46 protein-coding genes, 3 tRNA genes and 1 rRNA gene are annotated in these 53646 nt (G+C 52.7%); 30 read left to right on the top strand and 20 right to left on the bottom strand.

Translation table 11 applies throughout. The features are described 5' to 3' along the window. Positions 1 to 659: response regulator transcription factor (locus KGZ93_02615; protein ID MBS3908517.1), on the bottom strand; the 659-nt coding region annotated here is incomplete at its 3' end. A 519-nt stretch (positions 660 to 1178) separates the two neighbouring features. Between KGZ93_02615 and KGZ93_02610 the strand changes: the two genes are divergently transcribed. After that, positions 1179 to 1622: an arsenate reductase ArsC gene (locus tag KGZ93_02610; GenBank protein ID MBS3908516.1), complete on the top strand. Its 444-nt coding sequence runs from the start codon at positions 1179 to 1181 to the stop codon at positions 1620 to 1622. On the opposite strand, the gene KGZ93_02605 is transcribed toward KGZ93_02610, so the two are convergent. Next, entirely contained in the window at positions 1595 to 2062 is a 468-nt protein-coding gene (locus tag KGZ93_02605) for a phosphate-starvation-inducible PsiE family protein (GenBank protein ID MBS3908515.1), read from the bottom strand. The genes KGZ93_02610 and KGZ93_02605 overlap by 28 nt on opposite strands. Positions 2063 to 2529: 467 nt before the next feature. On the opposite strand from KGZ93_02605, the gene pstB reads away from it, so the two are divergent. Continuing rightward, positions 2530 to 3306, top strand: a complete 777-nt coding sequence (pstB, locus tag KGZ93_02600) for a phosphate ABC transporter ATP-binding protein (GenBank protein MBS3908514.1) — start codon at positions 2530 to 2532, stop codon at positions 3304 to 3306. A 120-nt stretch (positions 3307 to 3426) separates the two neighbouring features. Here pstB and KGZ93_02595 read toward each other — a convergent pair whose 3' ends face one another. Next, complete coding sequence (locus KGZ93_02595) at positions 3427 to 3636, bottom strand: hypothetical protein (protein ID MBS3908513.1); 210 nt, start codon at positions 3634 to 3636, stop codon at positions 3427 to 3429. Positions 3637 to 3787: 151 nt separating this feature from the next. Beyond that, complete coding sequence (locus tag KGZ93_02590) at positions 3788 to 4180, bottom strand: ATP-binding protein (GenBank protein ID MBS3908512.1); 393 nt, start codon at positions 4178 to 4180, stop codon at positions 3788 to 3790. 580 nt (positions 4181 to 4760) lie between these two features. On the opposite strand from KGZ93_02590, the gene KGZ93_02585 reads away from it, so the two are divergent. Next, positions 4761 to 4832, top strand: a tRNA-Gln gene (locus KGZ93_02585). Positions 4833 to 4940: 108 nt separating this feature from the next. On the opposite strand, the gene KGZ93_02580 is transcribed toward KGZ93_02585, so the two are convergent. Next, positions 4941 to 5348: a putative toxin-antitoxin system toxin component, PIN family gene (locus tag KGZ93_02580; protein ID MBS3908511.1), complete on the bottom strand. Its 408-nt coding sequence runs from the start codon at positions 5346 to 5348 to the stop codon at positions 4941 to 4943. After that, positions 5348 to 5596 (bottom strand): ribbon-helix-helix protein, CopG family, encoded by a 249-nt coding sequence (locus KGZ93_02575; GenBank protein MBS3908510.1) that lies wholly within the window; start codon positions 5594 to 5596, stop codon positions 5348 to 5350. Before KGZ93_02575 ends, KGZ93_02580 begins: the two co-directional genes overlap by 1 nt. 642 nt (positions 5597 to 6238) lie before the next feature. On the opposite strand from KGZ93_02575, the gene KGZ93_02570 reads away from it, so the two are divergent. After that, complete coding sequence (locus tag KGZ93_02570; GenBank protein ID MBS3908509.1) at positions 6239 to 6436, top strand: type II toxin-antitoxin system VapB family antitoxin; 198 nt, start codon at positions 6239 to 6241, stop codon at positions 6434 to 6436. A gap of 1178 nt (positions 6437 to 7614) precedes the next feature. On the opposite strand, the gene KGZ93_02565 is transcribed toward KGZ93_02570, so the two are convergent. Both KGZ93_02565 and KGZ93_02560 read right to left on the bottom strand, forming a co-directional pair. Beyond that, the gene (locus KGZ93_02565) at positions 7615 to 8643 is read right to left on the bottom strand and encodes a phosphate ABC transporter substrate-binding protein (GenBank protein MBS3908508.1); all 1029 of its coding nucleotides are present in this window, start codon (positions 8641 to 8643) and stop codon (positions 7615 to 7617) included. Positions 8644 to 9074: 431 nt separating this feature from the next. Beyond that, positions 9075 to 9560 (bottom strand): DUF4397 domain-containing protein, encoded by a 486-nt coding sequence (locus KGZ93_02560; GenBank protein ID MBS3908507.1) that lies wholly within the window; start codon positions 9558 to 9560, stop codon positions 9075 to 9077. Between the two features lie 353 nt (positions 9561 to 9913). On the opposite strand from KGZ93_02560, the gene KGZ93_02555 reads away from it, so the two are divergent. Further along, complete coding sequence (locus KGZ93_02555) at positions 9914 to 10213, top strand: DUF5132 domain-containing protein (GenBank protein ID MBS3908506.1); 300 nt, start codon at positions 9914 to 9916, stop codon at positions 10211 to 10213. Positions 10214 to 10618: 405 nt separating this feature from the next. Continuing rightward, a complete protein-coding gene (locus tag KGZ93_02550) occupies positions 10619 to 10990 on the top strand; it encodes a heavy-metal-associated domain-containing protein (protein ID MBS3908505.1) in 372 nt (123 codons plus the stop codon). A 59-nt stretch (positions 10991 to 11049) separates the two neighbouring features. Here the strand turns inward: KGZ93_02550 and metK are convergent, their stop codons facing one another. The 4 genes from metK to KGZ93_02530 form a co-directional block, all read right to left on the bottom strand. Beyond that, on the bottom strand, positions 11050 to 12252 hold the full coding sequence (metK, locus tag KGZ93_02545) for a methionine adenosyltransferase (protein ID MBS3908504.1): 1203 nt from the start codon (positions 12250 to 12252) through the stop codon (positions 11050 to 11052). 39 nt (positions 12253 to 12291) lie between these two features. Beyond that, positions 12292 to 15450 carry a cation-transporting P-type ATPase gene (locus KGZ93_02540; GenBank protein MBS3908503.1) on the bottom strand — a complete coding sequence of 1053 codons (3159 nt, stop codon included), beginning with the start codon at positions 15448 to 15450 and terminating at the stop codon, positions 12292 to 12294. A 158-nt stretch (positions 15451 to 15608) separates the two neighbouring features. Beyond that, positions 15609 to 16157 carry a hypothetical protein gene (locus KGZ93_02535; GenBank protein MBS3908502.1) on the bottom strand — a complete coding sequence of 183 codons (549 nt, stop codon included), beginning with the start codon at positions 16155 to 16157 and terminating at the stop codon, positions 15609 to 15611. Next, on the bottom strand, positions 16150 to 16473 hold the full coding sequence (locus KGZ93_02530; protein ID MBS3908501.1) for a DUF5132 domain-containing protein: 324 nt from the start codon (positions 16471 to 16473) through the stop codon (positions 16150 to 16152). The genes KGZ93_02535 and KGZ93_02530 overlap by 8 nt, the downstream gene beginning before the upstream one ends. A gap of 243 nt (positions 16474 to 16716) precedes the next feature. On the opposite strand from KGZ93_02530, the gene KGZ93_02525 reads away from it, so the two are divergent. The 4 genes from KGZ93_02525 to KGZ93_02510 all read left to right on the top strand — a co-directional run bounded on the left by KGZ93_02525 (position 16717) and on the right by KGZ93_02510 (position 23983). Further along, positions 16717 to 16986, top strand: coding sequence for a hypothetical protein (locus tag KGZ93_02525; GenBank protein ID MBS3908500.1), 270 nt, complete (start codon positions 16717 to 16719; stop codon positions 16984 to 16986). 320 nt (positions 16987 to 17306) lie between these two features. After that, positions 17307 to 17948, top strand: coding sequence for a phosphonate C-P lyase system protein PhnH (phnH, locus tag KGZ93_02520; protein MBS3908499.1), 642 nt, complete (start codon positions 17307 to 17309; stop codon positions 17946 to 17948). 191 nt (positions 17949 to 18139) lie between these two features. Further along, positions 18140 to 19258 (top strand): DUF4931 domain-containing protein, encoded by a 1119-nt coding sequence (locus KGZ93_02515; GenBank protein MBS3908498.1) that lies wholly within the window; start codon positions 18140 to 18142, stop codon positions 19256 to 19258. Between the two features lie 528 nt (positions 19259 to 19786). Further along, on the top strand, positions 19787 to 23983 hold the full coding sequence (locus tag KGZ93_02510; GenBank protein ID MBS3908497.1) for a SpoIIE family protein phosphatase: 4197 nt from the start codon (positions 19787 to 19789) through the stop codon (positions 23981 to 23983). 50 nt (positions 23984 to 24033) lie between these two features. Here KGZ93_02510 and KGZ93_02505 read toward each other — a convergent pair whose 3' ends face one another. Further along, complete coding sequence (locus tag KGZ93_02505; GenBank protein MBS3908496.1) at positions 24034 to 24669, bottom strand: GNAT family N-acetyltransferase; 636 nt, start codon at positions 24667 to 24669, stop codon at positions 24034 to 24036. 105 nt (positions 24670 to 24774) lie between these two features. Here KGZ93_02505 and KGZ93_02500 point away from each other — a divergent pair, with 105 nt between their 5' ends. After that, the gene (locus KGZ93_02500; GenBank protein MBS3908495.1) at positions 24775 to 25053 is read left to right on the top strand and encodes a hypothetical protein; all 279 of its coding nucleotides are present in this window, start codon (positions 24775 to 24777) and stop codon (positions 25051 to 25053) included. A 730-nt stretch (positions 25054 to 25783) separates the two neighbouring features. Here KGZ93_02500 and KGZ93_02495 read toward each other — a convergent pair. Next, positions 25784 to 26338: an AAA family ATPase gene (locus KGZ93_02495; GenBank protein ID MBS3908494.1), complete on the bottom strand. Its 555-nt coding sequence runs from the start codon at positions 26336 to 26338 to the stop codon at positions 25784 to 25786. Positions 26339 to 26671: 333 nt separating this feature from the next. Here KGZ93_02495 and KGZ93_02490 point away from each other — a divergent pair, with 333 nt between their 5' ends. The 6 genes from KGZ93_02490 to KGZ93_02465 all read left to right on the top strand — a co-directional run bounded on the left by KGZ93_02490 (position 26672) and on the right by KGZ93_02465 (position 29299). Next, positions 26672 to 27004 (top strand): STAS domain-containing protein, encoded by a 333-nt coding sequence (locus tag KGZ93_02490; GenBank protein ID MBS3908493.1) that lies wholly within the window; start codon positions 26672 to 26674, stop codon positions 27002 to 27004. A 224-nt stretch (positions 27005 to 27228) separates the two neighbouring features. Beyond that, positions 27229 to 27861, top strand: coding sequence for an MEDS domain-containing protein (locus KGZ93_02485; GenBank protein ID MBS3908492.1), 633 nt, complete (start codon positions 27229 to 27231; stop codon positions 27859 to 27861). A gap of 120 nt (positions 27862 to 27981) precedes the next feature. Continuing rightward, positions 27982 to 28353 (top strand): YggT family protein, encoded by a 372-nt coding sequence (locus tag KGZ93_02480; protein ID MBS3908491.1) that lies wholly within the window; start codon positions 27982 to 27984, stop codon positions 28351 to 28353. Between the two features lie 130 nt (positions 28354 to 28483). After that, positions 28484 to 29008, top strand: coding sequence for a ribonuclease H-like domain-containing protein (locus KGZ93_02475; GenBank protein MBS3908490.1), 525 nt, complete (start codon positions 28484 to 28486; stop codon positions 29006 to 29008). A gap of 122 nt (positions 29009 to 29130) precedes the next feature. After that, positions 29131 to 29212: transfer RNA gene (locus KGZ93_02470), tRNA-Tyr, on the top strand. Between the two features lie 13 nt (positions 29213 to 29225). After that, positions 29226 to 29299: transfer RNA gene (locus KGZ93_02465), tRNA-Thr, on the top strand. A gap of 316 nt (positions 29300 to 29615) precedes the next feature. Here KGZ93_02465 and KGZ93_02460 read toward each other — a convergent pair. Then, complete coding sequence (locus KGZ93_02460; GenBank protein ID MBS3908489.1) at positions 29616 to 29783, bottom strand: YHS domain-containing protein; 168 nt, start codon at positions 29781 to 29783, stop codon at positions 29616 to 29618. Positions 29784 to 30095: 312 nt separating this feature from the next. On the opposite strand from KGZ93_02460, the gene KGZ93_02455 reads away from it, so the two are divergent. The 3 genes from KGZ93_02455 (at position 30096) to KGZ93_02445 (ending at position 34621) form a co-directional block, all read left to right on the top strand. Then, positions 30096 to 31613: a PQQ-like beta-propeller repeat protein gene (locus KGZ93_02455; protein MBS3908488.1), complete on the top strand. Its 1518-nt coding sequence runs from the start codon at positions 30096 to 30098 to the stop codon at positions 31611 to 31613. A 599-nt stretch (positions 31614 to 32212) separates the two neighbouring features. Next, complete coding sequence (locus KGZ93_02450) at positions 32213 to 33724, top strand: hypothetical protein (protein MBS3908487.1); 1512 nt, start codon at positions 32213 to 32215, stop codon at positions 33722 to 33724. Between the two features lie 636 nt (positions 33725 to 34360). After that, positions 34361 to 34621: a helix-turn-helix transcriptional regulator gene (locus tag KGZ93_02445; protein MBS3908486.1), complete on the top strand. Its 261-nt coding sequence runs from the start codon at positions 34361 to 34363 to the stop codon at positions 34619 to 34621. A gap of 552 nt (positions 34622 to 35173) precedes the next feature. Here the strand turns inward: KGZ93_02445 and KGZ93_02440 are convergent. From KGZ93_02440 to KGZ93_02425, 4 genes are all read right to left on the bottom strand, one after another. Continuing rightward, a complete protein-coding gene (locus KGZ93_02440; protein MBS3908485.1) occupies positions 35174 to 36160 on the bottom strand; it encodes an arsenic resistance protein in 987 nt (328 codons plus the stop codon). Between the two features lie 162 nt (positions 36161 to 36322). Further along, complete coding sequence (locus tag KGZ93_02435) at positions 36323 to 38050, bottom strand: SulP family inorganic anion transporter (protein ID MBS3908484.1); 1728 nt, start codon at positions 38048 to 38050, stop codon at positions 36323 to 36325. A gap of 102 nt (positions 38051 to 38152) precedes the next feature. Continuing rightward, positions 38153 to 40234 carry an elongation factor G gene (gene fusA, locus KGZ93_02430; GenBank protein MBS3908483.1) on the bottom strand — a complete coding sequence of 694 codons (2082 nt, stop codon included), beginning with the start codon at positions 40232 to 40234 and terminating at the stop codon, positions 38153 to 38155. A 222-nt stretch (positions 40235 to 40456) separates the two neighbouring features. Then, positions 40457 to 41158 carry a rhomboid family intramembrane serine protease gene (locus KGZ93_02425; GenBank protein MBS3908482.1) on the bottom strand — a complete coding sequence of 234 codons (702 nt, stop codon included), beginning with the start codon at positions 41156 to 41158 and terminating at the stop codon, positions 40457 to 40459. A 193-nt stretch (positions 41159 to 41351) separates the two neighbouring features. Between KGZ93_02425 and mutM the strand changes: the two genes are divergently transcribed. The 7 genes from mutM (at position 41352) to ruvB (ending at position 47160) form a co-directional block, all read left to right on the top strand. Next, on the top strand, positions 41352 to 42179 hold the full coding sequence (gene mutM / locus KGZ93_02420) for a bifunctional DNA-formamidopyrimidine glycosylase/DNA-(apurinic or apyrimidinic site) lyase (protein ID MBS3908481.1): 828 nt from the start codon (positions 41352 to 41354) through the stop codon (positions 42177 to 42179). Positions 42180 to 42326: 147 nt separating this feature from the next. Then, positions 42327 to 43211: a pyridoxal 5'-phosphate synthase lyase subunit PdxS gene (gene pdxS / locus KGZ93_02415; protein ID MBS3908480.1), complete on the top strand. Its 885-nt coding sequence runs from the start codon at positions 42327 to 42329 to the stop codon at positions 43209 to 43211. A 12-nt stretch (positions 43212 to 43223) separates the two neighbouring features. Beyond that, positions 43224 to 43790 carry a pyridoxal 5'-phosphate synthase glutaminase subunit PdxT gene (gene pdxT, locus KGZ93_02410; GenBank protein ID MBS3908479.1) on the top strand — a complete coding sequence of 189 codons (567 nt, stop codon included), beginning with the start codon at positions 43224 to 43226 and terminating at the stop codon, positions 43788 to 43790. Further along, positions 43790 to 44536 carry a YebC/PmpR family DNA-binding transcriptional regulator gene (locus KGZ93_02405; GenBank protein ID MBS3908478.1) on the top strand — a complete coding sequence of 249 codons (747 nt, stop codon included), beginning with the start codon at positions 43790 to 43792 and terminating at the stop codon, positions 44534 to 44536. The genes pdxT and KGZ93_02405 overlap by 1 nt, the downstream gene beginning before the upstream one ends. Before the next feature lie 421 nt (positions 44537 to 44957). Next, entirely contained in the window at positions 44958 to 45470 is a 513-nt protein-coding gene (gene ruvC / locus KGZ93_02400) for a crossover junction endodeoxyribonuclease RuvC (protein ID MBS3908477.1), read from the top strand. Further along, positions 45454 to 46050, top strand: a complete 597-nt coding sequence (ruvA, locus tag KGZ93_02395; GenBank protein MBS3908476.1) for a Holliday junction branch migration protein RuvA — start codon at positions 45454 to 45456, stop codon at positions 46048 to 46050. The genes ruvC and ruvA overlap by 17 nt, the downstream gene beginning before the upstream one ends. 78 nt (positions 46051 to 46128) lie before the next feature. Then, positions 46129 to 47160: a Holliday junction branch migration DNA helicase RuvB gene (gene ruvB, locus KGZ93_02390; GenBank protein ID MBS3908475.1), complete on the top strand. Its 1032-nt coding sequence runs from the start codon at positions 46129 to 46131 to the stop codon at positions 47158 to 47160. Between the two features lie 122 nt (positions 47161 to 47282). On the opposite strand, the gene KGZ93_02385 is transcribed toward ruvB, so the two are convergent. Then, a complete protein-coding gene (locus KGZ93_02385; GenBank protein MBS3908474.1) occupies positions 47283 to 49712 on the bottom strand; it encodes a PBP1A family penicillin-binding protein in 2430 nt (809 codons plus the stop codon). Between the two features lie 363 nt (positions 49713 to 50075). Between KGZ93_02385 and KGZ93_02380 the strand changes: the two genes are divergently transcribed. From KGZ93_02380 to KGZ93_02370, 3 genes are all read left to right on the top strand, one after another. Then, positions 50076 to 50474 (top strand): hypothetical protein, encoded by a 399-nt coding sequence (locus KGZ93_02380; protein ID MBS3908473.1) that lies wholly within the window; start codon positions 50076 to 50078, stop codon positions 50472 to 50474. 585 nt (positions 50475 to 51059) lie between these two features. Next, positions 51060 to 52313 (top strand): tyrosine--tRNA ligase, encoded by a 1254-nt coding sequence (locus KGZ93_02375; GenBank protein MBS3908472.1) that lies wholly within the window; start codon positions 51060 to 51062, stop codon positions 52311 to 52313. Between the two features lie 761 nt (positions 52314 to 53074). Beyond that, positions 53075 to 53646: ribosomal RNA gene (locus KGZ93_02370) — 16S ribosomal RNA — on the top strand; the annotation flags it as partial.

Below are 53646 nucleotides of genomic sequence, written 5' to 3'. Positions count from 1 at the left end.
CCGAGGCCGTGTACGGTCTGTATAAAGGAAAAGCGCGAGTGCTCTTCGATTTTGTTGCGGATGCGCCTTATGTGCACGTCGATGGTGCGGCTCGACGAGTAAAACTCATGGCCCCACACGCGCGCCGCCAAATCGTGACGTGTGAACAGGACACCGGGCTTTGAGGCGAGCACGTGAAGTAGTTGGAACTCTTTAAGGCGAAGCGAGATCTCGTTGCCGTCGACGGCGACCGAGTGTTTGGCCGGGTCGATTTTGATGTCTCCCAGTTCGATTATGGTCGGCTGGTTATTGAGCTTATGCGCGCGCTTCAGGTTCGCGTTGATGCGCGCAACCAGCTCCTCGACACTGAAAGGCTTTGTGATGTAGTCGTCGGCGCCGAGGCTGAAGCCTTTGAGCTTGCTCTGCCGGTCGTCGAGCGCGGTTATCATGATGACGGGGATATCCTCATTGAAAGAGCGGATGTTCTCGCAGACCTCAAAGCCGTCGATTTCAGGCAAGAGGAGGTCGAGAAGGACAAGGTCCGGTGGGTTTTCTTTTACCTTGGAAAGGCCGTGTATTCCGTTTTCGGCCGCGCTCACGGTAAATCCGGCGCCCCTAAGGCTATATTCTAATGTCTCCCGTATGAGCGGGTCGTCTTCTATTACGAGAATATGGGCCATCTGTACTCACAAATCCTTTCGGTTCTATAGTAAGGTACTCGCCGGTAATTTACAATTATCAAAGCGCCCCACGCAGCCTGTTACTTGTTACTCGAAGCCGAAATTGAATAATTGAGATAAACCTCCGGCAAAATAATTTAACATTTTTAAATATCATTGTATTTATATGTATCAAAATGGTTAAATATGGGTTTCATCTTTGTAAAATATTCTTTAACTCTGTCGGTCGGCGAGAAAATCCTGACCTTGAAAGGGACGCTTTAACAATATAATTACAATTTGTTTGCAAATCTTTAACCAACAGGGCTGCCGACTCCGCTATATTAAAGGTGATAGACCCCACATAAGGCCCTCCTTGGGTCAGCCTTTTGCTCTCGGAGAAAGCAGCCCAACGTCCCAGGCTGCTTTCTCGATTGCGCTATTCGTTGTGCGGACGACGGCGCGTAGCCGGCGCGTAATCGTTGTTTGGCTGTTATGGCATAATGTAAACATGAATCCTAAAGCGGGGTTATTGAAAACATGAACTCGAAACTCAAAGTCCTCTTTCTCTGCACCGGCAATTCCGCGCGCAGCCAGATGGCCGAGGGTTGGGCGCGATACTTAAAAGGCGACGTTCTCGAGGCGTATTCGGCCGGTGTCGAGGCGCATGGGCTTAACCCTTACGCGGTACGGGTTATGGCTGAGTCGGGTGTCGATATCTCGACGCGGCGGTCGAAGCATGTCGATGAGTTCACAGACGCGGCCTTCGATTTCGTTGTTACCGTCTGCGATAGTGCGCGTGAGCGATGCCCGTTATTTTATGGGCGAGCGACCGTTGTCCATGTAAGCTTTGACGATCCGGCCCAGGCGCGGGGGAGCGAAGAGGAGATTACGGGGGCCTTTCGCCGGGTTCGGGACGAGGTCAAAGCATTTATCGAAACATTACCCGGCGCGCTTTATTCCCTCGCGCGGTCGGGAGAGTAGATGACCGCGAGGGTGCGAACCGTCGCGACGGCCAACATGGTGGCGCCCATAGCCAGTATCTTAGCGGGCTCGAAATCGGGTTGCGTGAAACGAATCCAGATCTCTTTGAAGGTAAAGACCAGCGTGGCATCGGCGATGTACGTGATTTTGACCCGCTCCTCCTTAAAGTAATCCAAGAGTACGCGAAAGAGTTCAACGAAGATAAAGATGACCATCACATCGTTGAGCAGGTTATAAAAGACGCCGGAGAGATAACCCTGGCTTAACGTGGCGGGCAAGCGCAAGAAAATCCGGACCGTCCCGGCCACCAGGGCGAGAAGAACCGCGATTATGAGCGCATCGATTATGAGGTTGCTGACCGACCGATAAGATTTAATCAAGACTTTCTTCCGGCAATCGGCCACAAATATCTTTTTAAACACGGCGCTGTCTAAAAACATCCCTCTCCTATGCAAACTGTGGTTATTGGTTGCCATCCCATCACCCCCTCCGTTCCTTTCTGTGTCGTTCGGACGTAACTAAAACGCAATCGAGATGGGCAGGGGTTTATTTATGGGGACCCCTGCCCGCGTGGCGACGTTTCAGCTTCACCCTTACCGTAGCAGGGCGCGCGGGATGATTGGTTAAACCCGCGCAAACAATTTGTAAGGAAGCTGTTAAATACGACAGCGGGAATTAATCTATCGACTACAAGACAAGCGGGTTCTTTACCGCGCAATAATCAGAGAAGGATATTTGGACGGGCTCTATGTCGAGAATGGATGCGGCGTTCTCAGTGCCCGCATAATTTTGGATGCTTCCGTCGGGTCGGGCAAGAGTAGCAAAATAACGCGAACTTGTATATATTGGAATGGTTGATAATATTTTCGTCATCGCGATGAACATCGGCTTTTAGGAGAACCTTGATATGCCAGGCAAGATAAAGGTAGAGTTTAAAAACGTCTCTTTCTATTACGGCGCGTTTAGGGCGATAGAAGATGTGTCGTTTCAGCTGGAGAAGAACAAAGTCACCGCGTTTATCGGGCCCTCCGGCTGCGGAAAATCGACCGTGTTGCGCATTATCAACCGGACGAACGAGATATCTATGAGCACGCATATCGAAGGCAAGGTTCTCATCGACGACATCGATATCTATAACGGTGTCGACCCGGTGCTCCTTCGCAAGCGGGTAGGCATGGTCTTCCAAAAGCCAAACCCCTTTCCGAAAAGCATCTATGAGAATCTGGCGCTCGGACCTAAAATCCATGGCGTCAAAAAGAAAAGCGACCTCGACAGTATCGTCGAGGAGAGCCTGGTAAGAGCGGCATTGTGGGGTGAGGTCAAAAACACGTTACACAAGTCGGCTATGCAGCTCTCGGGCGGGCAGCAGCAGCGCCTCTGTATCGCCAGAGCGCTGACCATCAAGCCCGAGCTTCTCTTAATGGACGAGCCGTGCTCCGCGCTCGACCCGATATCGACGCAGAAAATAGAAGACCTCATAGACGAACTCAAGAAAGATTACACGATAATCATGGTCACGCACAATATGCAGCAAGCGGCTCGCGTATCCGACTATACCGCGTTTTTCCTGGTAGAAGAGACAGGCGCACCCGGCAGGTTGGTCGAGTTTGACGACACCACGACCATATTTACCAGGCCGTCTAATAAGAAGACCGAGGACTACATCACCGGTCGTTTCGGATAGCGCCCGCGAGGATCGCCTTTCGCAGTCAAGTCCGCGTTTGCGGGAGGCTGTTTCGAACGTATCGCCGGCCATTGTGTGACGATAGCGAATCGCTTTTCTCAAGTCTCGGATGTCTAAATATTATGACGCGGTGCGGCCGAACAAGGGATTGAGTGCCCGCTGACAGCTGCAGCAGAAGTCCTCATTATAGTCCCGGTATTGAGAGAGTTTGCAGCCGCAGCGCCGACAGAACGCTAAATTTTCGATGCGTTTTGGGCCCGCGAGTACTTCGTCGAGTGTCTTTCCGTTAAAGTTTCCGAACGACAAGCCGCGGACTAGCTGACCTTTCATGATGACTCCTTTCTGCAACAAGTCTTCGTCAATGTTAGGTATCGCCGTTCTGCTGAGAATTTTCCCAAAAATATTTTGTTTAAACTATCAAAGCAATAGTTTTTCTATTAATTTTGAAATCGGTTGATTGTGTACTGGCGGTACGCCTTCTTTATCCCGCCCTTTTAAAATGTTTACTCATGACGACCGTCACGCTGTCTTGCTGCTCGTCGATGGTGACTTGGTCCATGAGGGCCAACATGAGCAGAATCCCTCTACCCCTAAAGCCATCCTCTTCGGGCAGCGGGATATTTTTGACGAACGCTCCATTGCTGCGAACGCAGACGGTAAGAACGTCTTTGACGAGGTCGAAATCTACCTCCACATCGCCGCCCCGGCCGTGCTCTATCGCATTTGTCGCCGCCTCGCCGATTGAAACCAAGATGTCGTAGCTGTCCGCGTCGACGATATTGTTGGTACTCGCGATATCTTTAAAGTAGTCCCTAATTCGAGCAAGGTTCTCAGGCTTGCTCTCGACTACATAGAAATAATTCTTTTGAACCAAAAAACCACACGACCTTTCATTGCGTCGATAATTGCGGGCGAATAAGATTATAATCTTGCCGGATTGAGAAATCCATAACATGCCTGTTTTTTTATAGATACCCGCAATAGCCGTGAGACTATCAACGATAATCGCGAGATAATCCGGAGACCGTCTAGAGGGGTGAGCGGTTACTCGGTACCGCAGGTAGTGTTAGCTGCCGGCGTCGAAATATGTTATCGTAAGACAAATAGAGTTAGGAGCTGTTTTTGAAGGCTTACAGGAAACAAATCGGTCTGCTCTGCTTCATTCTTGCGGGCTTGGCATGGCCTATCGGGTTCGCCCTGGGATATAAATTGCCTCAAGTGCTACCCGTCCATCTGTTCTTTATTTTCAGCGGCATTTGGCTCAGAGGCAGCCACCTCGTGGAAGTGTTAAAGCAGAAGAAAAAAGCCAGACCCTAGGCCGTGTAGCTATGTCTCGGCAGGGTGGACTTTTATTTTTCGGCATGTTATATTTTTTTAGGCTCTGCGTTCGGCTATGGTCGAGCCTGGATTGTCGCGAAAGCTGTGACGAGAGCACAGCTTTATTTTATTAATATTGGGGCGTGGCCAAGTGGTAAGGCACCGGTTTTTGGTACCGGTTATCGTAGGTTCGAATCCTTCCGCCCCAGCGATTGTTTGCCTCACTATCCTAGTGGGGCTTTTTTTTGCACTAAAGCGCAAGATAAAGCACCCAAAATCAGTTTGATACTCGAAGATAGATTAAACAGTTCATATCTTTAGTCCTTTTGCTCCATAAGATATGTTAGATATTTTGGCTTCTGAATTGGGATGGTTTTGTAAACTTTAAGTTTTAGCAGGTGATTATCACCCGAAATAATAAGATGAGCTTTTCCGGCAACTGCGCATTCTAGCACTCTGTTATCCGGCTCATCCTTGATGACTTTAATCTTTGCTTTCGGATTGTAAAGCTCAGCAAGTCTGCTGGTCTGTCGCACAAATTGCTGAATTCGGTGCTCCGGCCAGAAAAACTTCTCCCGAAGCTTACCGGCGGTCTCATTGATGATATCATCAGAGACAACGAGAATCACCCGGTGCTTTAAGGCAAGCTCTAATACTTGTCTTGGTGGGCCATCAAAAAGAAGCGCTGATATATAGACATTAGAATCAAAAACCACTCTTAGCATTACGCAGTCCCGCTAAGAATCTTGAACAGCTCATCCTCGTTTTTAATACCAAAGCGCTTTGCCGTCTTTTCACCGAATGCGAAAAGATCTTGCCATTCTTCTTCGGCTTGACGCTCCTCATAAACATGAACCATTTCACGCAAAAGCTCGCTTTTAGAGCGACGCTCTTTCTTTGCCATGTCTGCTATTTTGTCCGCCGTCTCCGGTGGAAGGGAGAAGGATAAGACTTTTGTTGTTCTTCCCAACATAATCACCTCCATCTGTTAATACTTAGTAATACTATTATTTTACCTCATAATCGGCTTAAATCAACTGCATTTTTACACAATATAGGCAACCGCTTCGCGTGCGAAGCAATAAATGACGCCTGGATAACAAGAAGGAGCCTTCCATATACTGTAATAATTACAGTTTTAGGAGGGCAAAATGCCAAAGAAAAGGTTATCCATGCGAAAATTTAAAGAAGTGTTAAGACTAAAGGCTATTGGGTTATCTAACCGCCAGATAGCCCAAAGCACGAAAGTATCACATTCGACGGGCAGCAAACTTACGACCCCCTCGATCATGGTTTTGACAAGCCGTTTTTCAACTTCTGAAAATTTTGACCCTGGAAGGATTCGAACAATTTTATCATTTTGATGGATAGTTTTCACAAAAGTAAAACTTTCGCACTCCGGTATTCCGCTCGCTACGACATGGCTATATAATTTCAGTAGGATTTTTGTAACAGGTGACCGAGGCTCTTCCGCATTATCATTGATAACCACAAATTAAGAGATTTAAGATTATGGACTGTAATTTCACGCATAATTGTCGAAAAGATATTGATATAAGAAGATTAATAATGCATATTAATACATATGATATTGAGTATTATGGGAGGAAAAAAGATGAGGACTACTCTTAATATAAACGACGAACTACTTGAAAAAGCAAGAAAGATAACCGGTATCAAGGAAAAAACTTCATTGGTTCACCTAGGGCTTGAAGCTCTTATAGCAAGAGAAAGCGGCAAGAGGCTTGCAAAAATGGGAGGAACCGAAAAGAACCTGAAGCCGATATCGAGAAGACGGGCGGAAGGCGCATAAATGGTTCTTGTCGATACGTCGGTATGGGTTGCGCATCTTCGATACGGAAACTCAGGTTTAGAAACGCTGCTAGACGATGACCGTGTTCTTTGTCATCCATTTATTATAGGCGAGCTAGCATGCGGAAATCTTAAAAACAGATCGGAGATTATATCACTAATTCAAACACTTCCATGCGCCGTACAGGCTGATCACGAAGAGGTTATGCAATTTATCGACGCTCATAGTTTAATGGGAAAAGGTTTGGGATATGTCGACATGAACCTGCTTGCGTCGGCTGCCTTGACCGGAGTGCCGCTATGGACGTTAGACAAGAAACTAAGTACAGAATCTTCACGACTCGATCTGGTTTTTTTATGAAAGACGATGAGGAATTACAGCATCAACTAGATGAATCCTTGAACCAATGTGCAAGGCTTAGAGATGAGAACAAGAGGCTAAAAGCGCTTAAAGATATGCCGCGATCGACATCCAAGCATTCAAAGGAATATGACCCCTCGAAGAACCTGAAGGGTCATGTAGGTGTGTGTTCTTAGGTTTTTCGCCTTATTGCCTTGGCACTTCTCGTACAATACCGTCTATTATCGCATAATCGCTGTTGGACGGACATGCGGGGATGCCTTCGACAAATGGACCCTTACCGTCCTTTTCTTTCAGCAGCTCTTCCACAGTCGCCGGATATGTGCCGAACTCTGCTTTGTATCGGTCGACTCCACCCTGGAGATAGGTCTTATTTTCGTTTCAAGTACCGCCGGAAGGCATTTCGCCGATTTTGGCCGTGGTGCCGTTGCATCCGATAGCGAGTATGGTCAGTATCGCTACTAATGCCAAGATGATCGCTTTCATGAATTTCTCCTATGGGTAATTACCACAATATGGCTCCAGACTAAAATAGCATGGCCTACAATTAATTACTACCAATTACTAATGGAGGGGACGTTGCTACGGAAGTTACGGATGCCTTTTGATCTGAAGAAAATTCCGCTACTACTAATTTTTAGCATGAGTAACCGTAGCTACAGGTAGCTACGTCCCTGTAGCTACCTGTAGCTACGGTTAGCTGGGGACGGAGGTAAAGACCCTATATACCCTAAGGACCAAGCAGGCCATGGGAGACTTAATGTTAATCCCCGTCCTCTTTTTATAGAAAGGTTCATTATTGGATTATCCGCGCACCGTTACTCAATAATAAGGTTATGCTTTTGCATGATTCGCTTACCTTCATTGCTGAGTGTGAATTTGATGAACTCGTTCGTCGCTTTGCTCGCCGGACTCTTCGTCACGAAGTTGAGGTTTCTAACATACGGGTACTTTCCGGCCCTTGCGTTGCCGTAGGTCGGCGCTACGCCATCGATAAATACGGGCCTCACCCTTTTGTTGTCAAATGCGAGCGACGCGTATCCGACTGCTGTGTCGGTGGCGGCTACCGAACGGCGAACCCCAAGGTTAGTACCGAATGCTCTCACAGCGCTTGACAATGTTTGACCGCCCATGAAGGTCTTCATGAAGTAATCGTAGGTGCCCGCGGTCGAATTGAATCCCATCGGTAGAATCGGCGCGTTTTTGCCTCCGAATGTCTGCCAGTTTGTTATCGTTCCGTTGTAGACCTTCGTGACCTGGTCTTTCGTAAACGAATTGACTGGATTATTCGAGTTTACATATATTGCGACAACATCTTGGCCGAGCTTTGTAGCCGCTAGGCCGGCCGCTGTTTCTTCAGGCCTGATATCACGCGATATCATGCCGATATCGACCTTACCGGCGGAGACTTCCTGGATGCCTACGTTGGAACCATTGGCTTTAATCTGAATTCTAACGCGCTTGTGCTTATCCACAAACGACCTCGCCAAATCATCGGCGATAGGCTTGACCGTCGATGAGCCGCTAATTAAAATCTTTCCTTCCAGAGCGTCCTTGGGCGGCTTCGGCTTATCATCCTTAATAATTGTCCTTGTTATGGTGATAACGGTTTTGTCGCCTACTTTCTCGGTCGTGCGAACGATCTTTATTATCTTCGTCCGGCTGCCTTGCCTGACGGTTTTGGTCTCAACCTTGATGATTTTTCCCGCGACCTTTATGACTTTTTTCGGTTTCTTGTCCTTGTGCGCTAACGCGATGTTTGGAGCCACAGTCGCTAAGGTTACGGCTACTAGCAGGGTTGTGATAAGCAGAAGAACGATTGCCTTGTTGCGTCTTGCTAATTGCATTAGGAAACACCTCCTGTTTTGTCGCACTCATTACCCGGCGCTTACGGCGCCCGATTCGCCCTATTGCTTGAGACGTGGTTCTGAGCAATGAGTGCTTGTCCGAGCACCACTGTTTGGTTGGAGAACTCTCGTACATTTAAAGCCGCACCCGCAATAGAGTTCCGTTGAACCAGGGATAGTGTATCAGTCGTTTCCGAAACATTGGTTAAAGAAATGTTATTTTGATGTTAAAAGTAAGGGGAGCACGGGAGTAGCGCAGTCTCCAAGGATTTCCGGCCGCCTCCCTCGTACATATATGCCTCCTTAAACGCGCCGACTTTGCAGGCCGGCTAAGTAAAAAACCACGCGAAGCAGCAACTAATGCGATTATTCGCTGATCCGCGATCAACAGGCTTTGTATTGTTAAAGGCCTTGTGTTGACAACCAGCTGACTAGGCGGACGTTTCCGCTAACTTATCCTCATATATGACCAGTCCGAGGGGTGGCTCGCCACTCGCAAGGCCGGTCACGACCATGGTGTAATACATCTCGTTTTCTAAATCTGTCTCGGCGGGCCCAAAAATCGTGCTCCCGTCGGTGAGGTTGACCGTTATCATGCGCGTACCCGGCTTTGCCCCCATATATTCAGTCGTATGAATATAGCCGAGATCGCTTATGGCCTCAACATCGTCGATGAGCACATTAATGTTCGGCGCGCCCGGGCTTGAATGAATTACACGGACGAAAGCATTCTCCGCCTTTGGCTCGTCGACTTTCTTTTCCTCTTCTCTCGGGCCCACCTCTAACTCTTCTACCTCGATCTCCTCTGCGCCTAGCTTCTCCTCCGCTTTTTTCTGGGCCTCTTGTTTCTCCTCTTTAGCTTTTTTGGCTTCTTGTTCCTCCGCGGGCTTGTTTGCGGCAGCCCTTTTCTTTGCCATCTAAAACTCCTCCTCGTGGCCGGCCAGGTACCTGTTTTATCATGTAAAGCGTAATGAGATACCTCGTTCGGTTGATTTGCATATTTAGGCACCAGGCAAATCAGAACTGTACGATGCCGGCCTAATATCGTAAAGGTGCTATATATTCGACCGGCTCCGAACGGCGTGGCTCCTGGTGGACATTGGGCCCCATACTAAACAATTATCCTTAACGCATTAAATTAAACCTAATTCAAGCCGCAAACGCATATGTAACAAAAATGTAACAATTTTTTAACAATAATCGTATTTGAACATCCCCTTAAGGGGTATCATAACCACAAGAGCCGAGAGAAGATTGGGGGTGACGAGAGATGGCCGACATCGGAGATATTCTTAAAGGGAATACAGTGACGGGCGCGGCGATAGGTCTGGGAGTGGTGATTTTGGCACCGGTTGTGGTACCGATTGTCGCAAGCGTTGTAAAGCCGGTCGCCAAGGCGGCTATCAAGGGCGGCATCGTTCTGTATGATATGGGCAGAGGGGTCGTTGCGGAAACCGTGGAGACCGCGGAGGACCTGGTAGCCGAGGCGAGAGCGGAACTTGGCGAGGGTGGCGAAAGCGCCGCTGTTATCACTAAGGGTCAGGTCAAGGCAAGCCCGCAACCCTCTTAAAATCCACACAACGTACAAAGTGCACACATCTAAGCGTGAACACCCTTAAAGAGGGTGTTACGTTTTAGCGTGCGATTTGCGCGAGCGGACTCTCACCGGAATCATCCTTCTAATTCATCTCCAGCGATATGGTTAAATAGCTTATCTCCGCTGTTCAGGTTGGGGCAATCCCCTGGTTAACAAAACTTTTACAATACATTAAGAAAACTTTAACCCTTATTGAGCCGATATGTCGTAGGATTGGCGTAAGGAGTCAAGCGCTGTGCTATCGACTGTGCTATCGAGCGCGGGCTGTGTCGCAGATGTCGCAGATGTGGCAGGTAAAGCTCTTGGTCCAGGAGTGAAAGGCTGTGTTCTGTTGATGAGCGGATTCTTACGTAGGCGGATAGTGTGGGAGGATAGTAGATGAGTTATTACATACATAACGTGTCGGGACGGCTACGGATAAAGACACCCTCGCTGAAGGGAAGCCAAAGAGCCGCCGCCGAGGTTAAGGAGTTGCTAAGGTCGGTACCGGGGGTAAGCTCGACTACTATCAACATGGTAACGGGAAGCATAGTCGTCAACTACGACCCGGGAGTCACAACGCCGAAGGAGATAGTCCATATTCTACAGCGCGCCGGCCACTTCGACCTCTCGAAGGCCGTCACAAACGACCAGTACATCTGTACAATGGCCTCGAAGGCGGGGACGTTTATCGGCAAGCAGGTCGCCGGGGCTTTCGTAGATAGGGCGGTAGGAAACTCGGCGTCGGTACTGCTGGCGATGTTGAAATAGGGGACACCCCGTTACTTCCTTTGCCACAGGGCGCTTGCTAAGTTGTTAAGTTGTTAAGCTTACGCTTTCATAAGCGCCTCTGCCTTATCGGTACGTTCCCACGGGATGTCCATGTCCACTCTCCCCATCTGGCCGTATGCCGCCAGCTTTTTGTAGAACCCACCTTTGGTAGTTGCGGGCAGGTGTCGCAAGTTGAACGCTCTCACGATACCGGCGAGGCGGAAATCGAAATGCTCCTCGATGAGTTCCGCGATCTTCTCATCGGCGATTTTAGCCGTACCAAAGGTCTCGACTTGAATACTGACGGGGCGCACAAGGCAGATCGAATAACTGAGCTGAACCTCACACTCTTCGGCGAGGCCCGCCGCAACGACGTTTTTCGCGGCGTACCGCGCTACATAGGCGCCCACCCGATCGATTCTCATAGGGTCTTTGCCGCTCAAAGCCGCCCCGCTGTGCCGTGAGTACTCACCGTATGTATCGATAGCGTTCTTTCTCCCGGTAAGCCCGGCGTGAACGGAGGGGCCGCCATTTACGTAAGGTCCTTCAGGGTTTATGAAGATGCGCGTTCTCTTATCGGGCGCGATCTGCTCGCCCTCGAAGACCGGGCTTATTACCGTTTCGATAATGTCGCGCGAGAGCGTCTCCGAATCGGGCCCACCCTTTGATGGCGATTTATTCTGGCTTACCACGAGGGTGATGCTGTGGATCCTTCGCGGTGTTCGCCCTTTAAACTCCACACCCACCTGGCTCTTGCCGTCAGGGGCGAGGTAGGGCAGGACCCCCTCGTGCCTTACCTTGGAAAGCCTCCTTACAAGCCGGTGCGCGAGCCATATGGGCATGGGGAGCAGGGCGGGGGTTTGGGTGCACGCATAACCGAATACCGTGACCTGGTTTTTCGCTACGATGCGATTGATATCTTGTTCGGTGAGTTCCCACTCGTTGAAGGTATATCGTTCGCGCTCAGGAAGCTCTCTTAAGCTGGTAATGATGCTTGCGGTGTTGCCGTTAAAGTCGGGGCGGTCATAGCCAATCTGGTTGATGACTTTGCGCGCGACATTCGGGAAGTCTACGCTTGCTTCCGACAAAAACCGTGCGGCGATAAACACGATTGCCGTAGAGACGGCGCACTCCGCGATAATCCTCGAGTGAGGGTCTTGCTTGAGGAAGTGGTCCACGATAGCATCGCTGATGGTGTCGCAGAGCTTATCGGGATGACCTTCGGTTACCGACTCAGAGGTAAACATAAACTCCGTTTTCACGTGTTGCTCCTCCACCTATCTTGTTCTTTTTCATATCTTTTACGCCGGACTCAAGACCCGGCCCTGTAACCGCGAAGGGGTTTTCTTTACTACCGGAACCATCCCCGCGCGTCCTTTATCGCCCAACCTTTTTGTGCCCTCGTTTACGGCGAGCGGCAACAACGCACTGCTTAGGACGACGGCCCCATCGACCGCTGACATACGCGTTATTCCAAGCAGGCTTCTTAATCCCGGAGTTAAAAGTGTGAGCGCCTGTAGGACGAGCGACCCGGCTAGGGCGCCGTTAAGGTATCTGTTTGGCTGCAAGGGGCTCACGCCGTCAGCCTCGAACCTATCAAAGATACTATGCGTCTCCGAGCGAGAACTTATTGCGTGAAGAAGCTGTCCCGTGGTGAGGCTCATAAATGCAAGCGTGCTCGCTAGTCCGCCTATGCCGTAGCGAGCGATACCGTATCCATACGCCCCAAGCGCGCCGATCGAAAGAACGGCCGACTCGAAGAAGATACGTCGCATATCCGACCTTTTAAGAAGCGGTTCATTCGGGTCTCGCGGCGGCTTGTCTAAGACATCGGGCTCCGGTGACTCGAGGGCAAGGGCGATACCGGGCGCCACATCCGACATGAGGTTTATCCATAGCAACTGCATTGCGCTGAGTGGTTGGCCGAGCCGCGCCACCAGGGCAAGGAAAGTGACAAAGATCTCACTCAGGTTCGTCGCCAAGAGAAAACGGATAGATTTTCTTATGTTGCTATAGATCGTCCTTCCCTGGCTAACGGCGATGATCATCGTCTCGAGCCGGTCGTCTTCGAGCACCACGTCGGCGACTTCACGCGCCACGTCGGTACCGGTATGGCCCATTGCGATACCGATATCGGCCGCTTTGAGCGCCGGCGCATCGTTGATCCCGTCACCGGTCATGGCCACGACTTTTCCCGCACCCTGCATGGCCTGGACGATCTGCAGCTTGTGCGCGGGGCTTACCCGCGCGAATACGCGCACCTTGTCGGCGAGCGCGGACAACACTGCGGGGTCGATCTCGTCGATGCGCGTCGAATCGAGTATCTCGATTTGCTCGCCCCCATTGAGGCGCAACTTCTTGGCGACCGCATAGGCCGTGAGACTCTGATCGCCGGTAATCATCACGGTATCGATTCCGGCTCTGTGAAACATGCCTATCGCTTCTTTGACGCCTTCTCTTATGGGGTCAGCCATGCCGACAAGGCCAAGCCAGACGAGGTCGCGAGCGATATCACCGACATCTTCACCGTATGAGAACTCGCCGTTATATGTGGCATACGCCATGCCAAGAACGCGCAACGCCGCGCCGGACATACGCTCGTTCTCTACTGTTATGACAAGGCGCTCCTCATCTGAGAGGGCCAGCTTTACGCCGTCTTTCATATACCACGCACAACGCGACAGCACCTCGGTCGGGCTTCCTTTTACCGCAACGGTCGTTTGTCGCGCGCCCCTGGCCTTATGAACAGTGACCATGAAGTTGCGGGTCTCGGACCGGTAGATGATCTTTTTAGCCGGCAAGCGCTTTCGAAGGCGTACGACATCGACGTTCACGTTCATCGCAAGGTAGACAAGGGAGTTTTCTGTCGGAGTGCCACTGACCACCGTGTCGCCGCCTTCCTTGCTCACCCGGCTTTCGTTGCAGAGCGCCGAGACCTGAACGAGGTGGAGAAGCTCTCTCTGCCCACGCACGCATATCGACTCACCGTTGCTGCTAAGAGCGCCGTTGGATACCCGCATGCGGCGCATACCCGCGAAGACGGAGACGACGGACATCTTATTCTCGGTAAGCGTTCCCGTCTTGTCGAGGCAGATCGTCTGTACCGAGCCAAGGGTCTCCACCACATCAAGACGTCGAATAATGGCTTTGTGGCTCCTCATGTTGCGAACACCGAGGGCCAGTGTCGTGACGGCGACGGTGGGGAGACCCTCGGGGACCGCCGCGACCGCCAGTGATATCGACGTTTTAAGCATTTGAAGGGCACCGTAAGTTTGAATTCCGAGCACAAACACGCCGGCACAGATAGCGCCGCTTAGTAGCGCGAGCTGTGTCCCTATCGTGCTCAACTGGCGTTCGATGGGGGTCTCGGGCGCTTTTACCTCTTGGGCGAGAGCCTGTATCTTACCTATCTCCGTATGCCCACCGGTTGCGACAGCAACAGCAAGTCCTTGGCCTCCCGTGATAAGGGTGCCCATATAGACCATGTTCGACCTGTCGGCAAGGGGAATGCCGGAACCGACGTTGTTTCCCGTGTTCGACAGCGCATGGCGATTTGCCGGCACGGCCTTTTGTCTAATTGGCACGACGGTAGTTATTTTTGCGGCCGGCATGCTCTCTCCGGTGAGGGCCGACTCGTCCGCGCTGAGGTGCTCCGCGTTTATCAGCCGGGCATCCGCCGCGACGTAGCTTCCCGGCTTGAGGACCAGGATGTCGCCGGGAATGACTTCTTCCGCGTGCAGCTCTGTTTGCTTGGCATCTCTAATGACAAGCGCGGAGGGGTTGGCGAGTCGTTTTAACGAATAGATAGTCCTTTCGGCCTGCGACTCCGTTACGTAGCCGATTAATGCATTGAGGGCTACGACGCCGAGAATCACGAGCGCGTCGGCCATCCCTCCGGTTAAGACGGAAACGCCGGCGGCGACACCCAAGAGGGCGACGGGGAACGACTTGAACTGATCGAGGAATATGCCAAGTCTTGGGCGGGGAAGCGATTCGGGTAAGACGTTAGGGCCGTGCTTGTGAAAGAGCTTGCGCGCTTCGTCACTGGTCAGGCCCGTTCGCTTATCGGCGCCGAACAGTTGTAGCACGTCCGCTTTTTTCATAAGGTGCCATGGCTCGTCTCTTTGCTCTTCGGCACCGAGAAGAAGTTTCAGAAGCTTATCCTTACGAGAGGGGCTCTCGCCGGTCCTGGTGCGCGGTTGGGTTCGTGCCGCGCGGGCTTGAAGCTTCCTGAAATCTGATACTATTGTTTTAATATATGAGGCGATTTGCCGGTGGCTGTGTTCCGGGTTGTACAGCACAAGCACTTTACCGGTCAATTCGCTTGCGGACACCCGGCTTATTCCGTTGTTGTCTTTCAACCGAAACTCGATATACCGCTTAAGGGGTTCGGAGTGGTACAGCCCTTCGATTTTACACCGAACCCTCCCTCTCACGGCCGAGTGGATTATGTTTACCACACCGTCTCGCTCGCTCCTTTGTGGTCTTAATATGCTTTATATCTTACTGATTGCTTTGTATCGCGCAGCGGCGCTTACGGGCATTACGGGCACGTTCGAGCCGGATGAAGACCGAGCGTTGCTTAAAGCGGGGCCCGTGAGGGGGCCCGTGAGCGCTTTTACCTGCGTGCTCGCACTATATTGATAATGTTAAGCGCATACCAGAAAGCCGTGTGCCATGAGGGAAGTACGAAGCCGCCTCTGAAAATCTGGTAGAACCCAACACCTAAAAGGCTTAAAGAGACGATTGTGGCGACATCGAGTTCCCCACCCGTGGCGGACTTTGTCTTCGCGTTGGCTCCCTCATAGCTCTTAAAGATTTGCCGCATCGGAGTAGTGGTGCTTGTCGCTGAGTTCTCTGTGTCGAAGAGTCGTCCGTCCGGGATGCTCCCAGTGCCTTGTCCCAGGCTATTGAGCTTTCCAGGTCGGCTCAGCGAAAAAAGATGTTGACTCGAAGCGTGTTCATCAAGCCCTTTAAAGTCCTGCGTATATATTACAAGGACGCTTGCCGTAACGGGACTTACCTCCAGCCTCTCGACGCCCGGGAGTTCGGATAACCCGCTTTTCAAAGACGAAAAATATTTAGCGTCGCCCTTTCTTGACGGGACCTTTATCCGAAGCCTCCCCGGTATCGCGTGGCTCAAGACAGCTTCAGGCGTATTATTCACCGGTGTTCCCTCGGCCCTTTCTCTTCGCGGCAGGTTTCTCCTCTTTGATTTCCGCTTGTTCTGCCGGCCCTTCGGCTACTGCCTCAAGCTCAGAGCGCGCCTCGGCGACGAGGTCTTCTGTTACTTCGCGCGCCTCAGCGTAGGCCTCTTTGCTCCTTCCATACAGGATGATTCCACTCTTGATCGCGGCCTTGGCCACCGGCTTCACGACGCCTGCGACGATCGGGGCTGCCGCCGACACCAAGATCGCGGCACCAAGCCCTATCGCTATACCGGTCGCCGTGTTTCCCTTCAATGCGTTCTCAAGAATTGACATTGTGTTCGGCCCCTTACTTATATTTGTGTTAAAGTCTTTATTACCCTATTAAATAACAATTTAATGAGTTTAGCCGTGAATTTACATTTTATTTACAACCATTTAACAACATTTGAACTGTAGATTTTAAAATAAAGATAGTCTCAATTTTCTGTGGGAATAAACATGCTCGACAGGGAGCCCAAAGAGTCGGCGTCGCTCTCTCAAGCGGATACTAGAACAATTACCTTTAGGGGGAAAGCGGTGGTAGTTCCATTTAAAGTGATACATCATATTCCCGGTCGAATTCGCGTCGAGGTGCCGTCCGCGAAGGGACTGACCAGGAAAGACCTGGAGAGCCTGGCGCATATAAAATTGCCGCCAAGCATCAAGAACATGCGGGTGAACCCTTTAAACCGCAACCTTATCATCGAGTACGACCCGAAAAGCATCGACATACTCGCCTACCTTAGGGTCATGGCATCGAGCGATGAGATTCTCGAGCTGTTCGATAGGGATAATAAACGCAAGTAGACCGCATATTACTCGTTTACTTTCCTCCAGGTTTGCGACTATGCCCATTCTGAACAGCGCTAATAATCCTTTAACCGTTTAAACAATTAATTTACCGAATGTTTACATCGCTGCAACCACCTCCTTCGAGAAGCGCTTTATGCTTAGTTAAGACGGGCGTGAGTGGGGCGCTGCGAAGATGTGCCCCTACCCGTTCCGAGGGACCACGCCGCGTATCGCAGGGGTCTTGCGGAGAGCACGGGCAAGCGTGCCGCACCGCGCACCCTTTTATTGAATTAAGACTTCAGGTTTGTGCTAAATCATTCACAGAAGGCGGCGCAATGATTCTACCGGTAAAGGAAGCATTCGACCCCGCATACGATACTCAGCGGGTATTTAGGTTGCTTTTGGATAGCATGGCGAGGCCGGGTAAGATCAACTACCTGCCTGATATAAAGCTTCTTATCGGCAAGGAAAACAGCTTTCCCTACCTGATCGCGCGCACGCTCCTCGACACAGAGGTCACTTTCACCTGTCTCGACATTAACGATGAACTCAATGCGAGAGATATCTTCCGGTGCACCGGGGCGCGCTCGGTCGATGTCGAGCATGCCGACTTCATATTCTGTGACGGGAGGCGAGCGCAAGGCGAGTTGGCCTTAGCGCACCCCGGCACTACTGACCTTTCAGAGACGGGCACAACGGTCGTTATGGTCATCGATCACCTGTATGGGCAGCCGCCCGGAAGTTACGGAGAACTCATTCGTCTTGAACTCTCCGGGCCGGGCGTGAACGGCGCCACGCAACTCTGGCTTTCGGGGATGCACCGGGATAACATAGGCGGGCCGACCCCCCGGAGCCACGACTATCATCTCGGCACGGACACCACCATTCTGGTCGATTTGGAGGGCAAAATAGCTTGTTTGCCAAGGAGCAGCAGGCCGGCTTGGGATGTGGAGTCGGATGGGCCGCGTTACGGTTAGAGAAGTAGGGCGGGGGACGTTGCTACTTGCGCGCGCCGATTAATTCTCCACGTTCTTGGAGCGCTCCGGCAAGCGCATCAAGGGATTGCCTAGGTTCTTCCGGAAGTGTTCTAGGATGGGCGATATATAGCACTCCAATATGCTCCAATAAATTCAACAACAAGAATTCAACAACAAGGAAGGAACTAGGAATGAATGAAACGACAGAGCCGAACGAGAAAGCCGTTCGCGAGATTAGAATCAATCCGATTGTGCCGAGTGAAAGCGTGCTCGTGGCTACGGCGCGGAGTATGCGTCCTAAAAAAGAAGAACCGCCCGTGCCCCATGATACGCGAACATATGTAGAGACTTGCCCTTTTTGCTCAGGAAATGAAGATATGACGCCGGCATCGATTCTTCGAGTCCCCTCGGAGGGTGACTGGAAAATGCGCATCGTCGAGAACCTCTATCCTATTCTCGGAGACGACAATGAAGACCCGAATTTCGTATTCGGGCTGCAACACACAATGAACGGATATGGCCGCCACGAAGTCGTCATCGACCATTCTTCGCACGGGATTCGTATCCATGAAATGACCGAGGAGCAGCTCGGCCTGCTTTTTGCCACTTACCGGACGCGAATGGAACAGCTCTATAATGCGAACCCGCGCATCAAGAACGTGTTGGTGTTTAAGAATTTCGGCCCGGCCGCCGGCGCAAGTATCGCGCACACGCACAGCCAGATAATCGCGATGCCCGTCGTGCCCGATAACGTGCAGGCGGAAGTCAGAAACAGCTCGGCGTTTTTCGAGACCAATCATCACTGTATTTTCTGTAGTTTAATCGATGAGGCGCTAACATTTGAGGCGACGCTTTACGACAAAGACTCTGGAGAAATACGGCGAAAAATAAATGTCGGGCAATTTGTAGTCGAGCGCAGCAAACGCTTTATAGCGATTAAACCCTTTGCGAGCAGGTATGAGTGGGAAGTGCAAATCCTTCCTCTCGCGCATCGAGCCGACTTTCTTGATGCAAATCCCGAGGATCTCGCGGACCTTGCCTGGATTTTCAGAAGGACGATGGCTCGGCTTAATGCGGTCTTGGGCGGAGCGCCGCAATATAACTACTTTCTCCATTCAGTACCCCACGGCCAAGAGTATGATGATTGCGCGCCGTCGTTCCATTGGCATATCGAAATATGCCCGCGCACCAGCATTCCAACCGGGTTTGAACTCGGCTCGGGACTTTTTGTGAACACCATCGCCCCCGAAGATGCGGCCGAGCGTCTTCGCGATGCGCGGTTTGAGGGAGCGATACGGGTCCGCACGTAGGCGATTAATAACACCTACGCCTACCGCGTGAAGGCTGTCAACCGAGCGGTATCGTCGGCTTATTCGAGTACGGTCAGCGAGAGTGCCGGCATTGTTCTTCGCTTTCACGGTAGCGCTTATATTCCACGATAGCTATCTGAGCGGTGTTTCCAATTTATCGATTAAGGATATAATAACTACCAAGGGTTTGTTGGCGCCGGAAAGTATCTCGGCATCGACACGCTCGGTGGCATTGTTTTGGATACTAGTACTCCATCACAGATACATCGACTGGTATCCGTCATTCTGAGGGAGTTGAAAACGACCGAACAATCTCAAGCTTTAGAGATTCTTCGTTTCACTCAGAATGACAACTCATAAAACGTGTGATGGAGTACTAGTCTGTAAGGCGACAGGCGCAAGAGCTTATGTCAAGCCCCACTCCAATCTTTCTCGGCTGGGGGGGGGTTCATTGATTTTGTTTGTGTTGTCAGACTAATCGATGAAAGCGTGAGAGGGGCAGCGTTCAGAGCCGCGAGGATTTGAGAGATGAAAAACTCGGCAAAAACGGCGAAAGAGAATAAAGATACGGCAATTCCGATTGTTGGGATTGGGGCTTCGGCCGGCGGCTTGAAGGCGTTCACCCAACTGCTCCAGCATCTGCCGGGTGACATCCGTATGGCGTTTGTGCTGGTTCAACACCTAGACCCAAAACATGTAAGCATTCTACCCGAGCTTCTGGCCAAGGCGACGAAGATGCCGGTAAGCGAAGTAAAAGACGGCATGCTCGTCGAGCCAAACCACGTATATGTCATTCCGGCCAACGTAAACATGGCTATTTTCCACGGGGTTCTAAACCTGATGCCGCGTACGGAAATCCGTGGGCTGCACTTGCCGATAGATTTTTTCTTGCGCTCTCTGGCGGAAGACCAGAGCAACAAAGCGATTGGGGTTATCTTATCGGGAACCGCTTCCGACGGCGCTCTGGGTCTAAAGGAGGTCAAGGCCGCGGGCGGCATCACCTTTGCCCAGGATCCGGAATCGGCCGAATACGATGGTATGCCACGTAGCGCTGTGGCCGCGGGCGTAGTCGATTTTATCCTGCCCCCTGAAAAAATCGCAAATGAGCTGGCAAGAATCGGGCAGCACCCTTTTATGGCCCGTTCCATGGCTAAAGAGGAGGCAAAATCGCTACCGGAAGCCAAGGGCGACCTCATGAGTAAGATATTCTGGTTGCTTCGAAGCACCACCGGCGTCGATTTTACTTATTACAAACAGACCACCATCAAGCGGCGCATCACGCGGCGCATGGTTGTGAACAAGCTCGATGCGCTGGAGGCGTACGTTAGATATCTGCAGGAATACCCAGCCGAAGTGATGGCTCTATACCAGGACATTCTCATTACCGTTACAGATTTTTTCCGGGATCGCGAAACATTCGAGACTTTAAAGAAAGGTGTATTCCCCGAAATTATCAAAGATAAAGCACCCGATTTACCTATCAGGGTGTGGGTGCCGGGGTGTTCCACTGGTGAGGAACCATATAGTATTGCCATGTCCTTGCTTGAGTCTTTGGAAGGAATGCCAAAAAAGCCCCCGGTTTTAATCTTTGCCACGGACATCAACGAGATAGCCATCGAGAAAGCCCGTGCGGGTATATATCCGGAAAACATTACGGCCGATGTCTCACCAGAGCGCCTGCAACGCTTCTTTGTTAAGGTGGAGGGCGGCTACCAGATTAACACGGTAATCCGCGAGATGTGCATCTTCGCCAAGCACGATGTGACCAAAGACCCGCCTTTCTCCAGGCTCGATCTCGTCAGCTTTCGAAATGTGCTTATCTACCTAAACTCGACCTTGCAAAAGAAAGTAATACCGGCGCTTCATTATGCTCTTCAGCCAAAGGGCTATCTCGTGCTGGGCACCTCTGAGACGGTTGACGGCTTTATCGACCTTTTTGAGCCGGTCGACAAAAAGCACAGAATTTACTCCAAAAAGCCGGCGCCATCTCGCCTGCCGGTAGACTTTGCTACAAGGGGTTACTCGCCGGAATATTTAGAGATTGAAAAAAGGATTAATATGCCCCGCGAGATAATACTCCCGAAATTCGATGTTCAGAAAGAGGCCAATCATATAGTCCTGGAGAAGTACGCCCCCGCCGGCGTTATTGTCGATGGTAATATGGAAATCCTTCAATTCCGCGGGCACACCGGTCTTTTTGTTGAACCGGCACCCGGAAAGGCGAGCCTAAATCTCTTAAACATGGCCCGAGAAGAATTAGCGTTAGATTTACGCACGGCTATCAATGAAGCAAAGAAGACAAATGCTCCCGTCAACAAGGAAGACATAAGGATCAAACATAACGGCAACTATAGGGATATCGCTATCGAGGTGATTCCCATAAAGGCGCCGTCTAATGAATCCTATTATTTGGTCCTTTTTAAAGAGAATACCGCGCCGGCCGATTCTGAGCTGCGGGAAGCCAAGCCTGGTAAGAAAAAACCTGCCGAAGAGCGAAGGTCTGTCGAGCGCGAAATCGCCAAACTAAAACAGGAGCTTGTCGCAACCAAAGAGTATTTAGGCTCGACCATTGAGGAGAAAGACGCCGCCGGCGAGGAACTTAGGGCCGCAAATGAGGAGATTCAGTCGAGCAACGAAGAGCTGCAAAGCATTAATGAGGAGCTGGAAACATCTAAAGAGGAACTTCAGTCGAGCAATGAAGAACTGACTACGGTCAACGATGAACTGCAGAATCGCAATCGGGAATTGATGCTGCTCAACGACGATTTGAATAATTTTAACACCAGCACCGATATCCCGATTATCATGCTGGGTAATGATTTACGCATAAGGCGCTTTACCCCTACGGCGGAGCGAATTCTTAATATAATCCCCTCCGACGTCGGTCGGCCAATCGGTGATATCAGGCTAAAGATAGACGCGCCCGACCTGGAGCAATTGATTCTAGGAGTTGTCGGAAGCCTCAACATGTGGCAGCAAGAAGTCCAAGATAATGATGGCCGCTGGTACTCTATGCAGATAAGGCCCTACAAGACTTCAGACAATAGGATTGCCGGCGCGGTTATATCGTTGCTCGATATCGACGAGACGAAACGCAGCTTAGTCCAGGCCGAAGAAGCCCGCAATTATGCCCAGGCTATCGTAGAAACAGTCAGGGAGCCTCTGGTAGTCCTCGATGCCGACCTGCGGGTCGTATCGGCAAATCAATCTTTCTACCGCACCTTCCATGTCGTGAAAAAGGAGACGGAGAACATTCTCGTCTACGAACTCGGCAACCGTCAGTGGGAGATACCAAAGCTGAGAGAACTACTGGACGGCATATCATCCAAAAGCCTCCGGTTCGAGGATGTCGAGGTCGACCACGAGTTCCCGGATATCGGACGCAGGACAATGTTGTTCAATGCCCGTCGAATTGTCCGGGATGCGCAGGGGACGGACTTGATTCTCCTCGCCATTGAGGACATCACCGGGCGCAAGCGAACGGAAGAGGAGTCTAAAAAAGCAAAAGAGCTAAGCGATGCTTTGAATAATATCAATGCGGACCTAATCTCAACGCTCAATATCGACAAGATAATGAAGCGGTTGGTGGCCGATGCCGTTAAGGCTTCGGGATGCGAATCGGCCGCGGTCGTCGTTCGTGAATACGATAACTGGGTTATAAAATTTGTCTACGGGTTTTCAGATGACTTGGTAGGCACAGCATTATCCGACGCGAAGGCAAAACACCTGGCGATGGTTGCTAGAACCAAGCAGATGATGGTAATGAACGATGCATACAATGACGAGAGGGTCGACCGCAAACTGATGGAGGAGGTGGGTATCCGGTCATTCGTAGCTGTGCCTCTCTTGACACGAGATTCCGTTATTGGCATGCTCACGTTCCACTACCGCTCGGCACCGGTCGCGTTTACCGGAGCCCAAATAGACTTCGCAAGCAAATTAGCGACCACAGTTTCTTTTGCCCTCGAAAACACTAGGCTCTATGTGGCCGAGCGACATATTGCGAATACTCTGCAGACCGCTCTGCTTGCCGTTCCGGAGTGTATTGAGGAAGTCGAATACGGGCACTTCTACCGCTCAGCCACCGAAGCGGCTCGAGTAGGCGGCGACTTCTTTGATATCTTCGGGCTGGAAGGAGACAGGGTCGGAATCGTCGTCGGTGACGTAGCGGGCAAAGGCTTGGAGGCGGCCACTCTTACCTCTCTGGTAAGAAACACTATACGGGCGTACGCGTATGAGCAAGCCTCTCCAGCCGTCATTATGGCCAAGGTCAATGAGGCGGTGGTAAAAGGTTCATGCTCGGGCAGCTTTATAACGGTCTTCTTTGCGATAGCCGATACGAAATCCGGCGTTCTCAGATACTGTAGCGCGGGGCACCCGCCGGCGATGATTAAGCGGACGACAGCTGAAGTTTCGCTGCTCGAAGTAAACAGCCCGGTCATCGGGGCGTTCAACAAGTTGAAATTCGATGAAGCTGAAGCGGTTCTCAAGCAGGGCGACGTGTTGGTTCTCTATACCGACGGGGTAACCGAGGCCAGATGTAACGGAGGTTTCTTCGAAGAAGAGGGTTTAATAAACCTGCTCAAGGACATGGGGCCGCTTTCGGCAGGGGAAGTGCCGGAAGCGATATTCAACGAAGTCATCGCATGCACAAAAGGTGAGATATCGGACGACATAGTAGTACTCGCGCTCTCTCTGCCGAGTGCGGGCAATGCTAAAAGCTAAGCTTAAACAAGGCGATGGGCCGCGGGTTTATGGGGGGGTAGGGGACGTTGCTACTCCCGCGCAAGATATTCATACTCGACGCAGGCGTGTCCTTTGTAGACCAGCTCGCGCGTTACTTCGAACCCGGCTTGCTCGAAAGCTTTGATGGACGGGATGTTTTCGAACCTGATTTTCGCGATGATTCGGGGCAATACCAGCTTATAACCGGCAAACTCGATTGATGCAAGGATTATCGGGGTTGCGAGTCTTCTGCCGCGATAGTCGCTGTCGACGAAGATACTTATCTCCCCGTCGGCGTCTAACCGCGACTGCGCCAACGGAATCCAGTCATAGCCACATAGTCCCTCGACGATTAACAGAAGCACGTCCTTGTCGTGCAACAGCTCGGCGAAAAACCGCGCGAAGGTGTCGGGCGGAACCGTCCCGTTCTTGGCGTTCATGCGTATGCTGTCGGGGTCGTTCGCCCACTTGTGGGCAACTTTTAGGTCGTCGCGCGTCGCCTCTCGTATCCTGATATCCATAAATGTATCATACCCCAGCAGCCCGAACGCTACTAAGCCTACAAGTATATTAAGCCTACTGAGCCTGCTAAGCCTACGAGCAAACACTATGGTCAAGCCGGGGAGATAAGCAGGCAGAAGCGCGGGCTGCTTAAAGGGCACCATCGGCACTTCGTGCCGCTTCACGCACGCGCTACCACAACCGGTTTGCTCCCTATCTACCTTAGAGCTGCATGCTCGCGCTATAATACCGGTAGACATAATTGCGGGAAGTCGCGTGTGGAGGTGACGATGCGAATCACGATAAACGAGCCCGATGGCAGGACGTCGGGCCTGGTCTTGGGCGACACCTATGGATACAACTACGACAACGAGTTCAAATACTTAGACCTTGACGGTGTGAGTGGGAGCGACTCGGTGGCGATGCTCGGGCGAGCCCTCAAAGCCGCGTGGCCGGACGGGCTTGCCGAGGAGGACAAACAAGCAGCTGAGAAGAGCATACAGATTTTGAGGACATTGCTGGAAATGGCGGAGAAAAACCCGGACGGCACCTGGCGGCTCGCCTCGTAAGCGCGAGTCAAAAACCCGCAGCTTCTTAGCGATAAATCGTCCAAATTTCGTCGCGCTCGCCTCGTAAGCGCGAGCTAAAAATTTGTTTACGTGGTAAGATATATGTGCCGATAAGGCTAAACGAGGTGGGGAAACGACCCGTCGCTGGCCGCAGGGTTCGCCCGCGGCTAGAGGAAACATCCCACACCCACATGCGGGGCTCGCGCTTTGCATGTAAGAGACCGCCTCTTGCAAAGGAGGGCGGGCTGCGAAGCCCGACGACTAGTGCCACAGAGACGAGCCGCTTGATTCAAGCGGGTGAAACGCGGTAAACATCCGGCAGGGTGCAACTCAAATAGGGAGCGCTTAAAGCGAGATCCCGGGTAGAGGCAGCCGCTTAAGGCGGCACTGGCTTTTCGAGGCCGGTAGATAGATGGCGGGATAGAACAGAATGGGAGTTACGGCTTCCCCACACATATAAAACAGCCGCTTTCGAGCGGCTGTTTTATATGTGTGGGTGGGGGACGTTGCTACGGGAGTTACGGTTGCCCATATCGAACGATTAAGCAGTAGCAGAATTTTCCTCAAATCAAAAGAATCCGCCCTTCTCCCGTAACCTCCACAGCCGTAACTCCCGTAGCAACGTCCCCTGCGTCCCCTGCGCCACAGCGATGTTCAAGTTCGTAAAGCGGCAAAGTATCCATGATGAAGTTCTCCTGTTCCAAGCGTCTAAGCGTAAAAACAATAACCGTCAATCGATTAAATCGGGCCCTCCGGAGCTTATCCAGAGCCCGTTATCCAAAGGATTAGTAGCAGAGGTAAGATGCGATATGTTTTCTACGGCTTCTTCGACGTCTATAATCGAGAGGTCGATTAATAATCCGGTGTTGGAATATGGATATGCGGCAACTAAGTCCGCCACCCTATCCTCGGTTAGATCGATGGCGGGGTGGTTCTGTCTGCTCTCAAACCTTGATAGCGCGCTCTCCCGGTCTACATGGAATTCCGCGAGGTATAGCGAGCCTTCAACCCGATTTACCGCGCTTACCAAGTCTTGCCTATAGAATATACGACTGTACGTGCAATCGACAACAACATTTTGTCCGAACTCTAGAAGTACGCTTACAAGTCTATGCGCCGCACGATATCCTAGTTTACGATGTTCAAGACATCGATTTGAATCTGGAACCAACAAACTCAAAACAGAGTCGACTTCTATGTACGTCCAATGCTTCTTTATGGCAAAGGCTTTAGCGACCGTGGATTTACCCGATAACGGCGGTCCTGCGCAAACTAAAACATGCATACTAGACAATCCTTTATAACTCAAGATACAGTAACCGACCGACAATTATTGTGTCCGTCGCCAGAATTGACAGAATAAGGCGCGATGTTTCCCGCTAGTCCTGTTTATATCATAATATGAAGTAGGGGACGTTGTTTACTGTGGGTCCTGGCCAGGATAAAAGATACTCAAAAATAGAACAATTATGGTGTTGAAAGGCCGTAATCTACCCGCATTATACCCCAACCCCTGCTTAGTCTCCGCGATTTTTGGGTAGGCATTAAGCATGCAGTAATCTTGCTTAGTTGGGGCAGCAGCATCGGGTTTATGGGGCTACGAGTAAGGTGTGGGTTGATGAGTAATTTTTCTTTTTCGGTAGATATCATAGATGACCGCAAGTTGATAGTAAGGCCCGTCGGTTCGCTGGATTTTCATACAGTTGGCGTGCTTAAGCAGGCGATATATCCTCTCTGCGTCAGCGAGGAGATAGTCGATGTCGTCTTCGACTATGACAAAGTCGACTATTCCGACAGCTCGGCCTTTGGCCTCTTGCTCAAACTAAGCCGCACCATCGACGGCGAAGTCACTGTCATAAACGCAAAGCCGTCTCTTAAGCGCGTCTTCCAAATGGCCGGCTTCGATACCATATTTTTCAAAGGCAACCGCGACCATGATTTTATAGCCTAAGTCCGATAGAGCGTATCCAGCGCATCGCGAATCCGCCGCCAATCAACGCTTCAAGCATGGCCGCCACCGGCTCATTTCGCAACAAAGCATCGCGCACCAATCACATCCCCAAACAAACATCTTGGCACAGCCCCGTGCATCCCGCCAGCACCAAGAAAACCCGCTAAAAGTCATAGCAGTAGCGCCAATCTGATATAATTAATAAAACTTACAGAGGTGCATGAGTGAAGGTTATCAAGTCTACCGGATACATCGATTATGACGTGCAACTGGGCGACCACATCGTTCATTTCTACGATAGCGACGAGCAGCGCTCCAGCGTGCTCGTCGAGTACATCAAAGACGCCATCCGGCAGAACCACAAATGTCTCTGCATCCTCGACAAAGATATGGCCGCCGCGCTCCAGGACCGTTTGCTCAAACTGAACATGGATGTCGGCTATTACCTGATAGAGGGGCAACTCTTGTTCATGACGCACGATGAGTTTTACATGAACAACGGTCATTTCGACGACGAAAAGCTAGCCAAGCTGATAGTCGAGGCGACCGAGGCCGCGGGCAAGCAGGGGTGGGCGGCGCTTCGCATAGCGAACGAGTTTACCTGGGCTGTGGCGGACAATAACAACGTCGACGCTTGGCTCCGTTTCGAGGCCGCCATCAACAACTATCTGGGCAAGCTGCCCGCGATTATGTTGTGCCAATATAACCAGCGCATGATTTCCGGTCAAATCGCGAACAACCTTATCAAAACGCACCCATACGTCATCCTGGGCGAAGAAATCCACGAAAACCCGTTCTTTATCCGCCCCGAGAAGTTTCTCAAGGGATATCAGCCAGAGGGCAGATTCTATACATAATCCCAGGCTCTACGGTTAATTCAAATATCAAATTTGCGGGTTTTTTTTAGCGGTCTTGTCGTATAATAGACAGGAGCCGGCGATACATACAATGGCTTGAACTATAATCGAGGAGGGACCATGGAAGAAGTAGGTAATCACAGCCGAGTCGAGCCGAACACGCTCGATAACAACGCGGCGACATCTAAACTCAAACCGCCCACCGAAATTAGTTCGAGTATCAAAGCTAGTCAAATCGTCGATTATGTCTTCTGGATAATGGTGGCAATCGTCCTTTTAAGGTTCGCGTTTAAATTAATAGGAGCGAATTCGCATAATGCCTTTGTCACGCTCATCTACAATGCGACGGCGCCGATTGTAGACATCTTCAAGGGAATCGTCAGCGATGTGGTCTCGGGCACTATGGTAATCGAGTTTTCGTCGCTGATAGCCATCGTTATCTTGTGGCTAATCTATAAAGCCGCTCTCCGGCTCATCGCTATTATGAAGTAGATATGAGAGAACGGGAACGAGTTCCGCTCTTCCGACAAGGCCATCGGCGAACCGGAGATACTACAGGACGATAGCTTCTCCCCCATATCCGTATGCGCTACAATTGGGGTGCCGCAACGATTGGAGAGTCATGAGAGCCTATCTCGATATTGAGACCTCATTTTCAAATGAGCTAACGGTTGTCGGGTTTTATATTGCCGACAACGGCACGCTTATCCAGATGATAGGCGAGGAAATCACGCCGGAGACTCTCATGGCCCGGCTCGATGGCGTAACGACCCTTTATACCTATAACGGCAACCGCTTTGACCTGCCGATGATTCGTCAGTGCCTGGGCGTAAATCTTCGCAAAGGCTTCGAGTCACGCGACCTTATGTATGATTGCTGGAAGCGCAACCTCAAAGGCGGCTTAAAAGTGGTGGAACGGACTCTCGGAATCGGGCGGAGCATATTCGGGCGCGGCGAGGACGACCCCCGGATTCTCTGGCGCCGGTATCGCCTCCACCGCAGCCTCGACGCGCTGGAGCGCCTCCTTGAGTATAACCGTGAAGACACCCTCAACTTAGTGCTGCTTGAGAAATGCCTCGAAGAGGGCCGTCGCGGAGACGAGGTGAGTTGCAGCGCCCCGGTCGACTCATACGTCCGCCTTATTTAACAAGGCTCTCCTACTCTATTCTCAACGCGCGGCGTCTATGCTATAATTCTTTTCAGCTATTGAGGTCGCTGAGCTGTGACTATCAAAGCTTTCTTTATGTTTTAGTTGAAACAAGCGCACAAGGAGGGATTCCCGAGCGGCCAAAGGGGACGGACTGTAAATCCGTTGGCGAAGCCTTCGCAGGTTCAAATCCTGCTCCCTCCACAAAAACATAGTTGCCTCCTTGGCTCAACTTGGCAGAGCACTCGACTTGTAATCGAGAGGTTACCGGTTCGATTCCGGTAGGAGGCTCAGAAGGATTTATCCCAGCTCCATAGAAGTTTATTATATTGAACGACAGACCGGCTCATCGAGGATAATCTAAAATCATGGCACAAATCGCAGCACACTTGAAGCAACTGGTGAGATATGTTTGTTTCTTCTATCTCGCGTTGCCCGACCTAACGAACGGTAGTTGGTCGATGGTCAGGTATCAGAGGAAAATATCGAGACTCAGCATCAAGCGCCGGATACGCCGTCGCTACCCTAAGCGGGTAGCCTGATATGGAGAGACAATCTCTAGCGCGCCTCTAACGCGAAATTCTTAGGAACGCACACTCGAGGGCAATCAGCGAATACCCATTAAGCCGGGTCGACCCCCGTAATCATGCGGGTTCTGGTCGAACGTGCGCTTCTCTTCGCGACTGTGGAAATAATAGGTCGTTCCCTCATGCTCGCTCTTGTATTCCGTCTTTTTCTCGTCGACCGGCATCTTGCAGACTGGGCATGTCGCCATTGTATCCATCCTTAACTCAAGGTTTACGCACGCGGTACGCTTTATGCTAACGCTCAGTGTGTTCTATACCCGCAAGCGCGGAACCCTAGACGTTTTCGTCAACGTTTATCGTCGGCAAAGTGTTCTATACCCGCAAGCGCGGAACCCTAACGGCGCGGCGATGGGGGGGCAACAGCACTCCGCGACGACCAAGGCATACTTCGAAAACAATTTCGAGATAGCCCGCGCGCCAAATTATGTTATGATTATCTAGGCAAATCGTAATTTAACCGCAATCATATTCAATTAAGCGAGTCGAGGAGTGATTGGTTGATGCCGCACAGAAAGTCGCAGCGAGGAAAGTCTGTCTGGATGGGCTTGCTCATCTTCATGCTTATCATGGAGAGCCTCATAATGTTCCCGATGGCATTTGCCGCGGAAAAAGCTCAAAAGCCGGCAGCCGAAGCGACAAAGACCGGGAAGAAAAAGGTCGAGAAGAAAGCAATTGTAGACGATTGGTATGTCTATCAGCACGATATGCGCCATTCCGGCCGCAGCGAATTCAAAGGCCCCCTCAAGCCGACGGTCTTATGGGTAATACCCTTCGGCCAGACAGGAAAGCCCAGTACGCCGATGGCGGTTAGCCGGGAAGGTATCGCTTACGCCGGAGTCATAGTCACGCCGAAAGAAGAGACATCGACTACTCAGAGCGCCTCCGATTTGGCCGCTGAAGCCATAGGGAACTCCGGCGTCTTCGCGTTTGGCGATGATAAAAAGGTCATCTGGGTTTCGAGCGAAAAGGGAAATGTAACCGGCCCGCTGGCGATTGGCAAAGACGGCACCGTATATGCGGTCATCGGTCGAAACCTTACGGCCATCGACAAGAAAGACGGCTCGACTAAGTGGACTATCAAACTAAACGGCGAATCGTCGGGGGGCGTCATGCTCGACAAGGACGAGACCGTTTACGCGGGCACGGTAGCCGGGCAGACCCTGTACGCGGTCACAAAGACCGGTGACGTAAAATGGGTCTTCAAGGCGGATGGGAAAATCGACAGCTCGCCGGCTATCGGAAGCGACGGAACCGTTTACTTTACAACAGCGGATTTGGCGCTCTATGCGGTTAGCTCGTCCGGTGCCTTGAAATGGAAGTATGAAGTGGATGTCGCCGAGACGACCGATATCTCCTCGCCGGTCTTGGCTAAAGACGACACCGTCTACTTTTCGGCGACGCGCTTTGAGGGAACCGCCGGCATGGAGTATGTCTACGCTTTCGAGCCGAGCGGCAAACCGAAGTGGCGATTTCTAACAGAAGGAAAGAAAAGCACTATGCCGGCGATTGCGGAGGACGGTACCATAGTTCTGGCCACTACGATCTTGAACTACACCGAGGACAGGGCGCTTACGATAGGCGATGCGTATATTATAGGTATCACCCCCGACGGTGAGTCGAAATGGTCTTTCAAAAGTCGCGACGATGACTTTAGCGAGCCGCCGGTAATCGACGGGGAAGGCGATATCTATATAAGCTCTACGGACTGGTATCTAACCTGTCTAACTAAGAACGGGACAATGAGATGGAGGGCGAAGGTAGGCGGTAAGGCCTCTATCGGGCCCGAAGGCGTCTTGTATATTTCCGCAAACTCATCTGTGGCCGCCATTGCCGATAAAGATGTTATGAAGGCCAAGCAGCCCAAAAAGAGCGAAGATAGCGAAGTGCAGGGCGGTCTTGGCGCCGGCTCGTTTTTGATATATATAATCCCGGTCGTTTTAGCGATAGGTATCGGCTTTCTTTTGAAATCGAGAATCGGAGCAAAAGAAGAGGATGGAACCGAGACGACAAAAGAGTAAGGGATATAGCGGAAGCGCTGAATACGCTATCGCTTTGGTCGGATGAATACTTTTCAAAAATTTTCAAAGGTACAAACCTAAAGGTTGACGCCATAGCGGCCGTCGTTGTAATTATAGCGCTTGGCTTGCTATCTAACGATTCGCACGTCCTTAAACCCGGCCAAAAGGTTACCGAGTCGGTCTGGTTCTTTCCATGCCCCCCTGTCGAGAAGTGCCTAATAAGCGATTTCGAGATGCGCGAGCCCGTCGAAATAGGGCTGCCCTAGCAAACCCCTCGATAGTCGCTCCGCTAACTCTTTGAACAACCCAAGATACCTCCAATAATATAGCGTTTGATCTTTGAAGAAGGCTCTAGGAGTGGTCTCGGCTAAGAGCAAGGCCGTTAGCGCTGCCGCACCGCAATTACCTGCGCAAACAAAATATCGATAAAGAACGATAACCTAAAATCCGTTAGTTCTTGCGTCTTGTGGGTAGCTTAGCCGCATAAGGCGCATCTCAAATTGCTAAACGCTAAATAATTGCAGGTAGCGGCCGATATATTAAGGGACTATCCTTTGACAGCTAAATAGACCGGCTGCTGAAGACGTATTGGGAGCGACATGTTGAGGCGGTTACTTATCATGGTCGCCCTTATCATTCCGTGCTTCGTCTCGGCGGCATACGCAGCAGATAACGAATTAAGTAAGTGGAACATATCGCAGCCTGTCGCGGCCCACAGCTTCGACGTCGCAATAGGGAAACCGAGCCTAATTGTAAAAAATTCCGAACCAGGCCTCCATGGAAGATATATCACGACACCTTCGCGTTGTGATATATGTCACGGTACGGATAGTAAGGGCGAAGTGGATTTGTCGATATTAGCGATTACGAAAGACGGTGCTTGTGACTGGTGTCATGGTTCAGGCTCCGCTTCTTCCAGTTATATCGCGATGGACAACAACGACGACGGAACGATAGAGTACGACACCGGCCACAGCCACGGTTTCGGCGTAGACTCCGGTAAGTGGAAAGCACCGGGCGACACATACCCGGCTTTCACACCCTCGTTCTGGCGGGGTGGGCTCTCTTGCTTCGATTGTCATGCCGCCCATGCCAACCCTGTAAGAACGCTCGGTCATTCAGCAAGCGGTAATCCAATATACGGTATTCTCGATTCCGGCTTCAATTCGATTCAGACGTCGCTACAAGCGGGTACGCTGTCAATCCATAAGCCCGGACGTTGGCTTCTAAAGAAGAACCCGGATCTCGAGTATGCTCCGGGGGCGGCCGGCGAAATCGACGATATAAATATCGGGAATTACTCGGCGTCGGTACCGTACCCGGTCAACAAGATAGCGATAGACTGGGATGACCCCGCAACCGAGAACCCGCTCAGCCCGAAACACTCCAGCGTCCCGTATGAAAAGGTCATAAGCGTAAACGAGCTTTGCGTAGATTGCCACGACGGCAACGCCGGTCTGCACGACGTCCCTTCCCTTATATACTCCGAGGAACTTGCGCTGAAAGGGGGCGTCGGTCTGGAAAACTATTCCGAAGCCTATGGGCATGATTCTCAGCCTAGTAAATGCGACGGGCAAACAGTCTTCAATCCCGACGACGATATCAACAACGGACCTTCGTGCCGCAGCTGCCATCGAGGCGGTGGGGACTGCGACCTGTGTCACAGCGCCGCCGTGCAGTCTAAGATTAAATGGCCCCGAGAGGCCTACTCGCAAGTTTCGGATATCGCCGACGCCAACGGTCTCGAATCTATGGGAAACGGCGAGTTTGACGCGGACGCCTATATCTTAAGCAATTATAACCAAGAACATTCCGAAAACCGGAACCCCGGTTGGAGAAGTTCCGACATCGGCTGTTCCCCCGAGTGCATGAGTGTGGGTCTCTCCTGGCCGCACCGCACCTTAGCCTGGAAGATGCTCAAGAACGACCTCTTCGGTATCGACCTCGATGGCGAAGCGGTAAGACCCGGTGAGAGACGCGAGGTTCTCGCGAAGCTGCTCTCGCTCGACCTTGGTCCGTCGCAGGATTTGGATTCTGTGTGTTTGGATTGCCACAACCCCACCATGTGGCGACCCGATGTTAAGGAGGCCTTCATCAGAGGGCTGCCGTAAACGAGTCTTTGCGATTACGGGCACGAGGCGCCGCATTCGAGGTCCGGCGCAACCTATTCTAAGTGTTGTCGGATTTCGGCTGGCAGACTAGCATGTTTCATATTAATTAACAAGCGTAATGCTTTTCTTAACGCTTGTACCATAAAACTGAACACGCCTGATAGTGGCGCGTTGGCATACCTAACGAGAAATCCGTTAGTCGGTCGAGCGCACATTCCTTAGTGTTTGCACACGCTGTAGCCCCCGGTTTCTCTTCGTATTGCAGCCGGCATATAGTGGTATGATTTGAGTCTGTGCCGGGAAATGCCCGTAAACCGGCATTTAATATCGTGTTGCCGTTAACCACTAGTCACAGGGATTTTGCAACTCAAAAATAGCAACCTCGCGACCAGGGACTTTAATTGATCGTAGCTTAAGTTCTTTAGCTGATAGCGGTCACGCATATTCGATTATCAGGGCTAAAGCCCTGAAAGCGAGCGCGGAGACGAAAGATAAAATATGAGTTGCAAAATCCCCGAGTTATGTTAATATGCCAATATAGGCATAACACAATATTAAGGGTGGGCATAAATGCGAACCGTAAGGTCGAGGGTGATATTTTTTCAAGCCATGTCTGACCCGACCAGGCAAAAAATTTTGTCATTATTAGAGAAGCAAGAGCGGATGTGTGTAAATGATATTGTGCGCTCGATACGAGCGTCGCAGCCGACGGTCTCGAAACACCTCATGATTCTAAGAAACGCTGGGTTGGTTCATGGTCGCCGGGAAGGGCAGCAAGTACTATACTCGCTGAACACGCGCAATCTGCGAAGCCACCTTGCGGGCTACTTCAGCAGGTTTTCATGTTGTGCCGACCTATTCCACGGTTTGACGGATACACAGGAAAATAAGAGTTGAGTTACGTAGAATGAATTAAAGGCGGGAGGTGTCAACTTGAAGAAATACATGTTGCGTCCGGTGGCGCATTGTTGCGAAGGCAAAGGATTATAGTCCTGAGCACGACTTAAAACGGCTCGGTCCTGAGCAAGACAGTAAAAGGCTTTATTTTAATTTCCAAGTTTGCGTATGCAATTTACAAATAGCTAAAAGAGCCGATTGTCACTTTGTGGTGTATCGGCGCTTTTCGTGGGCGGCTCCGGTGGCGGCGGCGCTAGCGGTAGATGGTAGTGCTATTGGCTCGCGAGGTGAGCATGCTGGTGATATCGTTAAAAAATAATAAACACTGCCGCTAGAATGGCATATGTAATGGTAAAATAAACAAATGTAACAATAACATGAACAAGCGATTTCAAAGTGGCGTGACTGGCGACGCCGACTAGCGTGGCCAGTGCTGTATAAAAGAGTGAACATCCCATGAGGGTAATGTTAAGAACAACGGAATCGGCACAACTGAAAAGCGCCCCAAGGGGCGCTTTTCAGTTGTGCTAATGGGACCTAAGTACTGGGGAGCTACGCGGCGGACGAAGACGCGCGCACTTCCTCTAGCGCGGGGCCGAAGACCGACGGAGTGAATTTGACATACCATGCGGCCGCCTGGACCTGGATTATATAGCCAACGGCGAGCACCAGCGCGGTCTGTGGCCCGAACGCGGTAACCGCGATGCCGAGCGCAATCGAGAGGTTTCGCATGACCGTGCCGTAAACCAGAGCGATGGCGTTATCCCTATCGAAGAACAGCTTGCCTACGACAGTGCTGAGCAAGAAGTTGATGGCGTAAAATATCGCCAACGGGACGAGTATCGCAGGGAGCACGTCGGGTGATGCGACGAGTCCTTTAGCTTTGAGCGCGATAGCGATAAATACGATGACGAGCACCCCTATGGTGCTGATGCCGGGGAATATCGGTGCCCATTTCTTCTGGAACGCCACCTTACCGACGGTTTCGACAAGGCTTTTCCGTGTGGCCCAACCGAGAATCATCGGCAGGAAGACGATAAGCAGAATCTGCAGAGATACTTCCGTGATGTTTACCGGTATCAGCTTGCCCGCTAATGCTTGCAGGTAGAATGGTGCGACGAGCGCGCCCACTATCAGGCCGACAACGGTCATCTTGACCGCCGCTTCGACATTACCCTTAGCAAAGCCCGTCCAGGAAATCGTCATACCGCTCGTCGGGAAGAGAGAGGCCAGGATAAGCCCGATAAATAGCTCCGGCCTATCGGCAAAGAAGAGGCTTCCCAGCCCGAATCCGATGAGCGGGATGATGGCGAAGTTCTGTACGAGCGATGCGGCCACGGGCTTACTATCTTTCATCGAGAGCGCGGCCTGCGGCTTGAAGTTGACCATCATAGGATAGATCATAAGAAATGTCGCCGGTAAAACCAGGCTTTTGAACCACGAGACGTCCCACACCAGCCCGGCGGCAAAACCGAGCAGCATCGACGCGGGTATGAGGACGACAAGGTGTCTGGAGACCCTCGTTAATAAGATTCGCACGATATCACTCCTCCATTATAGTTAATAGACCAAATAAAAATACCCCTGGGGGGTATTATAAGCCCTCCGGGGGTATCGAGTCAAATTCCGCTTCGAAGCGGCCGGCGCGACTATTTCATCTCGCCGGATGTGTTCGACTATCGATGTTCGACTGTAGAAAAATTATTTTACGGCCGCGCATTCCTCGAAGACTCGATAGGGGCATCTGTTCTTGCAGTAGTCGTGGTCGAGCGCCTCAAAGAGCATCGCGATAGAATCTCCCTTGGAGTCGAGGCAACACGTGTGCTCCAGGAGCTTTATGAAAGTTGAATTGGTCAGAACTTCTTTTACCGGTTTCTTTATATTCGCAAAATAAAGCTCCAGCCCTAGCGCTTTTATCTCGGATAACAGCGAAGTTAGTTCATCGACCCCGGTCGCGTCGATATGGTTGACGGCCTCCATGTCTAAGAGCACATACTTGAGACCGCTTACCCCACCCCTTATTTTCTTGAGCAAATCTTCGGTAATATATTCCGCGTTCGCGAAGTATATCGAGGAATCAAGTCTAACGAAGAGTATCTGCGGACAAGTCGGCAGATGGGATATCTCGGCATTCTCGAACATCTCGGTCTTGGGGTTTCTCGTCAATACGACGACGCGGGGGCTCATCGATGCCCACAGGAACAATATCAAGGAGACCGCTATCCCGATGAATATGGCGTAATCGGGCTTGGTTATGAAGGCGAATATGAAGGTGATAAAGGCGACCGCACCATCGGTCTTGTTGGTCTTGTAAAGCTTGATGAATTGAGTGTGTTTTACCAGGCCGATGACGGCGGACATGACTATAGCGGCAAGCGTCGCGTTCGGGAGGTAATAAAACGCGGATGTAAAGAACAAGAGCGTTATTATTACCGCCAGACCGGAAAAGACATTCGATAACGCGGTTTTACCGCCGATCTGTAGGTTAACGGCAGTCCTTGAGAACGATCCGCTTACCGGGTATGCCCCGAACAGATAACCGACGGTGTTGGCCGCGCCTTGGCCTATCAGCTCTTGATTGACATCGACCTTTTCGTGAATTTGCTTCGAGACGGTCTTGGCGATCGCGAGGGCTTCCATGAACCCGATTATCGCTATAACCAGGGCTGGGCCGACTAGGCGTGCCGCGGTCTCAAAGTTTACCAGGGTCAACGCGGGCGTTGGTAGGCCCGCGGGGATTTCGCCAACGATTTTTACGCCGAGGTCGTTCAGTCCGGCAAGATAGACGAGGGCGCCGGTTGCTATCGAGGCGACCATGGCGCCGGGAAAGTTATCGTGTATCTTTTTGCCGGTTATTATGATGATAAAAGAGAGAGTTCCGATTCCCAGCGTATACGGATTCGTGTCGGCCAGGTTTCTGCCTATCTCAAGGAACAACTGAAATATGAATTCGCTGCCTCTAACCTCGATGCCCAGAATATGCTTGACCTGTGTGGCGGCGATGATAATGGCGGCGGCATTGGTGAACCCGACAATCACGGGGTGGGAAACGAATCGCATCAGATAGCCCAACTTAAAAACGCCCATTAAAATTTGTACGGCGCCGACCATTAACGCGAGCATTATCGCTATGGAGATAAACTCGGGGCTGCCCGGCTTTTCGAACGGGATAATGGAGGTAAAGACCAGGAGGCTTACCATGGCGACGGGACCCGTGGCCAGCAGGCTCGACCTACCCCAGAGGGCGGCGATTATCGGAGGCAAGGCGGCCGCGTAGAGCCCGTATACCGGGGGAATGCCCGCTATCATGGCGTAGGACATCGACTGGGGAATAAGCACGACGGCGATAGTGATGCCGGCTATTAAATCCCGAGGCAGATAGCCTTTTTTATAGTTTTTAAGCCAAGCGATGAACGGTAATAATTTCATAATGGTCCAATATATTTTCAAAAGGAGGCGACACCAGCTGCCGCCTCCTCAACTTCTGAATGTTATATTGCTTAGCACTTTTATTTTATCGCCACAGCCGCTCTACGACCCCGCGGCCCGCTCTTTCTCGTAGGCCTCGATTATCTTCTTGGCCGTTTCGTTCGGGACTTCCTCGTAGTGGTCGAACTCCATGTGATAGGCGCCGCGGCCTGACGATATCGAGCGCAGCGTGCTCGCGTAGGTCGCCATCTCGGCCAAGGGAACGAGCGCGTTTACCGCGATGTTTCGCCCGCGCGACTCGGAGCCGAGCGGCTTGCCCCGGCGGCTGGAGAGGTCGCCGATGACATCGCCCATATACTGCTCCGGGACGACGACCTCGACCTTCATGATAGGCTCCAGGAGAATCGGCTTAGCATCTGTGAAACCTTTTTTAATCGCGAGCGAACCGGCGATTTTAAAGGCCATCTCCGATGAGTCGACGGCGTGGTACGAGCCGTCATAGAGCGTCACCCTGATATCGACGACCGGATAACCGGCGATGATGCCGTGCTCCATGACCTCCCGGATGCCTTTCTCGACCGCCGGGCGGTACTGCTGGGGCACGACGCCGCCGACGATTTTATCGACAAACTCGAAACCCTCACCCCGCTGGGTCGGCTCGACTTTGACCCAAACGTCTCCGAATTGGCCGCGCCCGCCGGACTGCTTCTTGTGGCGCCCTTGAACCGACGCCTCGCCCTTGATCGTCTCTTTGAAAGGGATGCGCGGAGCCGAAAGGACGGCCTCGACGCCGAATTTTCTCTTGACCCGCTCGGTTATGATGTCGAGGTGCATATCGCCCATGCCGGAGAGGACGGTCTGGTGCGTCTCGGTGTCCCTTCGGACGGAAAGCGTCGGGTCTTCTTCGGCGACCCTGTTGAGGGCGGTGCCGAGTTTTTCCTCGTCGCCCTTGGTCTTGGCGGCGGCCGCCACCGATATGACCGGGTCGGGGAATTTAATTGGCGGGAGTTTTATCGCCCTGCCTTCGTCGCAGAGGGTGTCGCTCGTCATAGTGTCGGCGAGTTTTGCGACCGCGCCGATATCGCCGGCCGGTACCGCTTCGACGTCTTCTTGTGTCTTGCCGCGTACGGCGAAGACGTGCCCGACGCGCTCTTTCGATGCTTTTTCGGCATTATGTACGGTCGAGTTGGCTTTAAGGCTTCCCGAGAAGACCCTGAAGTAGTTGAGCTTCCCGACATACGGGTCGGCGACGGTCTTAAAGACGAGCGCCGTAAGCGGCTCGGACTCGGACGGCTCTCTTTCGATCTCATCCCCGCTCTTTACGCCGATGCCCTTAATAGCCCCGGCCTCTTCGGGCGAGGGCAGATAATCGAGGATAGCGTTGAGCAAGGCCTCGATTCCGACGGATGCGACCGCCGCCGTGCAGGTCACCGGGATGACTTGCCCCGAGGCGATTGCGGCTTTAAGGCCCGACTTTATCTCGGCGGGGGAGAGTTCGCCTTCTTCGAGGTACTTCTCCATGAGCGCGTCGTCGCTCTCGGCGATTCGCTCGATTAGCGCTTCGCGCGCGGCGGCGACCTCGTCGGCCATGTCGGCGGGGACGTCACCAGCGGTCGTCTTGTCTCCAGCGGTCGTGTACGCTTTTTGGTCCAAGACATCGACGACGCCCTTGAAGTCAGCTTCGTTTCCGATTGGGAGCTGCAGGGGCGTGACCTTGTCGGTGTAGACCTCTTGGAGTACCCTCATCACCTCGCCGAAGTTGGCGTTCTCTTTGTCGAGCCGGTTGACGATTACGAACTTGGCCAGGCCGTAATCGTCGGCGATTGCCCAGACGCGCTCGGTCTGGACCTCGAGGCCCGAGACGGCGTCGACGACGACGCCGGCGATGTCGACCGCGCGCAGGGCACCGTAGACCTCACCGATGAAGTCGGTATAACCCGGTGTGTCTATTATGTTGATTTTGTGCTTGTTCCACTCGCAGGGCGCAAGGGAGGCGTTGATTGAGAACTGACGCCTGATTTCTTCGGGATCGTAGTCGGATGTGGTATTGCCCTCGTCGATTTTTCCAAAGCGGTTAATAGCGCCGCTGGTAAAGAGCAGGGCCTCGGTCAGCGTGGTCTTCCCACATCCGCCGTGGCCGACGAGGCCTATGTTTCGAATGTTTGCCGTTGTATACTTCTTCAATACTATCTCCTCCCCTTAGGCTCTCATTCTTTGAGAGTTGTCGCATACTATTCAACCACCTAGTGGTGAGTGGGCCTAGAATACTGCTGAGATAAGATGAAAGTTTGAACGCTTCTACAGCTATACTTGTGCAATTTTGTGCGAGTTTTTCGCGCTAAATAATAGAATAGCTCAGACTCGTGCCGTTACGCAAAAATTTTTATTAAAATTCGTCTCTTGATACTACGAAAGGTACGGGTGTCGCCCGCGGCGTTTTGTCATCAAAAGCACGAGGATGACCCCCGCGACAAAGCCTCCGATATGCGCGAAGTACGCGACTCCGCCCCCGTCCGTCCCGAGTCCGAGTTCGAAGATGCCCGAAAGGAGCTGGAGCAAAAACCAAAACCCGATGAGCACGATGGCGGGCAGGCGTATTATCTGTATGAAAAAGAAGATTGGAACGATTGTCAGGACGCGCGCGTTGGGGTAGAGAATAAGGTATGCGCCGAGTATCCCGGATATCGCCCCGCTCGCCCCGACCGTCGGGATGACCGAGTTGGGGTCGGTCAGGATGTGGGCGAGTGCGCCCGCGACCCCGGTCGCGAAGTAGAACACGAGAAACTTGCCGCGCCCCAGCGCGTCCTCGATGTTGTTCCCGAAAATCCACAAGAATAACATATTAAAGGCGATGTGCAGAAAACCCCCGTGCAAGAACATAGAGGTGAAGATGGTAAGATAGACCGGTTCGATGGAGTCCGCGGTCACCGGCATTCCCGTCACGACCGCATGCGGGTACATCGCATACGCGGCGAAAAAGGTGTTGACCGCGGCTTCGTCGGGCAACCGCAGCATGACGATAAAGACCGCCACGTTCATAATGAGCAGCGCGATTGTCAGATAAGGAAACCGCCGCGTAGGGTTTTCATCGCGGATGGGTAATAACATGCCGCCTCCGAATCGGTTTATCTTTGCATACGATTATATTCCCCAAGCACTAAGAGCTTAACATGAAAGCTCCCCGAGCGCTTATCCGTTATCGGCCGCTTCTTATGGGGAAGATACTCGATAGTCTGGATATTGCGCCCATCCAATAGATATACTGTAAGGCATAACCTCAACCGAACCAAGAAGGGATACCTTGCCCGAGCTGCCGGAGACCGAGACTATCAAACGCGAACTGGAAGATACGGTGGTCGGCCTGCGAATCACCGGGGTCGACATCGCTGTCGAGCGGGTTCTGCGCATGGACGCAACCGAGTTTGCCCGGCGAGTCGAAGGCGCCACCATAACCGGGGCGGGTAGGCGAGCCAAAATCATCATGCTCCACCTGTCATCGGGCGATACACTCCTTTTTCATTTGATGATGGCGGGCTCGCTCTTGTACCGGCCGGCCGGCATCGAGCGGAAGGAGAAGACCCAAGTCGTCTTCGTCCTCGATAACGGCTACGAACTACGCTATAAAGACTTTCGCCTCTTCGGCTATGTCAAACTGCTCTCCGGGGCGGACGTTACGCAAGCGCCCGAATTCGCCCACTTGGGGCCGGAGCCGTTGGCCGATGATTTCACGCTCGAGGTCTTCGGGGAGCGGCTGGCGCGCAGGCCCCGGGCCTGCATCAAGGCGCTCCTTCTCGACCAGTCGTTCGTCGCCGGCCTCGGCAATATCTACGTCGATGAGATTCTTTTTTACGCGCGCGTCCACCCGCTGCGTCGCGCGGGCTCGCTCAGCGCCGCCGAGAGTGCGCGGATGTATGAGGGCATCCGCTCTATTCTTACCCGCGCCGTCGCCGAGCGGGGAAGTTCGTTCTCGCTCTTCGTTGACTTATTCGGCAACCCCGGCAATTACCACAACCTTCTCAGCGTCTACGGGCAGACCGGAAAGCCGTGCCCCGGCGGTTGCCCCGGCGTCGTCGAAAAGATAAAGGTCGCGGGGCGCGGGACTCACATCTGTTCGCACTGCCAGAAATAGCAGGCCGTTTTTGGCCTTTCGCTCAAATGTATGCAGTTGCGACCTGGTATTTATTCTTGTATGATGGGAATTAATCCGGCCTATGACCTAGATTGCCGCGATTGAGGTCGCCGTAAATAGCCCAACATTGAAAGGAAGAATGAATAAATGGTGGAAACCGGAACGCAACGAGTAAAGACCGGCCTGGCTGAGATGCTCAAAGGCGGCGTCATCATGGACGTCACCGACGCGTCGCAGGCAAAAATCGCGGAGGAGGCCGGAGCGGTCGCCGTTATGGCGCTCGAGCGTGTTCCTGCGGATATAAGGGCTGCCGGCGGCGTCGCCCGCATGGCGGACCCGACCAAGATCGCCGAGATTGTCGAAGCCGTGACCATTCCCGTCATGGCGAAAGCGCGCATCGGCCATTTTGTCGAGGCGCAGATTCTCGAGGCGCTCGGCGTCGACTACATCGACGAGAGCGAGGTTCTGACCCCCGCCGACGAGGAGCACCACATCAACAAGTGGGACTTTAAAGTGCCTTTCGTATGCGGTTGCCGCAATATGGGCGAGGCGCTCCGCCGTATCTCGGAGGGAGCGGCGATGATTCGCACCAAGGGCGAGCCGGGAACCGGCAATATCGTCGAGGCCGTCCGCCACATGCGCTCGGTCAACGAAGCGGTGGGCTGGTTGAAAGGGTTGCGCGAAGAAGAACTCTTCGCGGCGGCCAAAGATTTGCAGGCCCCTTACGACCTCATCAAATGGGTCCGCGATAACGGGCGGCTCCCGGTCGTCAATTTCTCGGCGGGAGGCATCGCCACACCGGCGGACGCGGCGCTGATGATGCAGCTCGGCGCGGACGGTGTCTTTGTCGGCTCCGGCATCTTCAAAAGCGGCGACCCGGCCAAGCGGGCCAAAGCCATCGTCCAAGCGACGACGCACTTCGCCGACGCCGCGCTACTCGCTGAAATCTCGAAAGACCTCGGAGAGCCGATGGTCGGCATAGAGATAAGCCAGATTCCGCGGGCCGAGATGATGCAGGAGCGCGGCTGGTAGACATTGAAGAATATCAAAATCGGCGTGCTGGCCCTCCAGGGTGCGGTGCGCGAACACATACGGCATATCGAAGCGCTTGGCGCGACCGGGGTCGCCGTCAAGCGGCCCCGCGAACTCGATGACATCGCGGGGCTTATCATACCCGGCGGCGAGAGCACGGCCATCGGCAAATTGATGGTCGAATACGATTTTATCGATGCCGTGCGCGCGTTCGGCGAGGCCGGCAAACCGATCTACGGGACTTGCGCCGGCATGATACTCTTGGCGAAGCGAATCGCCGAAGGCGGTCAGCCGCTCTTGGGCTTGATGGATATCGAGGCGCGCCGCAACGCGTTCGGCAGGCAGAGGGAGAGCTTCGAGGCCGACCTCGATATAGCGGGCATTGGGTCCTTCAGGGCGGTCTTCATCCGCGCCCCGCGGATAGAAGCGATTGGCGAGGGTGTCCAAACGCTTGCCGAATTTGATAATATCAAGGTGATGGCGAGGCAGAACCAGTATCTCGTCTCGGCGTTTCACCCCGAACTCACCGGGGACGTGCGCATACACAAATACTTCCTGGACATGATAGAGGAGTCTTGATGTCAGGGCATTCTAAGTGGGCGACAATCAAACATAAAAAGGGCAGGGAGGACGCCAAGCGCGGCAAGCTTTTCGGAAAGCTAAGCCGGGCGATAATGGTTGCCGCCCGCAACGGCAGCAATCCCGACATGAACGCGACTCTCGCCAATGCTATAGAGAAGGCCAGAAGCTACAGTATGCCGGCCGACAATATAGACAGGGCCGTGAAGAAGGGCGCAGGCGAGCTTGAGGCCGTCAACTACGAGGAGCTGACCTATGAGGGGTTCGGCCCCGCCGGTGTCGCCATCATGGTCGACGTCATGACGGACAACCGCAACCGCACCGCCTCGGATGTCCGCCACGTCTTCACCAAATACGGCGGCAATATGGGCGCGTCCGGCTCCGTGGGCTGGATGTTCGACAGAAAAGGCGTCATCGCGGTCGACAAAAGCCACCCCATCGCCGAGGACGAGCTATTTACCTTTGCAGTCGAAGCAGGCGCCGAGGACATGACCGACGAAGGCGACCAGTGGCAGATAACCACCGAGCCCACCGAGCTTAACGCCGTCAAGAAGGCCATCGAAGAGCACGGCATACCCGTCACCCTCTCCGAGATATCGATGATCCCCAAGACCCCCGTCGCGCTCACCAAAGACGAGGCCGCCAAGGTCTTAAGATTCATGGACGCCCTGGACGACAACGACGACGTCCAAGACGCCTACGGCAACTTCGACATCCCGGCAGAGGTGCTGGAGGAGTTGGCGTAGGGGTTTGAGCTGTTTCATTGCAGTGTTTTAATATTAACGTCTGATGCGAATTAAAACACCAGACACCGTAACGCCAATGCGTTAAAACCAAACAGTTTGTTCATGTAGACGTTATTAGATAATGGCACCAATATAGAAGCTGGTGCTTTCTTAATCGCCGTGGATTCGCTGCAATGCCTACAACCGGCAACCCCAAAAACAGCCCACCCCGTTGGCGCCAACCTATTTTTTTGCTACAATCAAACAGATGTTCGCATAAATGCTCAATCGTTATTGCGAGCATTAGCAGTGGGGCGTAGGCTCGCTCACTGATTCCCGGGCTATGTTCGCCCATCTATTTACATTACAATTAAACATTGAAGAAGCATTAGCAGATTTTGTCCAACATGCAAACCTAACATAGTCAAAGACGGGGCAGACGATGATAATTCTCGCCATTGACCCGGGAACCGCCACTACCGGTTACGGCGTCATAGAACACATAGGGAACCGCTTTAAGGTCCAGGGTTACGGCATCGTCGCAACCGACGCCAAGACCGCGGCCGAGGTGCGCCTCCAGCAAATCTACGACGGCTTGAAGAACCTTATCGCCAGGCATCGCCCGGATTGTTTCGTCGTCGAGCAGCTCTTTTTCAACGTAAATGTGCGCACCGCGCTCGCGGTGGGTCAGGCGCGCGGGGTCTGCTTGCTGGTGGCGGCCGATGGTGGCCTGCCGGTCGCCGAATACACGCCGCTTCAGGTCAAACAGGCGGTCGTCGGATATGGGCGCGCCGAGAAAGCTCAGGTGCAGCAGATGGTAAAAGCCATTCTCAACCTTACTGAAATCCCCAAACCGGACGATGCCGCCGACGCGCTGGCGCTGGCGATTTGCCACGCGCACTCGCACAAGGCAAATGAAATTACCAGGAGAGTGCCGGATGATAGCGTTTCTTAGGGGACGGCTCGAAGACAAGAGTTCGGGCTCCGTGGAAGTGGACGTGGCCGGCGTGGGATACAGGCTCGCGATGTCGAACAATTCGCTGACGACGATGCCGTCCCTGGGCGAACCGGTCTTTATATACACCTACCTCCATGTGCGCGAAGACGCGCTCCAGCTCTTCGGGTTCGCGAGCGCGCCCGAGCGCGAATTCTTCGAGAGGTTGATAGGGGTAAGCGGCATCGGCCCCAAGGTCGCGCTTGCGGTACTCTCGGCTTTCGATGTCGATTCGCTCAAACATGCGATAATAAACGAGGACGTGGCGCTCATCACATCGATTCCCGGTATCGGGAAGAAAGGCGCGCAGCGCCTCGTTCTTGAGTTGAGAGAGAAGCTGACGTTGCCGGAGACGGGTCTGATGGGCGCGGTGGCCAAAGAAGACCGTTCGGCCTTTGACGAGGCGCGCGGGGCGCTTTTGAGCCTCGGATACTCGTCGCAGGAGGCTCGCAAAGCTCTGGACGGGTTTGCGCCCGACGGCGAGGCTGTCACTGTCGAGCTGTTGGTGAAGCACGCTCTAAAGCGGCTTGCTAAAACATAGAATCTAAAACATAAGATATGATAACCGCTAAACGCTGTCTTTTATTAGGCAGCCGCGCGCGCATAGATAGGGAGCAATATGGACGACCGGATTATCAGCACATCCTTTACCGAAGAAGACGTCGATTACGAGCGCACCCTCAGGCCTAAGCGCCTCGATGAGTTTATCGGGCAGGCGCGCGTCAAAGATTCGCTCGACCTCTTTATCGCGGCGGCGAAAAATCGCGGCGAGGCGCTCGACCACGTTATGCTCAGCGGCCCCCCGGGCTTGGGTAAGACGACGCTCGCGGGCATCATCGCAAACGAACTCGGCGTCGGAATCAAGGTGACGTCGGGGCCGGCAATCGAGCGGGCGGGTGACTTGGCGGCCATCCTTACTAACTTGCAGCCAAGCGATGTGCTCTTCATCGACGAGATACACCGTCTGCACCGCCAGGTCGAGGAGATACTCTACCCGGCGATGGAGGACTTCGAACTTGATATCATCATCGGAAAAGGCCCGTCGGCGCGCTCGCTCCGCCTGGAGCTGCCCCATTTCACCATGGTCGGCGCGACGACGAGGCAGGGTTTGATAACCTCACCGCTGAGAGACCGCTTCGGCGTAAACTGTCGTTTCGACTACTATGCAAACGATGAGTTGGATGAGATAATCAAGCGCTCGGCGGCGATTTTGGATGTCGCCATCGATTCCGCCGGAGCGCTAGAGGTCGCGCGGCGCTCGCGGGGAACGCCGCGCGTCGCCAACCGGCTCCTAAAACGGGTCCGCGATTACGCGCAGGTGAAGGGTGACGGCCACATAACCAAAGATATCGCCGACAAGGCGCTCGCGTTCTTGGAGGTAGATGAGTTCGGCCTCGACCGGACCGACCGCCAGATACTCCATACTCTCATCGAGAAGTTCGCCGGCGCCCCGGTGGGCTTAAACACGCTCGCCGCGTCTATCGGCGAGGAGACCGAGACGCTGGAGGATGTCTACGAGCCGTATCTCTTGCAGCTCGGGTTCATCCAGCGCACACCGCGCGGCCGCGTTGCCACCGAGCGTGCCTGCCGGCATTTAGGGCTTGAGAATTCAAATGCCGCCGGTCAATCGAGCGAGAACCAGCTCTTCTAACGGGCGATTGAGTGGTAAAGGGCCGTTTGCGGCTCCGGGGTCTCTCGTAGCTTAGGTCTCGTCTCTGCGCTCGCTTTCAGGGCCTTAGCCCTGAAATAAACTATCGGTCTTCAGCGGAGTCCTTAACGCTTCCTGTTGATGTAAATCGTCACCGACTGGCCGTATTCGAGTTCGGTGCCGACCGCCGGGTTATGGTAGATGACCTTGTCGCGTTTGTCCTTCGCCTCTATAAAGGGTGTCGCGGTGATATCGATAGCCTTCAAGCCGACCTTCTGCAACTTATCCCTGGCTTGCTCCTCGTCCAGCCCCACCAAATCAGGAACGTTTATCTTCTGCTCGGTCGAACCCGCGCTCACGACAATCTGAATTGTGGCGCCCTGGCGCGCCCGTTCGCCGCCCGCCGGTGTCTGGCTCGCGACCATGCCGCGCGGCGCGTGGTTGTCGACAGCATACATGACCGCGTAGCCGAAGTGTATTTTTTCAAGGCGCTCCACGGCCTCTTTCTCGCTGAGGCCGACGACATTCGGTATCTCCGTAATGCTCGGTTTGGCGTGTTTATCGCACTTCTTTTTCGGCGTTTTTTCGCTTAGGAACGGTCGCTTCTCGATATCCGGGCAGTATCTATTGGCGAGCAAGCCGGTTTCGGAACAGACGCTCGTATAATCGATACCGCCCTTAGGCTTGGTGAAGTTCGAGTACGGCCTATCCTTAAGGGCGCTCGACATGAACTTGCCCCATATCTGCGCGGGGAAGGAGCCTCCCGAAACGCGTATCCCGTGGACGTTCTTCATCGATATCTGGCCCTTGGGATATCCCACCCATACGGCAACCGAAAGGTCGGGCGTGTAACCGCAGAACCAGGCATCCCTATATTCCTGGCCGGTCCCCGTCTTGCCCGCGGCCGGCCTGCTTATCCTCGCGCGGGTTCCCGTGCCCCTGCGCAAGACGTCTTCCAGAACATCGGTTACCAGGAAGGCGGTAGCCTCGTTTATGACCTGCTCCGGCTTGGGTTTTGTCTCTGCTATGACGTTTCCGGTCGCGTCTGTTATTTTGATGATCGATATCGGCTTTGTGTGTTTGCCGCCGTCGGCCAGCGTCCCGTACGCGCTCGCCATATCGAGCGGCGTTGCCCCGTGGGTTAGCCCCCCGAGCGCTATCGCCGGGTTCGGGTTGAGTTGGCTGGAGATGCCCATTTTTCGCGCGGTCTCCACGACGTTTTCCGCACCTACGTCCATAATTAGTCTCGCGTATACGGTGTTTACCGATTTGACCAGTCCTTCTTGGATATTCATAGGCGGTCCGCCGCTTCCTTCGACGTAGTTGTTGACCTTCCAGGGCGTGCTTCCCGGGATGTCGATGAGCGCCGGGGATGAGCTGTATGTTTGGTAGGGCGAGATACCGTTTTCGATTGCCGAAGCAAAGACGAATGTCTTAAAGGCCGAACCGGGCTGACGGCGGCGCAATGCCAGGTTGACCTTGCTCTCTTCGAAGTTCTTTCCGCCCACCATCGCCCGCACATAGCCTGTTTTCGGCTCTATCGCCACCAGCGCGACCGATGGGTCCGTCGGCCTGTTCAGGATAGACCATGCGGCGTTTTCGGCGTGTTTCTGCATCTTCAAATCGATGGTCGTGTAGACGCGCAAGCCGCCTTTGAAGACGATGTTGGCCCCGTATTCCTTGATGAGCCGCTGCTTGACGTCTTCGACGAAGTATGGCGCGACCGTCGATGGTTTGCTTATCGGCTTGACTTGCATCGGCGTTTTCGTGGCTTGTTCGTACTGTTCGCTCGGGATGAACTTAAGGCGCGCCATCTGCGCCAGGACGAGGTCGCGGCGTGCCTTTGCCTCGACCGGTTTCGAGTACGGCGAGAATCTGTTCGGGGACTTGATTATGCCGGCGAGGAGCGAGGTTTCGACTAGTGTCAGGTCTTTGGCCTTCTTGCCGAAATAATTGAGCGACGCCGTCTCGACCCCATACCAGCTATGGCCGAAGTATATAGTGTTGAGATACTTCTCCAGTATCTGCTCTTTCGTATATTTCTCTTCGAGCTGGTACGCGAGGTAGGCCTCCTTAATTTTGCGGTCGAAGGTCTTCTCGCGGCTGATAGCAGTGTTCTTAATATATTGTTGCGTTATAGTGCTTGCCCCTTCGAGGAGCTGTCCGCTCGACAGGTTCGTAAAAAACGCGCGTCCGATGGCTTCCGGGTCATACCCTTTATGCTTGTAAAACCGCTCGTCCTCGATGGCGATTACGGCCTGCTGCATGTGGATCGGGATTTCGGAGAGGGGTATGCTTACACGATCCTGCTCGTAATAGAGGTTGGTGAGGAGCGTCCCGTCCGCCGCGTACACCTTAGTAGTCTGCCAGTCCTGGACTTCGCCGAGGTTGTTGATCTTTGGGAGGTTGGTAAAGACCGCCGCCGCGGCGACCAGGCCTCCGAGGCTCACCAGGATTATCGGGATTATAGTCAATACGGCGAGCGCTACGATGATGTGGGCCTTACGCTTGCGATGAGTGCGCTTCTTCGCTCTTTTGATTCTCGATCGAGACATTACTCCACCGGCATTGTGCTTTATGCTTTACCTTGCTGGATTATAACATAACGGGATTGCTCAGGGGCTAGGATTCTGGGGCGATTGAAGCCCGCGAAGGACACGCTTAGGCAGTAATTACTCTAAACTACCGTGAGCTGGACATATCCAAAAAAACAGGTGGTGCGATTTTCTGTGTTTTATCACCGCATAAGTCAAGGAAGTGACGTAGGTTTGTAGGTTGTGATAGCATTAATATTATGTCTCATCCATTAACGCGTAGGCAAAAAGAGATAATCGAGCTTGTACTATATAAAAACAAATACTCTGTTATTAAAGACTAAGCAGGTGTGTTTTGGATACCAAATTAGGTAAGGAGGCGGCATGAAAAGGGTTAGAGTCTTTGTGGGCGTAGTAGTAGTAATTGTAGTTATCGTTGGCGTGTTTGCCCTTGTGCAAGGTAAACACGGAGTGTTCACCCAAGCCAAAGAGCAAAAAGTAAGCGTAAGTGCAACAGAAAGAATAGTACTGCCAACGCAACCAGATGCCGCAACCGGCAGCTATGCAGTAGAGCCACTTGCAGAACGCATTGAAAAGTTATCTCCAGAGGATAAGGCACTTGCAAAAAGCGCTAAAAAATCTATCGGTATGTATAAGGATAAAGATGGCAACTATGTTCTAGTTGAGGTTGATGGTAAGAAAGTGCATGATGATCCCGCTAAGAAATTCTTGGAAGAAGCAGGCATCAAGGACAAGGACAAGGCAGTGGAGGTGGTAAAGTAATGATGAAAAGGATGATTCTATTTGCTTTGCTAATCGCAACCCTAGTAGCTACGCTACCAGCAAGCGCCTTTGCTGTCGTCTATGTTGATAGCGGTGTTTGGTACAATAAAGTGCAGAACAACTCTGCAAAGAAATAAACTATATTTTTGTTTCCTGCATAATAGACCATTGGGTTTTCATTCGAGTGAGGGAGATTTTCTCCCTCACTCTTAAGTGCCGCCGTCGCGCCGGCATGTCTGTCAACGCCGATGAGTCGAAAGAAACCCTCTCGCCTCACTAGTGGGAAGACAACCTGAGGGCAAGGGCGCCACTGGCAACGGTGGGGTCTGAAGGAAGCCTCAAGGGGAAACTTGGAACATAGCGCGAAGCGAACCGAGGTTGGCTCGTAAGACGGGTAACCTTGCTTAATAATGCCCTGTTTGGGGCGACGTTTGTCTACTAACTGTCGAAGTTCGGTACACCCCGGTCAGTATTTGCTCTAAACTATCATGCGTGAGCTGGACATATCCAAAAACAGGTGGTACGATTTCTTATGTTTTAATTGCATATGCATATAAATAGTGATTCGCGTGCGTGGGGGTTGGGATGAAATCGGTTGAGGAACAGCTCTATATAATAGAAGACGGCGCGGAGGAGATAGTCCCGCTCGATGAGTTCAAAGCCAAGTTGGCGCGGGCCATCGAGACGAACATACCGCTTAAGATAAAATACGGTGTCGACCCCACCGCACCCGACCTTCACCTCGGCCATGCCGTCACCCTGCGCAAGCTTCGCCAGTTCCAAGAGCTGGGCCACACCGTCCAACTTCTCATCGGCGACTACACCGCGCGAGTAGGCGACCCCACAGAGCGCTCGTCGACCAGGCCGCAGCTCTCACCCGAGGTCATCGATGAAAACGCGAAGACCTACACAAGCCAAGCTTTCAGGATTCTCGACCGCGACAAGACCATCCTCGACTACAACGGCCGCTGGTTCGCAACGATGCCCTTTGACAGGGTGCTTAAGGTTTGCGCGCAGTTTACGGTGGCGCGCATGCTCGAACGCGACGACTTCTCGAAGCGCTTTTCCACACAGGCGCCAATCAGCCTCCACGAGTTACTCTATCCCGTTATGCAGGGCTATGATTCGGTCGAACTCGAGAGCGATGTCGAGATAGGCGGCACCGACCAGAAGTTCAACATGCTAGCCGGGCGCGACCTTCAGCGCTGGGCGGAGCAGGAACCGCAAGCGGTCATCACCATGCCGATACTCGAAGGAACCGACGGCGTTGTGCGCATGAGCAAATCCAAGGGTAATTACATCGGCCTCACCGAGGCCCCCGACGAGCAGTTCGGCAAGTTGATGTCTATTCCCGATAACGTGATGGTCCGCTACTACCGCCTCTGCACCGACCTCTCTCGCGACGAGGTCGACGCGCTCGAGAATGCGCTCGCGGACGGGTCGCTCCATCCCAATGCTATAAAGAGGCGTTTAGCTAAAGAGATTATCGCGCTCTACCACTCGCCTGACGCGGCCGAGGAGGCCGAGGGCATCTTCGACGCCAAGTTTAAGAAGGTAGAAGGGGCGACGGCGGCTGAGCGCCTTGCCGCAATCGGCGCCGATATCCCCGAGCTTTTGGTCACATCCGACATGCTAGCCGATGGCGGAGGCGTATGGATAGTCAAGCTCCTGACCACGGCGGGTTTTGCGAAGAGCAACGGCGAAGCCCGTCGGCTCATCGAAGGCGGCGCCGTCAAGTACAACGACGAGCAAATCACCGACCCCAACCTCGAAGTCTCACCTAAGAGTGGAGACATCCTTCAGGCAGGCAAGCGGCGTATCGCAAAAGTTAGCGTCTAAATGCGTATAACTATTAATGGGCGCCGTGCGCACAAATCATTCCGTGCGTCTGAAGCCCACCGATAAAATATCCTGGTAAATTCTGCTAAATACTGCGCGACTTCGCGCCGATAGTAATCGAGTGCGCCTCTCTGGGCACACAGCCTCCCGGTTTGGCTAAACACTTTATTTGCGGCATTCCGTAAGTTTTTGCGAGAGGGTACTTGACTATTAATCTGGACGTGGTAAAGTACTCTATGCAAGGCCGTAGGGCACGCGAAAAAAGGTTCGAAACGGGTCAATAATTCGGAGCGAATCGATTGACATCAAGTGTGCCCGGTGGTATAGTATTTATGCTGCCGGTGCGGCAGGCAATATTATTTGTCCGTGGAGTTGTGGGATATTGCTTACAATTTATCTCGGAGGCGACAAGTGTAGAGAACCTTAGCAAGGTTGCAAAAGCAACCATGTGGTTTTACTTGTCGCTGTGTGAGATAAAAACTCCACAGCGAATTTTTTTGTCTAAGGATGGTTGACACGCGAAAAACAGCGTGGTAAAGTACCGTCTGTTGTTGACTTCTTGGTCTTTGAAAACTGAACAGTGGAAATGCCAGTAAGGTAAAGATGAATTAACACATCACGCTTTTAAGCGTGATACCCGTCAGCTCGCTTTCGCGGGGGTGCAAACTCCTGGGATAAGCGAGCGACAAGTTTACATGTTTTTTAACGAGCTTTCAGGCTCTTTAAGAATAAGTTTGCGGTTCTTGTGGCCGCACACAATTTCAACGGAGAGTTTGATCCTGGCTCAGGACGAACGCTGGCGGCGTGCTTAACACATGCAAGTCGAGCGGAGCAGTCTCATGAAGTTCTTCGGAGTGGATTGAGAAAGCGCTCAGCGGCGAACGGGTGAGTAACACGTGGGTAACCTACCCTAAACCCTGGGATAACTCCGGGAAACCGGGGCTAATACCGGATGAGGTCACGAAGACGCATGTCTTTGTGACGAAAAGTCCGCTGGTTTAGGATGGGCCCGCGGTCCATTAGCTTGTTGGTGGGGTAATGGCCTACCAAGGCTGCGATGGATAGCCGACCTGAGAGGGTGATCGGCCACACTGGGACTGAGACACGGCCCAGACTCCTACGGGAGGCAGCAGTGGGGAATTTTGCGCAATGGGCGAAAGCCTGACGCAGCAACGCCGCGTGAGGGATGACGGTTTTCGGATTGTAAACCTCTTTCAATGGGGACGAAGCCGCAAGGTGACGGTACCTATAGAAGAAGCCCCGGCTAACTACGTGCCAGCAGCCGCGGTAATACGTAGGGGGCAAGCGTTGTCCGGATTTATTGGGCGTAAAG

The sequence above is a fragment of the Actinomycetota bacterium genome (assembly GCA_018333515.1).
Classification (GTDB): domain Bacteria; phylum Actinomycetota; class Aquicultoria; order Aquicultorales; family Aquicultoraceae; genus Aquicultor.
This window is presented reverse-complemented; position numbering and strand designations above follow the sequence as displayed.

Bases quoted from the DNA above. Each gene is read 5' to 3' on its own strand.
- KGZ93_02610 (MBS3908516.1), top strand. From the start codon at position 1,179: ATGAACTCGAAACTCAAAGTCCTCTTTCTCTGCACCGGCAATTCCGCG.
- KGZ93_02605 (MBS3908515.1), bottom strand. From the start codon at position 2,062: ATGTTTTTAGACAGCGCCGTGTTTAAAAAGATATTTGTGGCCGATTGC.
- pstB (MBS3908514.1), top strand. From the start codon at position 2,530: ATGCCAGGCAAGATAAAGGTAGAGTTTAAAAACGTCTCTTTCTATTAC.
- KGZ93_02595 (MBS3908513.1), bottom strand. From the start codon at position 3,636: ATGAAAGGTCAGCTAGTCCGCGGCTTGTCGTTCGGAAACTTTAACGGA.
- KGZ93_02580 (MBS3908511.1), bottom strand. From the start codon at position 5,348: ATGCTAAGAGTGGTTTTTGATTCTAATGTCTATATATCAGCGCTTCTT.
- KGZ93_02575 (MBS3908510.1), bottom strand. From the start codon at position 5,596: ATGTTGGGAAGAACAACAAAAGTCTTATCCTTCTCCCTTCCACCGGAG.
- KGZ93_02570 (MBS3908509.1), top strand. From the start codon at position 6,239: ATGAGGACTACTCTTAATATAAACGACGAACTACTTGAAAAAGCAAGA.
- KGZ93_02565 (MBS3908508.1), bottom strand. From the start codon at position 8,643: ATGCAATTAGCAAGACGCAACAAGGCAATCGTTCTTCTGCTTATCACA.
- KGZ93_02560 (MBS3908507.1), bottom strand. From the start codon at position 9,560: ATGGCAAAGAAAAGGGCTGCCGCAAACAAGCCCGCGGAGGAACAAGAA.
- KGZ93_02555 (MBS3908506.1), top strand. From the start codon at position 9,914: ATGGCCGACATCGGAGATATTCTTAAAGGGAATACAGTGACGGGCGCG.
- KGZ93_02550 (MBS3908505.1), top strand. From the start codon at position 10,619: ATGAGTTATTACATACATAACGTGTCGGGACGGCTACGGATAAAGACA.
- KGZ93_02530 (MBS3908501.1), bottom strand. From the start codon at position 16,473: ATGTCAATTCTTGAGAACGCATTGAAGGGAAACACGGCGACCGGTATA.
- phnH (MBS3908499.1), top strand. From the start codon at position 17,307: ATGATTCTACCGGTAAAGGAAGCATTCGACCCCGCATACGATACTCAG.
- KGZ93_02515 (MBS3908498.1), top strand. From the start codon at position 18,140: ATGAATGAAACGACAGAGCCGAACGAGAAAGCCGTTCGCGAGATTAGA.
- KGZ93_02510 (MBS3908497.1), top strand. From the start codon at position 19,787: ATGAAAAACTCGGCAAAAACGGCGAAAGAGAATAAAGATACGGCAATT.
- KGZ93_02500 (MBS3908495.1), top strand. From the start codon at position 24,775: ATGCGAATCACGATAAACGAGCCCGATGGCAGGACGTCGGGCCTGGTC.
- KGZ93_02495 (MBS3908494.1), bottom strand. From the start codon at position 26,338: ATGCATGTTTTAGTTTGCGCAGGACCGCCGTTATCGGGTAAATCCACG.
- KGZ93_02490 (MBS3908493.1), top strand. From the start codon at position 26,672: ATGAGTAATTTTTCTTTTTCGGTAGATATCATAGATGACCGCAAGTTG.
- KGZ93_02480 (MBS3908491.1), top strand. From the start codon at position 27,982: ATGGAAGAAGTAGGTAATCACAGCCGAGTCGAGCCGAACACGCTCGAT.
- KGZ93_02475 (MBS3908490.1), top strand. From the start codon at position 28,484: ATGAGAGCCTATCTCGATATTGAGACCTCATTTTCAAATGAGCTAACG.
- KGZ93_02460 (MBS3908489.1), bottom strand. From the start codon at position 29,783: ATGGCGACATGCCCAGTCTGCAAGATGCCGGTCGACGAGAAAAAGACG.
- KGZ93_02455 (MBS3908488.1), top strand. From the start codon at position 30,096: ATGCCGCACAGAAAGTCGCAGCGAGGAAAGTCTGTCTGGATGGGCTTG.
- KGZ93_02450 (MBS3908487.1), top strand. From the start codon at position 32,213: ATGTTGAGGCGGTTACTTATCATGGTCGCCCTTATCATTCCGTGCTTC.
- KGZ93_02435 (MBS3908484.1), bottom strand. From the start codon at position 38,050: ATGAAATTATTACCGTTCATCGCTTGGCTTAAAAACTATAAAAAAGGC.
- KGZ93_02425 (MBS3908482.1), bottom strand. From the start codon at position 41,158: ATGTTATTACCCATCCGCGATGAAAACCCTACGCGGCGGTTTCCTTAT.
- pdxS (MBS3908480.1), top strand. From the start codon at position 42,327: ATGGTGGAAACCGGAACGCAACGAGTAAAGACCGGCCTGGCTGAGATG.
- KGZ93_02405 (MBS3908478.1), top strand. From the start codon at position 43,790: ATGTCAGGGCATTCTAAGTGGGCGACAATCAAACATAAAAAGGGCAGG.
- ruvC (MBS3908477.1), top strand. From the start codon at position 44,958: ATGATAATTCTCGCCATTGACCCGGGAACCGCCACTACCGGTTACGGC.
- ruvA (MBS3908476.1), top strand. From the start codon at position 45,454: ATGATAGCGTTTCTTAGGGGACGGCTCGAAGACAAGAGTTCGGGCTCC.
- ruvB (MBS3908475.1), top strand. From the start codon at position 46,129: ATGGACGACCGGATTATCAGCACATCCTTTACCGAAGAAGACGTCGAT.
- KGZ93_02385 (MBS3908474.1), bottom strand. From the start codon at position 49,712: ATGTCTCGATCGAGAATCAAAAGAGCGAAGAAGCGCACTCATCGCAAG.
- KGZ93_02380 (MBS3908473.1), top strand. From the start codon at position 50,076: ATGAAAAGGGTTAGAGTCTTTGTGGGCGTAGTAGTAGTAATTGTAGTT.
- KGZ93_02375 (MBS3908472.1), top strand. From the start codon at position 51,060: ATGAAATCGGTTGAGGAACAGCTCTATATAATAGAAGACGGCGCGGAG.